This window comes from Alteromonas sp. ABH4_454 (assembly GCF_056311775.1).
Genome location: NZ_CM149972.1, coordinates 4,325,355 through 4,383,025 on the forward strand (window position 1 = coordinate 4,325,355; position 57,671 = coordinate 4,383,025).

Annotated in this window: 47 protein-coding genes, 1 tRNA gene and 3 pseudogenes (2 of these 51 cut by a window edge); 31 read left to right on the forward strand and 20 right to left on the reverse strand. The window is 43.4% G+C overall.

Annotated elements, in window-relative coordinates; translation table 11 throughout:
• The 5 genes from ACYX4W_RS18885 to ACYX4W_RS18905 form a co-directional block, all read left to right on the forward strand.
• Nucleotides 1-506, forward strand: the 3' portion of a protein-coding gene (locus ACYX4W_RS18885) for a choice-of-anchor H family protein (RefSeq protein WP_476074207.1). 310 nt of this gene lie to the left of the window's left edge; the window shows 506 of its 816 coding nt (coding positions 311-816); its start codon lies off the left edge, out of view; the stop codon is at nucleotides 504-506.
• Between the two features lie 168 nt (nucleotides 507-674).
• A complete protein-coding gene (locus ACYX4W_RS18890; RefSeq protein ID WP_476074208.1) occupies nucleotides 675-2,129 on the forward strand; it encodes a sensor domain-containing diguanylate cyclase in 1,455 nt (484 codons plus the stop codon).
• Between the two features lie 217 nt (nucleotides 2,130-2,346).
• Nucleotides 2,347-3,630: an ABC transporter substrate-binding protein gene (locus ACYX4W_RS18895; protein ID WP_476074209.1), complete on the forward strand. Its 1,284-nt coding sequence runs from the start codon at nucleotides 2,347-2,349 to the stop codon at nucleotides 3,628-3,630.
• A 48-nt stretch (nucleotides 3,631-3,678) separates the two neighbouring features.
• The gene (locus ACYX4W_RS18900) at nucleotides 3,679-6,345 is read left to right on the forward strand and encodes a hybrid sensor histidine kinase/response regulator (RefSeq protein ID WP_476074210.1); all 2,667 of its coding nucleotides are present in this window, start codon (nucleotides 3,679-3,681) and stop codon (nucleotides 6,343-6,345) included.
• 200 nt (nucleotides 6,346-6,545) lie between these two features.
• Nucleotides 6,546-7,718, forward strand: coding sequence for a GGDEF domain-containing protein (locus ACYX4W_RS18905; RefSeq protein WP_474805162.1), 1,173 nt, complete (start codon nucleotides 6,546-6,548; stop codon nucleotides 7,716-7,718).
• Between the two features lie 77 nt (nucleotides 7,719-7,795).
• Here ACYX4W_RS18905 and ACYX4W_RS18910 read toward each other — a convergent pair.
• The 3 genes and pseudogenes from ACYX4W_RS18910 to pepA form a co-directional block, all read right to left on the reverse strand.
• Nucleotides 7,796-10,571, reverse strand: a pseudogene (locus ACYX4W_RS18910) (valine--tRNA ligase).
• Between the two features lie 35 nt (nucleotides 10,572-10,606).
• Nucleotides 10,607-11,030: pseudogene (locus ACYX4W_RS18915) on the reverse strand (DNA polymerase III subunit chi).
• 6 nt (nucleotides 11,031-11,036) lie between these two features.
• Nucleotides 11,037-12,542: a leucyl aminopeptidase gene (gene pepA / locus ACYX4W_RS18920; RefSeq protein WP_071817605.1), complete on the reverse strand. Its 1,506-nt coding sequence runs from the start codon at nucleotides 12,540-12,542 to the stop codon at nucleotides 11,037-11,039.
• Between the two features lie 263 nt (nucleotides 12,543-12,805).
• Here pepA and lptF point away from each other — a divergent pair, with 263 nt between their 5' ends.
• Nucleotides 12,806-13,906, forward strand: coding sequence for an LPS export ABC transporter permease LptF (gene lptF, locus ACYX4W_RS18925; RefSeq protein ID WP_476074211.1), 1,101 nt, complete (start codon nucleotides 12,806-12,808; stop codon nucleotides 13,904-13,906).
• Nucleotides 13,907-14,968, forward strand: coding sequence for an LPS export ABC transporter permease LptG (lptG, locus tag ACYX4W_RS18930; protein WP_474805154.1), 1,062 nt, complete (start codon nucleotides 13,907-13,909; stop codon nucleotides 14,966-14,968).
• A gap of 102 nt (nucleotides 14,969-15,070) precedes the next feature.
• Here the strand turns inward: lptG and ACYX4W_RS18935 are convergent, their stop codons facing one another.
• Nucleotides 15,071-15,655: an RDD family protein gene (locus tag ACYX4W_RS18935; protein ID WP_474854734.1), complete on the reverse strand. Its 585-nt coding sequence runs from the start codon at nucleotides 15,653-15,655 to the stop codon at nucleotides 15,071-15,073.
• A 195-nt stretch (nucleotides 15,656-15,850) separates the two neighbouring features.
• On the opposite strand from ACYX4W_RS18935, the gene ACYX4W_RS18940 reads away from it, so the two are divergent.
• The 11 genes from ACYX4W_RS18940 to ACYX4W_RS18990 all read left to right on the forward strand — a co-directional run bounded on the left by ACYX4W_RS18940 (nucleotide 15,851) and on the right by ACYX4W_RS18990 (nucleotide 29,416).
• Nucleotides 15,851-17,911, forward strand: coding sequence for a TonB-dependent receptor (locus ACYX4W_RS18940; protein ID WP_474854732.1), 2,061 nt, complete (start codon nucleotides 15,851-15,853; stop codon nucleotides 17,909-17,911).
• A gap of 164 nt (nucleotides 17,912-18,075) precedes the next feature.
• Complete coding sequence (locus ACYX4W_RS18945; protein ID WP_474854730.1) at nucleotides 18,076-18,609, forward strand: sigma-70 family RNA polymerase sigma factor; 534 nt, start codon at nucleotides 18,076-18,078, stop codon at nucleotides 18,607-18,609.
• Nucleotides 18,606-19,340, forward strand: a complete 735-nt coding sequence (locus ACYX4W_RS18950; protein WP_474854728.1) for an anti-sigma factor — start codon at nucleotides 18,606-18,608, stop codon at nucleotides 19,338-19,340. Before ACYX4W_RS18945 ends, ACYX4W_RS18950 begins: the two co-directional genes overlap by 4 nt.
• A gap of 263 nt (nucleotides 19,341-19,603) precedes the next feature.
• The gene (locus ACYX4W_RS18955) at nucleotides 19,604-21,196 is read left to right on the forward strand and encodes a DUF4331 domain-containing protein (protein ID WP_474854726.1); all 1,593 of its coding nucleotides are present in this window, start codon (nucleotides 19,604-19,606) and stop codon (nucleotides 21,194-21,196) included.
• An 11-nt stretch (nucleotides 21,197-21,207) separates the two neighbouring features.
• The gene (locus ACYX4W_RS18960; RefSeq protein WP_474805145.1) at nucleotides 21,208-21,786 is read left to right on the forward strand and encodes an Ig-like domain-containing protein; all 579 of its coding nucleotides are present in this window, start codon (nucleotides 21,208-21,210) and stop codon (nucleotides 21,784-21,786) included.
• An 83-nt stretch (nucleotides 21,787-21,869) separates the two neighbouring features.
• Complete coding sequence (locus ACYX4W_RS18965) at nucleotides 21,870-22,940, forward strand: tetratricopeptide repeat protein (protein ID WP_476074212.1); 1,071 nt, start codon at nucleotides 21,870-21,872, stop codon at nucleotides 22,938-22,940.
• A gap of 28 nt (nucleotides 22,941-22,968) precedes the next feature.
• On the forward strand, nucleotides 22,969-24,066 hold the full coding sequence (locus ACYX4W_RS18970) for a HupE/UreJ family protein (RefSeq protein ID WP_474854723.1): 1,098 nt from the start codon (nucleotides 22,969-22,971) through the stop codon (nucleotides 24,064-24,066).
• 200 nt (nucleotides 24,067-24,266) lie between these two features.
• A tRNA-Leu gene (locus ACYX4W_RS18975) sits at nucleotides 24,267-24,353 on the forward strand.
• A gap of 723 nt (nucleotides 24,354-25,076) precedes the next feature.
• Nucleotides 25,077-26,042, forward strand: coding sequence for a LacI family DNA-binding transcriptional regulator (locus ACYX4W_RS18980; protein ID WP_474854721.1), 966 nt, complete (start codon nucleotides 25,077-25,079; stop codon nucleotides 26,040-26,042).
• A gap of 82 nt (nucleotides 26,043-26,124) precedes the next feature.
• Complete coding sequence (locus tag ACYX4W_RS18985; RefSeq protein WP_474854719.1) at nucleotides 26,125-27,933, forward strand: amylo-alpha-1,6-glucosidase; 1,809 nt, start codon at nucleotides 26,125-26,127, stop codon at nucleotides 27,931-27,933.
• 4 nt (nucleotides 27,934-27,937) lie between these two features.
• Nucleotides 27,938-29,416 carry a glycoside hydrolase family 32 protein gene (locus ACYX4W_RS18990; RefSeq protein WP_474854717.1) on the forward strand — a complete coding sequence of 493 codons (1,479 nt, stop codon included), beginning with the start codon at nucleotides 27,938-27,940 and terminating at the stop codon, nucleotides 29,414-29,416.
• Here the strand turns inward: ACYX4W_RS18990 and ACYX4W_RS18995 are convergent.
• The 7 genes and pseudogenes from ACYX4W_RS18995 to ACYX4W_RS19025 all read right to left on the reverse strand — a co-directional run bounded on the left by ACYX4W_RS18995 (nucleotide 29,413) and on the right by ACYX4W_RS19025 (nucleotide 38,473).
• Nucleotides 29,413-29,565 (reverse strand): AraC family transcriptional regulator, encoded by a 153-nt coding sequence (locus tag ACYX4W_RS18995; RefSeq protein ID WP_474854715.1) that lies wholly within the window; start codon nucleotides 29,563-29,565, stop codon nucleotides 29,413-29,415. The two genes, ACYX4W_RS18990 and ACYX4W_RS18995, sit on opposite strands and share 4 nt — an antisense overlap.
• Nucleotides 29,566-29,588: 23 nt before the next feature.
• Nucleotides 29,589-30,655 (reverse strand): annotated as a pseudogene (locus ACYX4W_RS19000) (IS3 family transposase).
• Nucleotides 30,656-30,826: 171 nt separating this feature from the next.
• Nucleotides 30,827-31,972, reverse strand: a complete 1,146-nt coding sequence (locus ACYX4W_RS19005; protein ID WP_474854713.1) for an ABC transporter ATP-binding protein — start codon at nucleotides 31,970-31,972, stop codon at nucleotides 30,827-30,829.
• Nucleotides 31,973-31,994: 22 nt separating this feature from the next.
• Nucleotides 31,995-33,365 carry a carbohydrate ABC transporter permease gene (locus ACYX4W_RS19010; protein ID WP_476074213.1) on the reverse strand — a complete coding sequence of 457 codons (1,371 nt, stop codon included), beginning with the start codon at nucleotides 33,363-33,365 and terminating at the stop codon, nucleotides 31,995-31,997.
• A 4-nt stretch (nucleotides 33,366-33,369) separates the two neighbouring features.
• Entirely contained in the window at nucleotides 33,370-34,467 is a 1,098-nt protein-coding gene (locus tag ACYX4W_RS19015; protein ID WP_474810461.1) for a carbohydrate ABC transporter permease, read from the reverse strand.
• Nucleotides 34,464-35,717 (reverse strand): ABC transporter substrate-binding protein, encoded by a 1,254-nt coding sequence (locus ACYX4W_RS19020; protein ID WP_476074214.1) that lies wholly within the window; start codon nucleotides 35,715-35,717, stop codon nucleotides 34,464-34,466. The genes ACYX4W_RS19015 and ACYX4W_RS19020 overlap by 4 nt, the downstream gene beginning before the upstream one ends.
• Before the next feature lie 104 nt (nucleotides 35,718-35,821).
• Entirely contained in the window at nucleotides 35,822-38,473 is a 2,652-nt protein-coding gene (locus tag ACYX4W_RS19025; protein WP_476074215.1) for a TonB-dependent receptor domain-containing protein, read from the reverse strand.
• Between the two features lie 767 nt (nucleotides 38,474-39,240).
• Between ACYX4W_RS19025 and ACYX4W_RS19030 the strand changes: the two genes are divergently transcribed.
• Complete coding sequence (locus ACYX4W_RS19030) at nucleotides 39,241-39,507, forward strand: hypothetical protein (protein WP_474854707.1); 267 nt, start codon at nucleotides 39,241-39,243, stop codon at nucleotides 39,505-39,507.
• Between the two features lie 461 nt (nucleotides 39,508-39,968).
• Here ACYX4W_RS19030 and ACYX4W_RS19035 read toward each other — a convergent pair whose 3' ends face one another.
• Together ACYX4W_RS19035 and ACYX4W_RS19040 are read right to left on the reverse strand one after the other, a co-directional pair.
• Nucleotides 39,969-40,202, reverse strand: a complete 234-nt coding sequence (locus tag ACYX4W_RS19035) for a hypothetical protein (protein ID WP_474854705.1) — start codon at nucleotides 40,200-40,202, stop codon at nucleotides 39,969-39,971.
• A gap of 166 nt (nucleotides 40,203-40,368) precedes the next feature.
• The gene (locus ACYX4W_RS19040) at nucleotides 40,369-41,208 is read right to left on the reverse strand and encodes a LysR family transcriptional regulator (RefSeq protein WP_476074216.1); all 840 of its coding nucleotides are present in this window, start codon (nucleotides 41,206-41,208) and stop codon (nucleotides 40,369-40,371) included.
• A gap of 99 nt (nucleotides 41,209-41,307) precedes the next feature.
• Here ACYX4W_RS19040 and ACYX4W_RS19045 point away from each other — a divergent pair, with 99 nt between their 5' ends.
• Together ACYX4W_RS19045 and ACYX4W_RS19050 are read left to right on the forward strand one after the other, a co-directional pair.
• Nucleotides 41,308-41,922 carry a LysE family translocator gene (locus tag ACYX4W_RS19045; RefSeq protein ID WP_474854701.1) on the forward strand — a complete coding sequence of 205 codons (615 nt, stop codon included), beginning with the start codon at nucleotides 41,308-41,310 and terminating at the stop codon, nucleotides 41,920-41,922.
• 62 nt (nucleotides 41,923-41,984) lie between these two features.
• The gene (locus ACYX4W_RS19050) at nucleotides 41,985-42,347 is read left to right on the forward strand and encodes a cupin domain-containing protein (RefSeq protein WP_438823648.1); all 363 of its coding nucleotides are present in this window, start codon (nucleotides 41,985-41,987) and stop codon (nucleotides 42,345-42,347) included.
• 118 nt (nucleotides 42,348-42,465) lie between these two features.
• Here the strand turns inward: ACYX4W_RS19050 and ACYX4W_RS19055 are convergent, their stop codons facing one another.
• Together ACYX4W_RS19055 and ACYX4W_RS19060 are read right to left on the reverse strand one after the other, a co-directional pair.
• Complete coding sequence (locus ACYX4W_RS19055; protein ID WP_476074217.1) at nucleotides 42,466-42,681, reverse strand: hypothetical protein; 216 nt, start codon at nucleotides 42,679-42,681, stop codon at nucleotides 42,466-42,468.
• Nucleotides 42,682-42,686: 5 nt separating this feature from the next.
• Nucleotides 42,687-43,703, reverse strand: a complete 1,017-nt coding sequence (locus ACYX4W_RS19060; protein ID WP_474854699.1) for a Gfo/Idh/MocA family protein — start codon at nucleotides 43,701-43,703, stop codon at nucleotides 42,687-42,689.
• Between the two features lie 88 nt (nucleotides 43,704-43,791).
• On the opposite strand from ACYX4W_RS19060, the gene ACYX4W_RS19065 reads away from it, so the two are divergent.
• From ACYX4W_RS19065 to ACYX4W_RS19100, 8 genes are all read left to right on the forward strand, one after another.
• Nucleotides 43,792-44,700 (forward strand): LysR family transcriptional regulator, encoded by a 909-nt coding sequence (locus tag ACYX4W_RS19065; protein ID WP_474854698.1) that lies wholly within the window; start codon nucleotides 43,792-43,794, stop codon nucleotides 44,698-44,700.
• A gap of 263 nt (nucleotides 44,701-44,963) precedes the next feature.
• Nucleotides 44,964-45,560 (forward strand): NAD(P)H-dependent oxidoreductase, encoded by a 597-nt coding sequence (locus ACYX4W_RS19070; protein ID WP_474854696.1) that lies wholly within the window; start codon nucleotides 44,964-44,966, stop codon nucleotides 45,558-45,560.
• Nucleotides 45,561-45,569: 9 nt separating this feature from the next.
• Nucleotides 45,570-46,112 (forward strand): redoxin domain-containing protein, encoded by a 543-nt coding sequence (locus ACYX4W_RS19075; RefSeq protein WP_474854693.1) that lies wholly within the window; start codon nucleotides 45,570-45,572, stop codon nucleotides 46,110-46,112.
• Between the two features lie 190 nt (nucleotides 46,113-46,302).
• Nucleotides 46,303-46,659: a hypothetical protein gene (locus ACYX4W_RS19080; RefSeq protein WP_039223413.1), complete on the forward strand. Its 357-nt coding sequence runs from the start codon at nucleotides 46,303-46,305 to the stop codon at nucleotides 46,657-46,659.
• A gap of 3 nt (nucleotides 46,660-46,662) precedes the next feature.
• Nucleotides 46,663-48,495 carry a lipoprotein N-acyltransferase Lnb domain-containing protein gene (locus tag ACYX4W_RS19085; protein ID WP_476074218.1) on the forward strand — a complete coding sequence of 611 codons (1,833 nt, stop codon included), beginning with the start codon at nucleotides 46,663-46,665 and terminating at the stop codon, nucleotides 48,493-48,495.
• A gap of 124 nt (nucleotides 48,496-48,619) precedes the next feature.
• A complete protein-coding gene (locus ACYX4W_RS19090) occupies nucleotides 48,620-48,976 on the forward strand; it encodes a RidA family protein (protein ID WP_474854689.1) in 357 nt (118 codons plus the stop codon).
• Nucleotides 48,977-49,174: 198 nt separating this feature from the next.
• Entirely contained in the window at nucleotides 49,175-49,963 is a 789-nt protein-coding gene (locus ACYX4W_RS19095) for a lipase family protein (RefSeq protein WP_474854687.1), read from the forward strand.
• A 90-nt stretch (nucleotides 49,964-50,053) separates the two neighbouring features.
• A complete protein-coding gene (locus ACYX4W_RS19100; protein WP_474854685.1) occupies nucleotides 50,054-51,127 on the forward strand; it encodes an ADP-ribosylglycohydrolase family protein in 1,074 nt (357 codons plus the stop codon).
• Nucleotides 51,128-51,254: 127 nt separating this feature from the next.
• On the opposite strand, the gene ACYX4W_RS19105 is transcribed toward ACYX4W_RS19100, so the two are convergent.
• Nucleotides 51,255-52,343 (reverse strand): Gfo/Idh/MocA family protein, encoded by a 1,089-nt coding sequence (locus ACYX4W_RS19105; RefSeq protein WP_474854683.1) that lies wholly within the window; start codon nucleotides 52,341-52,343, stop codon nucleotides 51,255-51,257.
• A 212-nt stretch (nucleotides 52,344-52,555) separates the two neighbouring features.
• Between ACYX4W_RS19105 and ACYX4W_RS19110 the strand changes: the two genes are divergently transcribed.
• On the forward strand, nucleotides 52,556-53,728 hold the full coding sequence (locus tag ACYX4W_RS19110) for an AI-2E family transporter (RefSeq protein ID WP_474854681.1): 1,173 nt from the start codon (nucleotides 52,556-52,558) through the stop codon (nucleotides 53,726-53,728).
• 74 nt (nucleotides 53,729-53,802) lie between these two features.
• On the opposite strand, the gene ACYX4W_RS19115 is transcribed toward ACYX4W_RS19110, so the two are convergent.
• The 3 genes from ACYX4W_RS19115 to ACYX4W_RS19125 all read right to left on the reverse strand — a co-directional run bounded on the left by ACYX4W_RS19115 (nucleotide 53,803) and on the right by ACYX4W_RS19125 (nucleotide 56,988).
• Nucleotides 53,803-54,300, reverse strand: a complete 498-nt coding sequence (locus ACYX4W_RS19115) for a DUF6644 family protein (protein ID WP_474854679.1) — start codon at nucleotides 54,298-54,300, stop codon at nucleotides 53,803-53,805.
• A gap of 10 nt (nucleotides 54,301-54,310) precedes the next feature.
• Nucleotides 54,311-56,119 (reverse strand): DUF6152 family protein, encoded by a 1,809-nt coding sequence (locus tag ACYX4W_RS19120; RefSeq protein WP_474854678.1) that lies wholly within the window; start codon nucleotides 56,117-56,119, stop codon nucleotides 54,311-54,313.
• 428 nt (nucleotides 56,120-56,547) lie between these two features.
• A complete protein-coding gene (locus tag ACYX4W_RS19125) occupies nucleotides 56,548-56,988 on the reverse strand; it encodes a Dabb family protein (RefSeq protein WP_476075503.1) in 441 nt (146 codons plus the stop codon).
• Here ACYX4W_RS19125 and ACYX4W_RS19130 point away from each other — a divergent pair.
• Nucleotides 56,873-57,109, forward strand: a complete 237-nt coding sequence (locus tag ACYX4W_RS19130) for a hypothetical protein (protein ID WP_474809344.1) — start codon at nucleotides 56,873-56,875, stop codon at nucleotides 57,107-57,109. The two genes, ACYX4W_RS19125 and ACYX4W_RS19130, sit on opposite strands and share 116 nt — an antisense overlap.
• A 10-nt stretch (nucleotides 57,110-57,119) precedes the next feature.
• Here the strand turns inward: ACYX4W_RS19130 and ACYX4W_RS19135 are convergent, their stop codons facing one another.
• Nucleotides 57,120-57,671, reverse strand: the 3' portion of a protein-coding gene (locus ACYX4W_RS19135) for a HugZ family pyridoxamine 5'-phosphate oxidase (RefSeq protein ID WP_474854676.1). It continues 180 nt past the right edge of the window; the window shows 552 of its 732 coding nt (coding positions 181-732); the start codon falls outside the window, past its right edge; its stop codon occupies nucleotides 57,120-57,122.

The following is a 57,671-nucleotide window of genomic DNA, read 5'->3' on the forward strand; positions in this document are numbered from 1 at the left end:
TAAGTAGCGTTAATGAATTCTGGATTTATGAAAGTTGGGTAACGCTAGAACAAGATATCGATTACGATGGCTATCACTCCACGTTTTCGATTGAATTTGATGCCGACACTATCTTTACTCGGGCACCGGTATACGCTGTATTGTATTTAGGTAAAGACGGTATTTACGATGCCATTCACGTGTCGTCTGAGTTTTATATTTATTCAGAAGATTCAACCGATACATTCACCATTGAAAGCTCATTGGTATCTGGTTTCCCTCCTGGTGAATACGACATACTGCTAGAACTTTACGATGCCGACACTGAAGAGCTAGTGGCATTTACCGATGCCTATGATGACAGCGCCCTTGCCTATCTACCTCTTGAAAGTGAAAACAACGAGTACGTTGTAGAAGATACAGTGGTAATAGTAGAAGAGCATGGCGGTGCTTGGTCGCTACTTCCATTGTTCCTACTAGGAGGCATTGTGCTTACGAGACGCTTAAGCAAATCCGCTCGCCATTAATTTATTCTTTAATACTTATCCTTTCCAAAAGCTGTTTTAAACACAGCTTTTGGCTATTTTTTAAACTAAAGTCTAATATATAAGTTAAATCCTCTCTCTAATTAACGTTGATTCGCAAATGTACAAAGAAAAACAGTACATACTGACGCTTTCAAGTGGTGTAGTGCAATGAGCTTCAACAATGTTAACTTGTTCAATCTATTAGAAAACACACAAATTGGTGTGGTCATTCACAACGCGTCCGGCTCTGTGGAGTATGCCAACCCCGCCGCTGCGTTGATGCTTAATTTCAGCCTTGAAGAACTTAAAGACAAAAGCATGAATGTAGAGACGTGGGAATTCATTGATAGGCAAAACCGACGGATTTCCTATGATGAATTACCCGTAGTTCGCGTACTATCGACGGGTAAACCTGTAGATAATCAAATAGTAGGCGTTATCGACAAAACCACCGAAACGACAGCTTGGTTTAGTGTAAATGCCTACCCTGAGAAACATAGCGTGAAGGGAATTACACCGCCCTTTGTAGTCGTCTACTTTACGAACATCACCAAGAAAATAAATGACTTTTCCTATAAAGATATCGTGCAAAATTCACAAGATATGATCCTGGTGACAGAAGCGAAAAACATCAATGCCCCACTCTCGCCTAAGATAATTTACGCCAATGAAGCTCTCTGTAAGCACACTGAGTATACCTTCGAAGAGTTAATTGGCGAAACACCCAGAATTTTTCAAGGAACCCTAACAGACAAAGCATCTACCGATCGCATTCGCAAAGCCCTTATTGAACAGCATCCGTGTACCGAGACATTATTGAACTATACAAAAACCGGAACACCGTTCTGGGTGCAAATGAATATATTCCCGCTGACTAATGATTTTGGTGAAGTTACACACTTTGCTGCGGTGCAGCGCAATGTAAGCGAGATGAAGTTTCAGTCTGAACAGCTAGATAAAAGAAATTCAGAGCTGAAACGAATAAAAGACGATTTAGAAAGTTTAGTGCACGAACGTACAAGTGAGCTGCGAGATGCAAACCTGAAATTAGAAAAGCTGGCATATTTTGACGCCTTAACCAATATTCCTAACAGGCGAGCGTTTATGGATGCGTTCTCTAAATCTTTAATGTTTGCCAAGCGCAACAACCATGAAGTTCTGGTAGGCATTGCAGATGTTGATCACTTTAAATCAATAAACGACAACCTTGGCCATGGATTTGGCGATGAAGTCCTGACTATCGTTGCGCAAACAATGCAGAGTTTTTTTCGCGCCGAAGACGCAATAGGCAGAATTGGAGGGGAAGAATTTGCTTTTTGCATTGTGCTTCTAAGCCAGGTTTCCCCCTACCAAATACTAGATAGACTAAGGCAGAAAATAAGCAAATTACACGAAACCCAGCCGCTTTTAAAAGGTCATAAAATCACGGTAAGTATTGGGGCAGTGCAAACAAAAGAACTCCAGCAAAAAAGCGCCAAACAGCTTCTCACCTATGCCGATAAAGCGCTTTATAAAGCTAAAAATAGTGGAAGAAATACGGTGGAGTGTAGTCAGGAAGGTGCGAAAATTTCACCAATTTCAGCGCCAGAGCCTTTAGACGATAAATCACGGGAAGCGCTCTAAACTACATCAAAAAAAAAGCGCATACCACTCACTTTAAAAATGCTCGCGCTGTTAAACACTAGGCCTATTAGTGAATCTTATAAACCATCATTCTTCGTAGGTTGAGTTTCTTCAACTTCCACCACCACTTTTTCGACAATCTTCTTACATTTTTTGGTAACAAAATGAAATAAGTGCCAGAATGTATCAAAGGAACGTCTTTATACGGAATTTCTTAATGCCTACTAAGCCTTCTAAAAACAATGACTCTTCAGCATCACGCCGAACTTTACTAAAAGGCGGACTAGCGTTTGGATTAACAGCTGGCATGACACCTTTCGCTATAGGTAAATCTAAGCCAACGCTTCGGGTTATGGGAACCCACGTTACTTTACAGGAGGCTATTCGTCAGCGGGCTATCGAAGACTTAGGTATTAACATAGTGTTTGAACCTGGCGGCAGTGCCACTGTTTTGCAAAAAGCCTCTATGAATCCCAACTCCTTTGATTTATACGAACAATGGTCAAATAGCATTAACGTGCTGTGGCGTGCGAAGGCTATTCAACCGATACAAAAAAAGCGCCTTCGCTATTGGGAAGAAATAAATGACTTAAGCAAAACCGGTAAGCTCACTGAAAACGCTCGCATGGGCGCGGGCGACGCTCCCCACAAGATTCTTAATGTGCAAGGAGATGGCTCTTTGGGTGAGAAGCACACCGATACCATCAGCTTTTTACCTTATGTGCACAACGTGGACTCATTTGGTTACGACACGTCAAAACTCCCCGCTGAACTAAAAGGGCAAGAAGAAAGTTGGGGATGGCTGTTAGACCGTAATTTTTCTGGAAAAGTGGGCATTGTGAACGACCCTACTATCGGGCTATTCGATTTAGCGCTAGCAGCACAAGCTAAAGGGTTCATTACTTTTAAAGATATTGGTGCTATCACAGAATACGAGCTAGACGACCTGTTTAACCTGCTTATAGAGTTAAATCAATTAAATCACTTTAGCGGGTTTTGGACATCGGTTCCCGAATCTGTTGAATTTATGAAAAGTGGCCGGGTTACCATTGAAAGTATGTTCTCCCCTGCGGTTTCAGCACTAAACGGCCAAAATATTCCCGTCACATTTGCAGCCCCTAAAGAAGGGTATAGAGGATGGCACGGCGTCATGTGCCTTTCTTCTGCTACCCAAGGAAGAATGAAAGATGTAGCTTACGAATATATGAATTGGTGGCTTTCAGGGTGGCCTGGTGCGTTTATAGCAAGACAAGGCTATTACATTTCAAACCCTCAACGTTCTGCCGAGTATTTGTCGCAAGCTGAGTGGGACTATTGGTATAGGGGGAAAATTGCCTCCACACCGCTAAAAGGCCCAGATGGCAAGGTGAGTGTACAAAAAGGCGCGCAGCGGACAGGTGGTAGTTACGAAGAGCGCTTTAGCAACGTTGCAGTTTGGAATACGGTTATGCCAAGCTATGAATATAGCTTACAAAAGTGGTACGAATTTATCACTGCATAAAACAGTGTAATACCACATCTTAAATGGAAGAAGGTTCTTTAGGCTTATATGTTATCGTCAATCCGGATACAGCTTATAACAGTGTTAGTTGCCTTAATCGCGCTGATACTCGCCCAAGGTTTTGTGGCACGAAAAAACCAAGAGGTCTTAAACGAAGGGGTTGCGTCTGCTGCGAAAGCCGTCATTGATGTTGGTATAGTTAAAGAGCTTGAGCGGGACGTTGTTGACCTTCAGCGTAATGTTCTGATATTTAAAGAAAATGCCAGTAAGTCGGCCATTACGCGCTTTAGTCGTTTGATGGTTACGATCAACAGTAAACTCGATAAGCTTGCGGTGGTGAACGAACGCGCCGAACAAAAAGATGACAGCAATCAAATTCTCAATAGAATGAGAGAGCATTTGAACGCTTATCAAGAAAACTTCTCTCAGGTTGTTGAAGCACGCTCTGAAAGAGATAACCTCATCGACCAAGGCACAATGTCTGACATTACTCTACTCGGGAGTGAGCTAGATAAGGCTTTAGCACAAGGAAAGGTTTCTGCTGCTTTCGTAGACGATGCCAAGGTCATTCTTATACATACAGAAAATGCGATGCTGAAATACCTGATGAAGCCTGATATGGAATTCATCCAGTCTTTTAATGATGCTATTGACGCTTTGAAACGCTTACCATCTACTGCTTCTCCTGAACTGCAGCAGCGTATTGAGCGCATTATAGATAGAATTAAAAACGACTTTTTTAAGCTGACGCAAATAACACAGGGCAACCTTTTTCTGGTCAATGTTGTTATGGCAGGCTCTGCCAACGAATTTCTCTATTTAAGTGGAGAACTGGCTAAAAAGGTAAGTACCGATTCTGAAGTTATAACCCAGCGTACCTACCAAATAGCAGAGAGCACACAACGCAATGGCGAGCTCTTTTCTCTATTTGCCATTTTACTTGCTCTGTCGGCTGCGCTTTTTTCTACCTTGCGTATCCTTGGCCCTATCCGCTCTATCACTGAAGTTTTCAACAAGCTCGCTCAAGGCATACAAATCTCTAATATTCCTGGCAGCAATCGAAAAGACGAAATTGGCAAGCTAGCGAAAGCCGCGCTTGTGTTTAGTGATAAGAATCGTGAGACAGAAAAGCTGCTCAATGAAGCGCGAACCATGAACTCTCAGTTGGAAAACTTAAATAAAGTTATTACTGAATCTAAAGTTAAAGCCGAGCAAGCTACCGCATCGAAAAGTATGTTTTTGGCCAATATGAGTCACGAAATTCGTACCCCCATGAATGGTATCATTGGCCTGATAGAGCTAGCCCAACAGCAAGAACTATCTCCAACAGTACGAGGCTATCTTGATAAAGCTTCGTACTCTGGGCAAATATTACTGAGCGTTATTAACGACATTCTGGACTTTTCAAAGATCGAAGCAGGTGAATTGAAGATAGAAGAGGTTAGCTTTTCACTGCACTCGCTATTTGACAACCTTATCGCGGTAATAGCGCTACGCGCAAAAGAAAAGAATCTATCGGTTCATTTCACGGTAAACCCCAAAATACCGCCTCAGGTCATAGGCGACCCGCTACGTATTGCTCAAATTATTATGAACATTGGCAACAACGCCGTGAAATTTACCGAACAAGGGCGTATAGATATAGAGTTTGACGGTAACTTGAATGAAAAAGGTAACCTACTAAACCTCATCATGCGAATTGCCGACTCAGGTATAGGCATGAGCCCAGCACAGCTCGATAAAATATTTAAGCCTTTTACACAGGCTGATGGCTCAACTAACCGCAAATACGGCGGTACTGGACTGGGCCTTGCCATTGTCAGCCAGCTTACTGAGCTTATGAATGGACGCCTTGATGCAACCTCGACTATGGGGAAAGGCAGTAGATTCGAGGTTGAACTTCCTCTTAAAGCATTTAAGAATCAGCCAGGGGTATTACAAAACTCTCCACAGTTGCCTACTAATAGCCTTTACGTAACTGAATCGCCGTTACTCCCAGAAGCCTATTGCTCTCAAATTCAGCTGTCGACAGCATCAAGCATGTCGATTGAAAATGCTAAAAATGCTGCTACTCTCCCTGATCATATTATTGTCGACGTTCATGAATTTAGCTCGTTTAGGAAAAATATTAGCTGGCTGAACAGTCTTTTAGAAAGCGGAAAGTCTGTAGGCTTAGTGATGGAGAGCGCTGGTAGTGCCCTGCAGTCTAAATATGATTCGCTGTGGAAAGGCCCTTTAATTATGCATCCTTTCACCCCCGCCCAATTTGAAAGTTTTGTACACCAAATAATCTCAAAAGATGCTAACTATCAAAGTAAAGAATATAACGAGGAACCCGATAGCTTAAAACTTGAAGGGCACATATTGCTTGTAGAGGACAATAATATAAACCAACTCGTTACCGGTGAAATTCTAACAAACCTGGGACTTACGTTTGATATCGCTGAAGATGGTAAGCAAGCAGTACAAAAAGTAGAAAACGCCCCTCAATACGACCTTATCTTAATGGACGTACAAATGCCCGTTATGGATGGATATGAAGCCACTAAGCTGCTTCGCGAAAAAGGCTTTACAGCCGTACCTATCATTGGCCTGTCAGCCAATGCGATGAAAGAAGATAAACAAAACGCGCTTCAATCGGGAATGAATGATTATTTAACCAAGCCTATAAAGCAGAAGTCGCTTATTGCAGTGGTAAAAAACTTTTTAAGTTGACGTTCACAAACAGCGAGCCCTAAATAAATTAACAAATTCTTATATTGCATAAGCTTAGCACCTCTTTTTCAAAAAGACTTTTGCCTCAAAGGTATATAAAAAAATACTTATTTATTCACCTCCATACCTTTATCGTTACGTAAATTTTTAATTCAACGCCATTATTAATAATACTTTTGTCTAATTTTGTTGGCGAAAAAATGACAAGTTCCGTTTTAATTGTGTTGCTCCTGTCGCTCGCTATAAATGCTGCGGTAGGTGGATATTTTCGCATCTTGGCGAAAAACCAATACGAACCTGTCGCGTTCAACTTTTGGGCCGCATCGTGCTTGGTGTATTGCTTAGGGCTAGTCGGCAGCGCGCTCACTATGTTCGCGCCAAGTATAAACGTGCTCAGCACACTCACTGGGCTTCTTTATTTAACGGCCAGCTATTTGCTACTTCATGGCTTTTTAAGTTTTAACATTCAATGTGTACATTCTACCGTCAAACGCACAGGTAACCGTGTTTTTGTAATAGCTATTCTCTCTTTGATTGGAGCGTCTTGGTACCCTGAATTAGTCGAGCCAACAACGTCCTTTTTTATTGCTTTAATGTTTCTATTTTGTTTTCAGAGCTTTCAATCACAGCAATGGAAAACCATTGAAGGTATTTCTGTTCTGATACGAAGCATACTGTTCATTCACTTTATCATAATGGTGATACGGGCGGGGCTTACCACTGGTGTTACCTATTATGGCTTAGTATCTAACTTGCAAGTTTTTATAACGGTTACTGTAGGGCTCCACGTACTACTTTGCCTTGCCACCTCAGCACTTCTCCCATTTATTATTCTGTCAAAAGAAAAAGGCGAATGGGAAGCAATGGCAAACTTCGACGAGTTAACCGGCGTGTTAGGACGTCGCGCGTTTATTCGCACGGTATTGAAAAAGTTGAAGTCCAAAAGCAAAAGGCCTTTCACTTTACTAGTAATTGACATCGATTTTTTTAAAACCATTAACGACAGCTATGGTCATCCTGAAGGCGATAGAGTGCTAAAAAATGTGGCACAGTGTCTACAAGCACAGTTGCGCAAAGGTGACATAGTGGGTCGCTTAGGCGGAGAAGAGTTCGGCGTTATTATCTCTAATCGACATTCTGAGCCCCCTTTTACCGTTGCCGATAGATTGAGAGAATCGGTGTCTTCGCTTGTTATATTCAGTGGCTCTGAAGAAATTAAAGTAACCATTAGCGTAGGTATGTCTTCTTCAAGCAACGTCGAAGATACGTGGAATACACTGTTTAATCGGGCAGATAAAGAACTGTATAACGCAAAAAAAACAGGGCGAAACAGGGTGTCGCCAGAGGTCATAGCAGAAACAACGTTGGTATAGCGACCAAAATATTCATAAAAAAACGCTGCCAAATGGCAGCGTTTTAGTTTTTAGTCATTATGATGAAGCGTATCTAGCTATAGCGCTTTGATAGTCTCGAACTGCTCTTTAAGTTTGGCTAGGGCTTTTTCACCCTCTTCCAACTTACCGCGTTCTTTTTCAATTACCGCTTCTGGCGCGTTACTTACAAACTTATCATTACCCAACTTGCCACGTGTACGAGATACATCTTTCTCGATTTTCTCCATGGCTTTAGTAATACGCGCAAGCTCTGCGTCTTTGTCGATAAGTCCTGCCATTGGGATAAGAATTTCCATCTCACCCACAAGCGCGGTCGCGCTGGCTGGCGCTTCTTCACCGTCTTTTAATATGGTTACGGTTTCAAGCTTAGAAAGCTTATCAAGGAATGCCTTAGCCGCATCAAGACGACGAGCGTCTTCGTCGCTTACGTTTTTAAGTAGCGCATTAAGCGGTTTGTTTGGCGAGATATCCATTTCACCACGGATATTACGAATACCCACGATAAACTTCTTCACCCACTCGATATCAGCAAGTACTTTGTCGTCTTGTTTCGCTGCATCAACTTCAGGGAATGCCTGAACCATAATGCTAGCGCCCTCTTCCACCTTAAGCGCACTTAGTGGCACCACACGCTGCCAAATAGTGTCGGTGATAAATGGCATTAGCGGGTGCAATAAGCGCAGCAGGCTTTCAAGCACATTGATAAGCGTATGACGTGTACCGCGCTTCTCAGCTTCGGCGCTAGCGTCATTGCTAAGCACAGGCTTAGTAAGCTCTAGATACCAGTCACAGAACTGGTTCCAAGTAAACTCGTAAACGGTTTGCGCAGCAATGTCGAAACGGTAGTCTTCAAGCGCTTTTTCAAACTCAACCAGCGTTTGTTGGAACTTAGCCCAAATCCAGCGATCGGCCATGCTAAGTACCATTTCGCCACCGTCGCGACCTGTATCGTGCTCTTCTGTGTTCATCAATACGAAACGCGATGCGTTCCAAATTTTGTTACAGAAGTTGCGGTAGCCTTCAACACGGGCCATATCAAAGTTGATATCGCGGCTGGTTGAGGCCATAGCTGCAAAGGTAAAGCGCAATGCGTCTGTACCGTAGGCCTGAATACCCTCTGGGAATTGTTTACGAGTACGCTTGGCAATCTTCTCAGCCAGTCTGAGGTTGCATCATGCCCGCGGTGCGTTTAGTGACTAGCGACTCAATATCAATACCGTCAATCAAATCAATAGGGTCAAGCACGTTGCCCTTCGACTTAGACATTTTATCGCCGTTCTCATCGCGGATAAGACCAGTAATATAAATATCTTTAAACGGAATTTTACCGGTGAACTTCTTTGTCATCATGATCATTCTGGCAACCCAGAAGAAAATGATGTCAAAGCCAGTTACGAGTACCGAAGACGGTACGAAGGTTTCTAGATCTGGCGTTTCTTCTGGCCAGCCCATGGTTGCGAACGGCCATAGTGCACTTGAGAACCAGGTATCGAGTACATCGTCGTCTTGTGAAAGGGTTACGTCACTGCCAAGGCCGTGCTTTTCACGCACTTCTTCTTCGGTGCGGCCAACAAAAACCTTGCCGTTTTCGTCATACCACGCCGGAATGCGGTGTCCCCACCACAGCTGACGTGAAATACACCAGTCTTGAATGTTGTGCATCCACTGGTAGTAAGTCTTGTTCCAGTTCTCTGGTACAAAACGAATTTCGCCACTTTCAACCGCTTCAATTGCAGGTTTAGCAAGAGACTCAACCGCTACATACCACTGGTCAGTAAGGTATGGCTCGATAACCGCGTTGGTTCTATCGCCACGCGGCACTTTAAGCTTGTGCGGCTCAATTTTAACCAACGAGCCTTGGGCTTCTAGGTCAGCAACAATTTGCTTACGGGCGTCGAAGCGATCTAAACCGCGATACGCTTCTGGCGCATCATCATTAATTTTCGCATCGTCGGTAAGAATGTTGATCATAGGCAAGTTATGACGCTTACCCATATCGTAGTCGTTGAAGTCGTGAGCAGGCGTAATTTTAACGCAGCCTGTACCAAATTCCTGATCTACATAGTCATCGGCAATAACTGGAATTAAACGGCCAGTAATAGGCAGCTTAATTTCTTTGCCGATAAAACCTTGATAACGCTCGTCATCTGGGTGAACCGCAACCGCTGTATCACCTAGCATGGTTTCAGGGCGCGTTGTTGCAACTACTAGCTCACCGCTACCGTCAGCTAACGGGTAGCGCATGTGCCACATGTGGCCGTCTTCTTCTTCGTTTAGTACTTCAAGATCAGATACTGCAGTGTGAAGCACTGGATCCCAGTTAACCAAACGCTTACCACGATAAATAAGGCCTTCTTCGTGTAGTTTCACGAATACTTCGGTTACGGCTTTAGACAGGTCTTCGTCCATGGTGAATACTTCGCGAGACCAGTCAGGAGAAGTACCTAAACGGCGCATTTGACCAGTAATAGTACCGCCACTGTGCTCTTTCCATTCCCACACTTTTTTGATGAAGTCTTCACGGCCTAAATCGTGGCGCGTCTTGCCTTCAGCGTTAAGTTGGCGTTCTACCACCATTTGGGTAGCAATACCTGCGTGGTCGGTACCCACTTGCCAAAGGGTGTTGTCGCCCTTCATGCGGTGATAACGGGTTAAGGCGTCCATAATGGTTTGTTGGAAACCATGGCCCATGTGAAGGCTACCGGTAACGTTTGGTGGCGGAAGCAAAATACAATAAGGGTCGCCGCTACCTGAAGCTTTAAATAAACCCGCCTCTTCCCATGACTTGTAGCATTGCTGCTCGATGGACTGCGGTTCGAAGGTTTTATCCATTACACACTCTCAAATTGAAGCTAAACGCGAATGACTTATGCAGATTTGAACTGCATGTTGCATCCAGCTTGCTGATAGTTTTTGTATCTTACCCGCGCGGCCTGTTTGGCATTCTCGTCCACGGGTACAAAATCGATGATTTGACGATGCTGGTTGGGTGAAGGCACCATACCGGAACCCACGTTTACCACCATTTGTCGTCTGGCTACCTGCTCGGGCTGCCAACAAATTTCCACCGGCGTTCCCGATTGCGGCCCTTCACCATAAAGGTTATGGGGCACAAAGCGGTCTGCCGGGCAGTTGCCATAACAATTCATCAACTTCTTCAGCTTGCGCCTGTGTATCGCACAGCACGCTAATTTTTTGCTTATTAGCAAACGCTGAGGCAATGACTTCACTGGCGCGGCCTGCCACACCATTATCACCGCGGGTAAGTTGATAAAAAATCACTTGTGGCATAAATGATTAGTCCTCTAGCTTGATATCAGCGCGGTTCATTAAGAACTGAGACAGCATAGGCACTGGACGGCCTGTTGCGCCTTTGTTCTTACCACTGCGCCATGCCGTACCGGCAATATCAAGGTGAGCCCAGTTGTACTTCTTAGTGAAGCGTGACAAGAAACAACCCGCCGTAATTGACCCAGCTGGGCGACCACCAAGGTTCGTCATGTCGGCAAACGGGCTTTCAAGCTGCTCTTGGTAATCGTCCCATAGCGGTAAGCGCCATGCGCGATCTGAACTTTGCTCTGATGCATTAAGTAGCTCGTGAGCTAGTGGGTTGTGCGTGCTCATTACTGCTGTTGCGTGATGACCAAGTGCGATAATCGCTGCGCCAGTTAGCGTGGCTACGTCAATCACTAGCTCTGGCTCGTAACGCTCAACGTAGGTCAGCGCGTCGCACAACACCAAACGGCCTTCCGCATCAGTATTTAGTACTTCAACAGTTTGACCCGACATAGTCGTTAGTATGTCACCCGGACGGTACGCTTTGCCATCTGGCATATTTTCACAGCCAGCCAATACGCCAATAACGTTAATTGGCAAGTTAAGCGCCGCGATAGTGTGCATTGTACCTAATACGCCTGCTGCCCCACCCATGTCGTACTTCATTTCATCCATGGCTTCACCAGGCTTTATTGAAATACCGCCTGAATCGAAAGTAAGGCCTTTACCTACAAGCACAATTGGCGCTTGATCAGCTGGGCCACCGCGGTGATGCATAATACTCATCATGCTTTCATTTGCAGAACCACGACCAACGGCAAGGTAAGACTGCATACCCAGCTCTGCCATTTGAGTTTCGTCTACTACTTCGGCGGTTACGCTGTCGTACTGGCTTGCTAATTCTTGTGCTTGCTGCCACAGATACGCTGGGTTGCAGATATTTGGTGGCATGTTAGCTACGTCTTTGGTTACTTTCGAGCCACGGGCTACAGCTAAACCATGCTCAACAGCGCGCTCACCAACAGTAAGCTCGCGACGGGTAGGCACGTTAAATACAATTTTACGCAGCGGGCGGCGAGGCTCGCCTTTTTTGGTTTTAAGCTGCATAAAGGTGTAAAGCGTATCTTCAGTCGCTTCTACAGCCTGACGCACTTTCCAGTAAGTATCGCGACCTTTAACGTGAAGCTCGGTTAAGAAACACACCGCTTCCATCGAGCCGGTTTCATTCAATGTTTGAATGGTTTTAGCGATAATATTTTTGTACTGACGCTCATCTAGCTCGCGCTCTTTACCACAACCAACAAGAAGCACGCGCTCACTTAGTACGTTTGGCACGTTGTGTAGCAACAACATTTGGCCCGCTTTACCTTCAAGGTCGCCACGGCGCAACAAGTTGCTGATATAACCTTCACTGATTTCGTCTAGTTGTTCAGCCACTGCCGTAAGGCGGCGCGGCTCGAAGACACCCACAACAATACATGCGCTGCGTTGTTTTTCAGGACTGCCACTTTTTACACTAAACTCCACGATATCACCTCGCTTTTCGTTGTTTATGGTTTGCACGATGACTAAAATCACGTAACGTTTCGCGCTGCTTTATGTTTTAATACGCAGCATAACTTTTTAGTTCGCTGCAATTCACGCTTACAGACCTATTGAATATAGGTTAAATTTGCGTCAAAACACCATGCAAACGGTTTATGATTGCAGGCAAAACTTGTAAAAACGGTAAGTTTAAACAAAATTGTGCTTTCTTTCACTAAAATTCCTAATTTTCCGGAAGGGCTGAGATGCTGATATTCCGCTATTTACTTAAGGAAACGCTGAAATCTCAGTTAGCGATTTTCTTTATCCTAATGGCAATTTTTGTCACCTTGCGATTTGTGCGCGTTTTGGGCGACGCATCAGACGGTGATATCCCTGCTGGGCTAGTGCTTGGCTTCTTAGGTTTATATGCTCCTATTCTCTCATCTTTGGTGCTGCCTATCAGTGCTTATTTGGGCATTATGCTGGCACACGGCAGGCTGTATGTAGACAGCGAAATGACCGTAATGCGGGCTTGTGGCATCAGTGAATGGTACGTCACACGGGTGATGCTGTTTTTATCCGTAATCATCATGATAGTCACAGGCGCAATCACTCTTTATTTCGCGCCCTTGGCCGCTGAAAACGAATACCAACTACGTGAAAAAGCCCGTAACGAAGCGGGGCTTTCAGCCCTAATGCCAGGTAGATTCCAGCAAACGGGTAACGAAAAAGCGGTTATATTTGTGCACGATGTAGATAGCAACGATAAGCTGCAACGCGTATTTTTATCGCAAAATCAAACGAATGACAGCGAAGGCGATGTACGCGTTGTATATGCGCAAACTGGTGAAGTGGCAAACAACCCCGACGGTACCCGAAACCTTGTATTAAAAGAAGGTGTGCAGTACGAAGGCAAACAATCTGAAAAGGCTTATCGCAAAGTAGAGTTTGACGAATACCAAATTCAGATTGCCGATAAACCAGCAGATGAAACACGCCGGAAAGTAAGCGTATTGCCCACCAGCGAGCTTTGGGAAGACGACAGTATTGAGGCCAGAGCCGAGCTTCAGTGGCGTATAGCCATACCGCTATCGATACCCTTTTTAGTGCTGATTGCGGTGCCGCTAAGCGCAGTCGATCCGCGTCAGGGCCGCTTCGGTAAAATGTTCCCTGCCATCCTGCTTTACTTAGGCTACTTCTTGCTATTGCTTGCAAGTAGACGCGTACTGGAAGATGGAAAAATGCCACCACAATTAGGCTTATGGTGGGTACATACCATCATGCTGGTCATTGGTGTCATGTTAATCGTGCGGGACAGAAAAACTGGCACAGAGCTTCGCGCTTGGATATTGGGGAAAAAGTAGATGTTTAAGATCCTCGATTTATATATCGCCCGTACGCTGTTAGGTACTATTACCGTTACGCTTAGCGTACTTATCGGCTTGAGCGCGCTCATTAAATTTGTAGAACAGCTACGTAAAATTGGCGAAGGCGACTATGACATGCTGGTCGCTTTTATCTACGTTTTACTGAGCTTACCTCGCGACCTAGAACAATTCTTCCCTATGGCCACCTTACTTGGCGGTCTTATCGGTATGGGCGTATTGGCCAGCAACAGCGAACTGGTAGTAATGCAGGCCGCGGGTATGAGCCGTTGGAACATCATAAACTCAGCCATGAAATCCACCCTTGTAATGATTTTACTGGTGATGGCTGTTGGTGAATGGGTTACTCCATACAGCGAAACCAAAGCAAAACAGATAAGAACCGAGGCTATTTCAGGCGGTAGCTTGTTTTCTTCCGACAAGCTGGTGTGGGCAAAGGATGGCGACCGATTTGTGAGTATTGGTCAAGTACTTAGCCAAGACTCGCTTAAAGACGTAAGCATTTTTAGCTTTAATCCTGACTTGTCTCTTGAAAGTATTACCTACGCGAAAAATAGTGCTTTCGATGGCGACGGTTGGTGGTTAAGCGATGTTGAAGTAACTGAGTTTTCAGAGACCAAGGTGTCGGTAGAAGAAAACGAGCGTATGCGATGGAACTCAACGCTTACGCCTGACAAGCTAGGGATTGTTGCCGTTAAGCCAGAGGCTTTATCCATCACTGGGTTGCTAGATTACGTAAACTATCTAGATAACAACGACCAAGATCCCTCGCGCTATGAGCTAGCGCTTTGGCGAAAAATCTTTCAGCCTATTTCTGTTGGCGTAATGCTGTTAATGGCACTGTCTTTCATCTTCGGCCCGCTTCGTAGCGTTACCATGGGCGCAAGAGTTATTATGGGCGTACTCACGGGCTTTGGTTTCTTTATTCTTAACGAAGTGTTTGGCCCTGTCAGTTTGGTATATCAGCTGCCGCCTTTCTTGGGCGCTCTACTACCGAGTTTACTGTTCGCTGCTGTCGCAGGTGTGATGCTTAAACGTTGATAAAGCTATCAGCGATAGGCTAATTAAACGCTCAACGCTTACAAAAAAGAGGCTCGTTGCAGCCTCTTTCCTATGATTTTTTAGCGCCCTACAAGCTGTGTCCTACCAACTTTTGTGGTCGTTCGCTTCTTTGCTCAGCTTCAACACTTCTGTTTTTGCTAAGCGGTCCTGTAGAGATTGTTTGTTTTTAAAATCGAACAAAACAAGTAATGTCCCTAAACCACCCAATGATGCGACAAGGCGAATGAACAAACGCGGCCATGTCATAGGCTCTTCAACTGTGCTGTAAATTCGTAACCGCCAAGCACGCATGCCAAGTGTTTGCCCGCCTCTGCGCCAAAACCACAAGAAGAAACCCGCAATCCATAAGCCTACCCAGGTTTGAATAAGCAGTTTATAGCCAAAGGATGCTTGTATAAGGTCAGCGGGTTCAGCATAACCTTGTAAATCAAGCGCACCATTTTTCAACATAACCACCAAGGTTACTATCATCACCATAGCCGCACACATACCGACAGCAGTAGCCACTAGCGTATCGTAAATCATGGCCAACAAGCGTCGCACAAACCCTGCTCGCTCAAGGGTTTCACTTTCTGAGTCTGCGCTACTCGCATTTTCATATTCAGCAGTCGTCGACGATTTTGGTGCCGGCTGCCTTTTCTTAACTTTCTTATCGTGTCTTGCCACGGGTATCTCTTCACATCATCATTTTCAATACATATTTTGACACAAGCGCCCTATAGCTTAAACACAATAAGCCACACTAAACGTCATTTAATAAAGTGATTGATAAACCGATAACTGCACTGTTATTAAAAATAATGCATCCAAGCATTCAATTCATTCGTTATTGTTATTAAAACGGATAACGGAAATCTTAAAGTGACCACATTAACTTTCGCAAAAACACTAACTGCTAGCGCTATATTACTCGCAACTGCGCCCACACTCGCCCTCGATGACCCAGAAGGTGATATTGAACATATTCGGGTACGCGGTGACTCGTCGGTCAAAGACGGTGAATTTATTTCTGCTTCTCAGGGATGGGTGTCGGGTGACACTATGATTGACCGACCAATGCTTCGCGCTGGTGAAATATTGGAATTTATTCCGGGTATGATGGTGACGCAGCACAGCGGTTCAGGAAAAGCCAACCAGTATTTTCTTCGCGGTTTTAATCTTGACCATGGAACCGATTTCACCGTAAGCGTTGATGGAATGCCGGTCAACATGCGAAGCCATGGACACGGTCAAGGCTACAGCGACCTGAACTTCATCATTCCTGAATTTATCGACAACCTTAGCTACTTCAAAGGCACCTATTACGCCAACATTGGCGATTTTTCTAGCGCAGGCGGCGCAATTTTTAATTTGAGAGATTCCCTTAAAAACAACCAGGTATTCTTGGGCTTAGGTGAATATGGATTCAAACGCGCCGTCGCACTAAACCAGTTTGAAGCAGGAGAGAGCCGTGTCGTTACAGCTTTAGAATATCAAACTTATGACGGCCCATGGACTGATGTAGACGAAGACGTAAAAAAGAAAAACGCACACATTCGTTATATTACGCCCTTGCTAGATGGCCAGCTTACCATAACAGGCATGGCTTATGACAATAGCTGGAATGGCGCCGACCAGGTTCCAGAGCGCGCTATTCAAAGCGGCTTAATAGACCGTCTTGGCTCTATCGATACTCAAGTTGGCGGTGAATCCTCTCGGTATAGTTTATCTGCAAACTACACCAGTGATACATGGAATGCTTCGCTTTATGTCATAGATACCGAACTTAGTCTGTTCTCTAATTTTACCTATTTCCTTGATAACCCTGTTCGAGGCGATCAGTTCGAACAAGCTGACGACAGAAAGATATACGGTGGCGAAATATTCACTACCCTGCCCTTAGCCATTACCGATGGCAGTAGTATTACCCTTGGCGGCCAGTGGCGTTTTGATGATATCGATAATGTAGGCTTGTACCGCACCCAAAACTTAGTCCGCTTTGGCACTGTCCGAGAAGACGAGATAGACAGCAATAGCTATGCACTTTTTGCTCAGTCCAATATTTTTCTAAATGATAGATTAAGCCTGTCTTTAGGCGGTCGTTATGATTATTTAGATGTTGACGTAGATAGCGATTTAGACGCTAACAGCGGTAGTGCTGACGATGGTATTTTTACGTTAAAAGCAGGTCTTAAATATTTGCTGTCGGAACAGCTCACCGCATTTGCCAATATCGGTCAAGGCTATCACTCAAACGACGCGCGGGGTGCAACTATTACTGTAGATCCGGTAAGTGGGGATGCAACCGAAACTTCACCGCTATTAGTGAAGTCTCTTGGTTATGAAGCCGGGGTTAATTTTACCGACAACAGAACCTATAACGTTTCCGCTGCATTGTGGCGACTAGAACTAGATAGTGAACTGGTTTATGTCGGCGACGCAGGCTTCACTGAAGCGAGCCGACCATCAGAAAGACACGGTATAGAAGTAAGTGCCTACTACTGGATTAATCATCATTTAACAACTGACATTGAAGCTGCTTGGACAAAAGCAAGATTCAGCGACAGCGTAGAGGGTGAAGGCCGCCATATTGACGGTACAGTTCCGGGCGTTGTGAGCGCGGGCCTGACCTATTTTCAAAACGGAAACCAGCTTGGGTTTAGCTATACGCTGCGAGGTCGTTATTTAAGCTCTCGCACGGTGGAGAGTTTCGATGAAGTTTCGCCGCCATCAACATTTTTAATGAATGCACAGGTCGCTTATCGTCAGCCTATGTGGGACGTTACTTTAGAAGTGTTAAATGCCCTTGATAGTGATGATCATGATATCGACTACTTTTATGCGTCGAGACTTCCTGGCGAGCCTGAAGAGGGCATAGAGGACTTGCACTATCACCCGGTTGAACCAAGAAACGTTCGCCTTACTGTTTCCTTGAAATATTAGCCGAGCAGAAGTTTTTAATAACAGCGGCGCAGGCCCTTTTGGCGCCGCAATATTTTATGTAAATGTTTAAAAAGCGTGCTAGTTTAAATACTTAGAAGCCGCACTTTTCAATAGTAAGTCTCATTGTGAAAATGGTGCCATAACAATAAAAGGTAGGAGCAACGATGGAACATGAAACTTTGTTCCCTTTGCTGTGTAAAACAGCAGACGGTGACAAAAAAGCCTTCGCAGAGCTTTATAAAATAACCAGCCCACAGCTTTATGCAGTTGCTTTAAAGCTACTAAAACGGCCAGAGCTTGCCGATGAAGCCACACAAGATGCTTACATTAAAATATGGCATAACGCTGGCAATTATCAGCGAGGAAAAGGTACGGTGCTAACTTGGATGGTAAGCATTGCACGCTATCGAGCGCTGGATTTAATTCGCTATCACAATGTAAGAAATGAAGTTGAGCTGAACGATGATGCACCATCAGGAGTAGAAAGCGCACAAAATGTTAAACTGGGTGCAGAGCAAGCTAGATTAGCCGCGTGTTTGGATGAATTAGACGGCCCTCAGCGCCAAGCCATTCACTTAGCTTACGTTAACGGCATGTCTCACCAGGAAGTGGTGAGTCACTTGGCCTCGCCCCTTGGTACAATTAAAAGCTGGATAAGACGAGGCTTGCAGAGCTTGCAGAGGTGCCTGTCACTATGAATTATTTGAAAGAAGAACGACTTAATGCACTGGCAGCGGAATACGTTGTTGGTACCCTCAGAGGTAAAGCGCGTACACGCTATCAAAAGTTAATGATGCAATATCAAGCGGTGAGCGATGCAACGGCCCAATGGGAACAATATCTAACCGGCTTTGCGGAGACGCTCCCGCCTGTAACGCCGCCAGACAACGTGTGGGAAAACATCCAAGTAAAACTTGGACATAAAGCCGCTAACGACGCAAACATAGCTAGCGATACACAACCCTCCAGTAAGTCTGGCGAGGTTATTGACTTTGAGAAAGAAAAGCAGAAACGCTGGAAAAATTTATCGTTTATATCTACGGCTGCTGCAATGGTGTTAGCCGTACTGCTTTTTGTTATGCAACCTGCGCCTGCCCCAGAGGTTTCCCATATCGCCGTAGTCAACAACGCTGATAACACGCCACTGTGGGTGATAGAGGTATCTGACACGACCATGAATGTTAAGGTTACCGATGCTTTCGTGGCTCTAGCAGACAAAGACTACGAGCTGTGGATGGTACCGGCAAACGGTGAAGCGCCAATTTCCCTTGGTCTAATGCCTGAAGCAAATGGAGATACCAGGGCAACACCAGATATACTGCTAGATCAAAGCATCATGGCTTTGGCAGTGAGTTTAGAAGCGCCTGGTGGCTCGGTAACGGGTGCACCGACCGAAGTACTTTACATAGCACCCATTGTGTCTGTGTAGTTTTAAACACTAAACTTTCCGTCAAAAGGCCACAATCTGTGGCCTTTTATTTTTCTATCGCTGCTTGCTTAGTTTTCACCAGTAGTCTCTCAGGGCTCTCTTGCTCTTCTAACTGCTAACGCTTTTTCGTTATTCCTTTTCCCCCACTACCTGCTTTTACACTTAACTAAAATTTTATTTTAATTTTTTTAAAAACTTTTGCATCCAACATGAATTCTCAGACGTTTAACTTTTGAACTCATAAAAAAACAGAGAGACCCAACATGATCCAATTCAAACGCAAAACTTTACCATTGGCTATTGCCGTGACATGCGCCGCCGTCACTGCGGGTGCAATTGCATCAAGCCACAGAGAAGCACCGAACATTACCCGTCACCCAGCCTTAGATAGCACAGACTTTTACGCTTTTAACAGTTATGAAGAAGGCCGTGAAGACTATGTGACTTTCATCGCCAACTATATTCCACTGCAAGATGCCTACGGCGGCCCTAATTATTTTGCGATGGATCCGAACGCGCACTATGCCATCCATATCGATAGCGACGGCGACGCGGTTGAAGACTTAAGCTTTGTTTTCCAATTTAACAATATGCTCGCTGCAGATAACGAAGGTATTGCCCTGCCAATAGGCCCTGAAGGCGATCAAAAGATGGTGAAAGTGCCGCTTAAAAATGTAGGTGGTATAAGCGCAGATGATTCAAGCGCAGCGAATTTTTCAGAAATGTATAGCCTTACGATGGTAAGCGGTGACATGCAAACGGGCACGCGCACTACGCTTACCCCGGCCATGGGCGATATGTTCAAAAAGCCCCTTGATTACATTGGTAACAAAACTTTTACCAGTGAAGCTGAATACGCACGTTATGCTGAAAGCTTCATTTACTCATTCAGCATCCCTGGCTGCGATGATATGGCCAAAGTATTTGTTGGCCAGCGCAAAGACCCCTTCGTTGTTAACTTAGGCAAAACCTTCGACTTGGTCAATTATGTACCTGTTGAGGGCGATAGCGCACCGGGTGCAGGCGATGGCGAGGGCTTCCCTGGCGGCATTACACAAAGTGCTATGAATGATGACTTAGTAGACAAAAACGTGACTGCTCTCTCTATTGAAGTACCAAAGGCTTGTGTTACCGGTGAAGGCAATGGCGTAATTGGTAGCTGGACCACGGCAAGTTTACCTCAGGCGCGCATTCTTAACCCAGATGCCACGTTTGAGAAGCCAGAAACCAATGGCGGCGCAATGACACAAGTGTCTCGCTTAGGCAGCCCGCTAGTTAACGAGCTTGTTATTGGTATTGGCGATAAAGATAAGTTTTCTAGCTCTCATCCAAGTGCAGATGGTCAATTTGCAGATTATGTCACTCACCCATCGCTGCCAGAGTTGCTCAACATTCTGTTTAAAGATGCAGTGAATACCACACTGGGTACGGATATTGAAACCCTTGCACCTACTAACTTCCCGCGTATGGACTTGGTGACAGCCTTCCTTACTGGCTTCCCAGGTGTTAACCAGCAAGCTACGGTTACAGCGTCTGAAATGCTGCGCCTAAATACAGGGATCCCAGCAACTCCAGCGGAATCACAGTCTACCTTCGGTGTAGCAGGCGATGACTTAGCAGGCTTCCCAAATGGCCGCCGCCCTGGTGATGACGTGGTTGATATTGCGCTTCGCGTAGTAATGGGCCGTTTATGCTACCCCATTCCTGTTGCAGGCGAAGACACAGACCTTGGCCTTTGTGCACCTGAAGACGCGAGTGTAGGTAATGTACCATTCACTGATGGCGCGCCTGTAGATGCGAGCATGATTGATACATCATTCCCTTACCTAAAAACACCACTTGCTGGCTCTGAATAAGGAGATCCATCATGTCTACGAAGATTAGGTTATTAAATAAGCTCAGTGATGCAACTGCGCCTAAAAAGCAAACGTCAGGTAAACGTCAACAACACCGTATGTGGATTGCTTCAGGGTTGGTATTAGCACTTTCAGGTTGTTTCGATAGTGACGACGATAACGACTATCAAGCCCCAGAAGAAAATGCTGCGCCGGTAGCCGTTGATGAAATGTTGACGACACAAGCGGATATTGCGATTGATGGCACCTTGTCAGCTACCGATGCCGATGGTGATGCGCTTACGTTCGGGCTTGGTGAAAACGGTACGTTAGGTAATGCAGAAGTTAATGCTGATGGCAGCTTTACCTACACACCTAACGCTCAGGTAACAGGAAGCGATAGCTTTACATTCACCGTTTCTGACGGTGTTAACCCAGAGGTTACGGCCACCATTAGCGTTACGATTGAGGCACAGCAGGTATCGCTTTCTAGCTATACACGCGACGCCTTCAATCAAGCGCCAACGGATGATCCATTACCAATAAATGGAAGGGAGTTCATCCAAGATGCTGACGACTCTACATTTGATGACTTGTTGATAGACCAATAACACGCATCAAATAACAGGAGTTTGTTAGCACATAACCAGTGTCAACCGTAAAGCCAAGGAAGGCTTTTTTTAAGGAAGTAGCAATGAAGTTTATCAAGTACTCTGCTCTGAAGTTCATTTTGGCGAGTACATCACTAACCCTTTCGACTTTTTCAATATACGCTCAACAACAAATCTCTGATATCAATACTGTAATAGCAAGCTGGGAGCCTGAACAGTTATCAATAACAAGCTTGAATGAAGCAGAAAAAGTGCTGTCATCAAGTCGCTATATTTCCGCAAAAGGAGACGAAAGAGAGCGGGTGGCTCGCTTCGCCAACTCTATGCGAGCAAACTTCACATCGTTAAATGCTGGGCAGCAAGAACGCCTAGTAATCTTAGAGGCTCGCTTGTTACAAGGCACTCATAGGTTCGAAGAAGCCAAGCAACATTTAAAACAAATTGCCTACTTTCGCTCGCCGGCCGCTTACTTACTTATGGCTGATATTGCCACGCAACAAGGTGATGTTAAAAAAGCAAAAGAAAACTGTGAAAGACTGGTAGGGAAAACAAGCTTTCTCATTGCATTTACTTGCATGGTAAACGCAGAGTTTTCCCAGAACGCTCAAGCGAGGCTGCTTCAAAAACTGAAGGCCTTTGAAACTTATATCAGTAATGCTCGGCCTTCTGAACGCCAGTGGTTTTATGAAGTACTTGCGGATATGTCACTGCAGCTTGGCTACCCTGAAGCAGCGCTTGAGTATCTATCACAAACAGAGTTTGAAAAGCTTCCTATAAGTGCCCTGTTAGTATGGTCAGACGCTAATTTTCAATTAAAAAATTATGAGGCTGTTACCACCACGCTCGCCCGCAATGTACCCGATATCAAAAAAGCAGATGACGGCTTGCTTTTGAAATGGGCTATCGCAGAACGTGCCCAGGGTATCACGTCCTCAACGGTGCAATCTCAACTGTCAAAAAATATGGAAATTAGAGTGTGGAGAGAGGATAGCTCGCACGCGGCACAAGTTGCCACCTACTTTTTAGAGATAGAGCAAAATTACCCGCAGGCCCTCAAGTTTGCTGAAATCAATTGGCAGTACGCCCAAGCATTAAGTGACAAAAAGCTTTTAGAGCGTGCCCGCAAAGCTAATGGTGAATCAACCAATGCTTAGATCTTTCAACTATTTCAGCGAACGAACCATGATAAGATTTATTGTATTTTTCATAGTAGCGTCTTTCAGTTTTCCAACCCTTTCTCACGAGCTAAGCAACGGTTATTTAACCCTAAAAAATGATTCTGGCGAGACACTTTCAGGCGAGCTTTTGTTAAAACCCAAAGACATAGGGCAAGCTGCCGGACTCGATACCAATAATGACGGCAATCTGACATGGGGTGAAGTGAAAAGAAACCACAATCTAGCGAATGATTACATTCAAAATCACCTAATAATTCGTGGTAGCGAGACACGGTGTACAGTAAGTCTTGCATCACCTTCCATACGTGACATATCTGCGGAGTCATTATTGGTATATCCACTTTCGGTGAATTGCGCTTTTTTAAACGAAGTGTCTGTACGTTACACAGGTTTAGTGAGCGATTTTCCTACACATAAACTGCTTACTTCCGTCACCCTTAATGAACAAACAAGTGTGCATGTACTTGATAGTGAGCAAACTTTCGTATCTGTATTTCCTAAAAATAGTCACTGGATTTCACAGTTTAGCGAAATGGTTTATCAGGGTATTTGGCACATTTTTATTGGGTTAGATCACATACTGTTTTTAGTCGCGACATTGCTGACCGTTAACTTACTTAGAAAAAGTAAACGTTGGGTAAAAGAAAAAAGTATTAAACGGATTGTAAAAAGCACGGTGATTTTGGTAAGCACTTTTACTTTAGCGCACTCAATTACGTTGACCCTTACAGCTCTTGATTTAATAACGCTTAATAGTCGTATTGTTGAACTCGGCATTGCGATTTCGGTGGCCATTACTGCACTAAATAACGTGTACCCCGTTATCATGCGCTTGGGATTTGTTACTTTTGGATTCGGCCTACTTCACGGGATGGGATTCGCAAGCGTGTTTAGCGACCTAAATGCCCAGTCAGGCAGTTTGGTGATGAACATGCTTGCATTTAATTTAGGTGTAGAAATAGGACAACTTGCCATAGTTGCACTGCTACTTCCCATACTTATCCTACTTAGAAACGTCAGGTTATATTCGAAAGCCATTATGCCAATTGCGTCATCAATTATTGCGGTTATAGCGATTAACTGGACGTTGCAGAGATGGTAGCAGCGGCACACCTAGTTATTAATTGAGAGATAAGAGTAAGCTTATACTGAGTGACAAAAAAATAAGAAATGACTAAAGCAGCGCGCGCCTTTGGACAATCTTTCGGCACTTAGCCATAAAAAGCACAAAAAGTAGTTGTATAGGCGCGCCGCATCGCTATAATGCCAAGCATCAACACCACGTTGATGTCTATACACTATGCCAGTGTGATGGAATTGGTAGACATGGCGGATTCAAAATCCGCTGCTAGCGATAGCGTGGCGGTTCAAGTCCGCCCACTGGTACCATCTCTTCTTTTAGAAGCTGATACTGAAACCGACTTTTGAGTCGGTTTTTTTTGCCTGAATTTCAGCAAATCGCCACGCAAGCGTGTCGGCCGAGTGTCGGTCCAATCAAAGCCCGCCCGCTGGTACCATCTCTTCTTTGCAGAAGTAGATACTGAAACCGACCTTGAGTCGTTTTTTTGTTTCTGGAATAAAGTTTATACCAAAGAAGCTATTACTGCTCTAGTTCAGCATATCCGCGTAGCACGCTCTTCAAACATTAAATTTAAGACTCGACAACATTTGGTTTAGTTGATTATTTAGTTTGCGTTAATCGTTATTAACGTTATCTATTATCTAGTAGTCTACGTTATAAGAAACTTTTAAATATCATCAATTATAGTATGAAGCGCCTGTATTGATGTGTAAAAAGGTTAAAAGATCAAAACGAGAACCTGTCTAATGAGGTTGAGTCGATTCAGACTTCCAAGCGAAAGCGCTCCGTTGCCCGATAGCGAGACCGATTTCCAGCAAATGATTCACTCAACGGCTTACATTGGACTGAGTGTAATTCTGCACCACCAACTTCAGTTGCAACGAAACACATTAACATCTCTAAATTTTCATTAAGGAGGACTTGCATATCGTTGAACCAACCGCAAGAGTAAACGATTACTAAACTTCCAGCATTTTAATTGAAACTTTGATTTGGTATTCTCACTTTTCGAACAATTGCAAAGCCGAATCATGAATAAAAACTCAATCAAAGAAGCTGCAAGACTCGCTGGAGTTTCTGTAGCCTCTGTTTCTCGCGCATTAAATGGTAAACCCGGAATTTCTGAAACAACACGTCAGAGAATAATTGATATTTGCAATGAGCTTGATTATCAGCCATCAGATGCAGCAAGACGTCTAAAGTTTGGCAAAAATAGTCATGTTGCAATCTCCCTAGGCAAAAGTGACAAGCCGCACGGCCACTACATATCCTCTCTATTCGAGAGCATTCATACGCTTCTAAGCAAAGAGGGGTTAATCGTAAATATTTATCCTTATGACAGTTTTGATAGCATGGTAAGAGATACAAGTGGAGTAATTCTTACTGGTGTCGAGGAAAGTGATTCAAGAGTGGCTAGCCTCAAAAAAGCGTCTTTGCCTTTCGTATCTATCGGTCAGGTTGAAGGGGAATTCTGGGTGTGCCCAGATGACTATCAGGGGGGGCAACTGGCGGCCTCACACCTTTTAAATCAAGAGTGTCAAGAATTTCTCATAGTTGAAAGCGCATTAAGAAGCAAAGGGACTAAGGCTCGAATTATGGGGTTTCAGAAATCCATTCAAGAAAAAGGGTTTGTTGCAGGTCAACTTTACATAGATGATTCAATGGCTGTTGAACTTCAGACTTATCGAACCCTAATGAAAGTTTTCAAAAACAATTCGTCCAAGTTTGACGCCATTTTTTGTGAAAACGACGATATTGCATATGGGGCCATGCTCGCTTGTAAGGACTCTGATTTATCTGTCCCAGATGATTTGAAAATCGTTGGGTTCGATGATCTTCCCGGCATTTTTGAAACCATAACAACGGTACATCAAGATATTAACGAGATCGCTAAAAACGCTGTTGAGCTTTTAGATAAAGCTCGAAACGGAGACGCACCAGAGAGTAGAGTATTGCCAGTGAACTTGGTTATTAGAGAATCGTCTCGCATACAATAAAAAATAACACTTGAACTCATTACGTAAACGTTTACTATGCGTTAATAACTTTCAATATTTAACGGATAGGAGGCTTGCCTACGTGATCCCTCTAAAGAAAAATTTTACTTATCTTATTCTCAATGATGAAGGTCAAATTAACAGTAGACATGATGCCGCTATAGCATGTTCAGAGTCTGGTGGATACGTATTAGACACCCGTGTAATAAGCCAGTACGAATGGAATTTTGCAGGATTCGAGTTGTTACACACTAAATACATCGGAAGTAGATGTATAAAACAGTATTTCAGCAAGTTCGAGAAACACAAACAAAGTCTGATGATCGTAAGAACATTATCTGTAAAGGACGGTGGCTTTACAGATGAGTTAGAGTTGATTAACGATGATTTGGAAGACCATACTTTTTTAGCGGAGCTCAAACTAGATAGTGACTTCATCGATATGTTTGAAGTTCGTGGACATGTACCAAGTGAGGGTGTCCGAGACGTATATCATCATCAGTCTAGCAACCGCTATGATGCTCACTATATTGCGCCTGATGATGTAAAGTCCGAAGTTCAATTGGAGCTGGAAGGTTTTAAATTTAACGAGCAAATGGCAATAGCTGCTCGGTCGAAGCGCCTTCTTAAAATAAATGCAAAATTTACTTCAACATATTCAATTGCATCAACTATTCAGGGTATTCCTGAAGACTGGTTAAGTAGTAAATCGATACCAGATCATACGAAAGTTTACAGGCAGGCAGAGAGAGATCTGCATGATCTGTTATTATCAACCGAACACGGCCTAACTATAGCAGCGGGGATACCTTGGTTTGTTACACCCTTCGGTCGCGATTCAATTATTTCTTCGTGGTTTCTCTTGAATACATACCCTGATTTAGCCAGAGGGACGCTTCAGTTTCTTGCAGCAAATCAAGGTACAAAAATTGATGAATATCGTGATGAGCAGCCTGGAAAAATTCTTCATGAGCAGCGGTACGCAGAGTTAAGCCGCTTAGCAAAACTTCCGTTCTTAACGTACTTTGGAACTGCAGATGCCACGCCGCTGTTTATTGTTCTTTTGCACGATTATGTCGAGAAAACAAAAGATTACTCTCTAGTTGATGAGCTTAAGGACAACTGGAAAAGCGCATTACATTGGATGGAAAAGTATCAAGACGAAAGAGGGTTAATCGTTTTTCGCGGCAACACTAAAGGTTTGACGGTACAAAGCTGGAAAGACTCACATGATTCATTGAGTTATAAAAATGGGAAGCTTGGTGAAGGAGCACTAGCAGTAGCCGAAGTACAGGGTTACGCTTACGCCGCGTACTTAGCTGCCGCGAATTTCTATAAACATGAGAACGACACTAAGCAAGCTGCGTATTACAAAGAAAAGGCTGACAAACTTCAACACTCCTTCGATAGCTTATTTTGGATGCCCGAGCACAATAACTTTGCTATAGCTGTGGACGAACATAATTGCCAATTAGATGTAAACAGCTCAGATAGCGGCCATTTGCTTTGGTCAGGTATCGTATTGGACGAAAAAGTCGATGTTCTTGTAAATCGGTTATTCGAAGAAGATATGTGGAGCGGTTGGGGTTTAAGAACTTTGAGCACTCAAGAATTACGCTATAACCCAATTTCATATCACAACGGTTCAATCTGGCCTCATGACACGGCAATTTTTGCTGCTGGACTCAAAAGATATGGGAAAGAGAAAGAGTTTGGTGTTGTAAAGTCAGCTCTAGTGGATGTTGCATCTTCTCAAAAAGATAGACGACTTCCTGAGCTCTTCTCTGGTTACCCTAGAGGATTAACGCCTATTCTGCCTTATGTAGAAGCATGTAGACCACAGGCATGGTCTGCGGCTGCTCTCGTTTACCTTATGAACGACGGAGAGTGAATAAGTGTCGAAGTCTGAAAAGTACCGTCCCTCGCTACACCTAACCTCGAGTATTGGTTGGATTAATGACCCAAACGGGCTCATTAAGTTTAAGGGGAGATATCACCAATTCTATCAGTATCACCCAAACTCTACACTTTGGGGGCCAATGCATTGGGGGCACCAATCCTCATTAAATTTAGTAGATTGGGAGGAGCATGAAGTCGCCCTCTACCCTGACGAAAGTGGTATGTGCTTTTCAGGCTCGGCAGTATTCGATGACACAAACACTTCAGGACTATTTCCCAAAAAAGGAGGGATAGTAGCTCTCTTCACGACTTTCATTGAGAGCGAATACGAATGTATAGACGGTGATATTGACATTAGACCTCAACAACATCAGGCGCTCGCTTTTAGTGAAGACGGATACAAATGGAAGAAGTATAATAATGGACAACCAGTTTTGTATTCTAAGGGTAATCCTGACTTCAGAGATCCTAAAGTGTTCTGGCATGTCGAAACCAATGCATGGGTTATGGTTCTAGCGAGCGGACAATTCATTGAGATTTTTCGGTCACCGGATCTTATTAACTGGGTAAAAGTTAGTGAGTTCGGACACAGATATGGTTTCCATAGTAAAGGTCCTTGGGAGTGCCCTGACCTTTTTCCATTAAAATGTGAAGACTCTGGCGAGTTGTTCTGGGTCTTGATAGTAGGTATTGGAGAGGGTGTTTGGGCTGGCGGTTCGGGCACTCAATACTTTGTCGGAACGTTTGATGGTTTTGATTTTACGTGTGTAGAAAGGCACGACAAAAAGCGGTGGTTAGATTTTGGTCGAGACCATTACGCTACGCAGTCTTTCAGCGGCACAAGCGCTAACGAAAGAGTCATCAGTGCTTGGATGAGTAACCATCAATATGCCAAATCAACTCCAACATCTAGATTCAGAGGGGCTATGATTGTTCCCCGAAAACTCAGCATACGTCGCTCGAGAAAAGGCTCATTTGAGTTACAACAGACTTTTGTTGAAGGATTGTATGACAAGTTCAAATCGTGCGAGGAAGTTGAATTCGTAGTAGATAGCAGTCAACCAATTACAAAGTCACTAAACACCGAAGTAGCATTCTTGGAGTTTAATACTACGTTTAACGATTCAAAAGCAATTATACTTTCTTTATTTGAACAACAAGAACTTCAGTTCGTTGTCTCGCAGCAAGAAAACAAAACGGTCGTCAGATCTATTAGAGCTGTTTCCGAGCACCGAGACCTTATAGAAAGTGGATTCAACCATGATTACTCGGTCGAACTACCTAAGTACGAAAACCTTCATATTCAAGTTTTATTGGATAGAGGGCTGTGTACGCTCATTGTGAACAATACTTTTGCGTTTTCAAATCTCTGTTTTCCGACATCTACAAGAGTAGATTTGGCGGTTGCGCCCCAAAATGGGAAATGCGAATTGACAGCAAAATTTTGGACCATTGATGACGAGCAACAAGATTAACTTCTTAACTTTAATCTGCTTCCCGAAGCCCTGATGTATTCTGTTGGGGTTACTCCACTCCAAGACTTAAATTTTCTAGTAAAAATACTAGGTTCTGCGAATCCAAGCAGTAAAGATAGTTGAGTCATGGATACAACACTTTCATGCATGTAGTGCTGTAAACCTCCCTTAATTAAGTACACCCATAATTAGAGGTTTCGGCCAGCTCATGTTTCGTTAAATATTCCCATGGCGTTAGATTATTCAGCGCATCATGGGGGCGTTCTATGTTGTATTCAGTCACCCATTTATCCGTCAGTTCACGAACTTCGTTGAGTGTTCTGAAGACGTACATATTGAGTATTTCGTCGCGGTAAGTCCGGTTAAAACTCTCTATGAAAGAGTTTTGTGTTGGCTTACCCGGTTTGATAAATTCCAGTGCGATGTTATGTTCTTCCGCCCAACTGGCCAGTGTGATGGAGATGAACTCTGGCCCATTATCCATGCGTAGTTTGGCTGAGTAACCTCGCCAAGCGACGACGCGTTCCAGTACGCGTACAACCCGCTGCGACGGCAGGTTTAAATCAATCTCAATGGCCAACGCTTCACGGTTGAAGTCATCCACCAGGTTAAACGTTCTGAAGCGCCTGTCACACATAAAGTCCATCGACCCGCAATGGTTGGCCTAAGCTGGAGCCGCTAGAGGCTCTGGGTTTCTTGCTGGTAGGCGTCGTTTTCCAAGTCGGCGTTTATTCAGCTTTAGCTCACAGTAAATGCGATAAACACGCTTATGGTTCCAGCCGTGCCCCCAGCGTTTTAGGATCTTAAATAGCTTACTGAATCCGTAGGCGGGGTACCGTTCAACGGCTTCCTTTAGCTTGGCGACGACCTTGTCATCGCGCGCTTTATCCGGCTGATACCGCTAAAGCGAGTCACTGATGCCAACTACGCGACACGCCATCCGTAAACTAGCGCCATGCTGCTCTCGCGCATAATTCACAAGTTCACGTCTGATCGCTGGCTTTACAGCTTTTTTTCAACGATATCTTTCAATATCCGGTGTTCCAGGCTGAGATCGGCAGACATCGATTTCAGGCGCTTGATGTCCGAAGCCTCCATACCACCATATTTGGCTTTCCAGTTGTAGTAGGTGGCGTCTGAAATGCTGTACTCACGGCAGACTTCTTTAACCAGTCGGCCAGCTTCCACTTCTTTCAGGATCTTAACGATCTGTGTTTCTGTGTATCGGGACTTTTTCATCAGGAGTTCTCCTTCTTGGCTCAGTGTACGCCGAAGACTCTAAAAAAGTATGCCACTAGTTTAGGGGAGGTTTACACTTGCAGTTTGATATCAAGCTTCAAGGATTGCAAAAGCAAAACTGTGGCCAGAATGATAGCAAAGGCAAATTCCAATAAACCTATTCCCCTCACACTAGTGTGGTACTAAATCCTGAGGGCTTACAAAAAGTGAATTTCTATCAACTTTTCTATTCAGCGCAATTCCGTTGTCTGCAAAAAGGTGGCAGGCAGCGGGAGGAAACCTCACAAACAAAGCATCTTTTTTACTTACATTGAGCGTACCCGGACATCTCACTAAAAATTCATCATTTACCGCTTTTGTACTGGTAAATAAGATTGATTCTGCACCTAGTAATTCCTTGCCTGTCACGTAGACGGGGATGTCGTTTACACCACCTATCTGAATATCTTCTGGCCTGATTCCTAGTTTTAATCGTTGATTTGGTCGTAATTCGCTTCCGTCTACGGCCACTTTTACCAGTTTGCCGCCCATATCAACTACAACTAAATCATCAACAACTTCAACGAATTTAACGTCAACCATATTCATCTTTGGTGAACCAATAAAATTGGCGACAAACTCAGTTTTTGGGAAGTGATAAAGTTCTAAAGGTGAGCCGATCTGTTCAATCGTTCCCTTGTTTAAAACGACTACTTTGTCAGCTAAAGTCATGGCTTCAACTTGGTCATGAGTCACATACACTGTCGTTGATTTGAACTGTCTATGAAAAGCCGCTATCTGGAGCCGCATGCGAACCCTTAATGCAGCATCTAGATTAGAAAGTGGCTCATCCAATAAAAACACCTTTGGCTCTCGAATTAACGCCCTACCAATCGCCACACGCTGCCTTTGGCCTCCAGACAGGCCACTTGGCTTTCTATTGAGTAAACTAGTTAGCTCAAGTGCTTCAGCTATCGATTCAACAGCTTCATCTGTTTGCTTTTTAGACCATCGCTTCGTGTACTTCACTCCGAAGGCGATATTTTCTCTTACAGTCATGTGTGGATACAAAGCATAGGATTGAAATACCATTCCTATGCCACGCTCACTGGGCGACAAGTCATTGACAACTTGGTTGTCTATGACTAGCTCTCCACCTGTTATTTCTTCAAGCCCAGCTATCATCCTTAGCATTGTTGACTTACCACAGCCTGACGGACCCACAAATACGACAAACTCTCCCTCTTCAATCGAAAGGTTTGCGTTTTTTACAATATGAGCAGGTGTACCACTGGGATCGTAAACTTTATTTATATTTTTCAAGCGAAGCTTATTCATATATTTATTCACCTTCTATCGGCTAACCCTTGACAGCCGAACTCACGTTGTTTCCTACAAAATATCTTTGAAATGCAATGAAAATAATGAGTATTGGAACGGTTGAGAGAAACGAGCCTGCCAAAATTAAATTCCAGTCACCCGCCACTCCATAGCTGTTGCGCAAACTTAATAATCCTACTGGAAGCGTATAGGTTTCAGGTGGCGTAGTAAGCACAACGAGAGGCCAGAAAAAATCGTTCCATGTGCCTTGAAAACCTAAAATAGCAACTGAAGCAATCGCTGGTTTCGCGAGAGGCATAAATACGTGCAAAAGTATAGATGGAGGGGACGCGCCATCGACTATTGCTGCTTCTTCAAGTTCTTTCGGAAATGATTCAAAAAATTGCTTCATGATGAGCACTTGCGCAGAGGCCACCAACAGCCCAATTACTGCCCACGGAGTGTTTAATAGACCTAGCGTATTGAATACCTCGTAATTTGAGATGAAGCTAACTTGCATGGGGACAGCCATTGATATAACTAAGGCGAAGAATATGAGACGAGATCCTGCGAACTTCATTCTAGCCAAGGCGAAGCCTCCAGCACATGCAATTAATACTGTCAGTACCATTTTTACCAGAGCAATAAAAAAAGAGTTAATGGTCCAGTTCCAAAACAAGCTTTCTCCAGTATCGAGACTTACAGACTCATTCCATACTCTGATGTAGCTCTTGAAAACGTAACCTATCAGTCCGGGTGAAATATTTCCCCAGCTTGCCACTCTGCCACGTCGTTCAAATCGGTTTGGGGGGATCGTAGAGTCAATCAAGACCTGCTCTCTGGGAGTTGTGATATCCAGTGGTAGGTGTTTTATATTTGGACCATATCCATTGTATTGAATGGTGAATTCCCACGTTGCACTATGCCCGCTTCGAGATTCTTTTCTTATCCCCAAAGTCTGGATGTATTCTACATTGTCAGAAGTAGAGATAAGTTTTGGCTGGGAAACAATGGCATAGTCCGCAGCGAAATGTGGGTACGCAATGGATGCCATACCACTTCCCGGCTTTCTTCTAGGAACACTAATGGCGGGTACTAAGAGTTCGTTTTGATTTGTGGTGGCATAAGTAACTTGAAATGTAACTTCAGATTCAGGAACAAAGCCCCCCCATAAGATGCTTTTCCCACCCTGACTTCCCAATGAACCAGCAGCAATCCAGTTAGAAGGCTGTAGCTGAGGAATACTGATCTTACTTGGTTCATTTAAAGCGTCATCTTTGATGCTTGCAACAAACGCTATCAAAAACGTACCTAACGTTACGGTTGCTAATAGCAAAAGAAGTCCATAAACCCACACTATATGGGAGACAAAGCGACGTTGTCTAAACTGAGAGGCGCTTTTGCTGTACAAAATGTTATCCATCGCTTTGCTCCTTAATTCCTAATTTCTTCTGGAGAAATACTAGTACGAGTGTTATCCCTCCAAGAACGAGCGCGGAAGCACTTGCTACTCCTATTTGTGGTGATGTGCCATCGGGAAAAGCGTAGTGATAAACGTAAAATGCCAACGTAATCCTTGACTCAAGTGGAACGCCTCCCCCTAGCAAAGCTACTTGATCAAACATTTGCAATGTCCCAATAATACCCATAGTGATGACAACAAAAGTAACTGGAGCAAGCTGGGGCACAGTAATGTGCCAGAGCTGTTGCCATTTGTTTGCTCCGTCAACCGTCGCAGATTCATAAAGATCATCAGGAATGCCTTGTAACCCTGCAAGGAACAGAAGCATGAGTGTTGGGACAGTGGTAAATATATTTTGTATAACGATGGCCCAAAGAGTCAGTGGCAGAGGCCCCACCATATCTCTGGTGCCAAGCCATGAGACAACAACGGAAGAATCTTGGCTACTTACTAACCCTGTATTCTTAACGAATACACAAATGCTAAATGCAACGAGTAGACTAATAAGCGCATAGAACGGGTCCGTTACTCTAACTCGCTGATTCCTTTTTCTTCCTGAAACTACGAGTGAAGCCTGACAAGCAATAAACCCAACAATAAATGTGAGTATGAATTGTTGGTTGCTAGTAATGTTTTGTAAAAGTTGATTTAAAAAACCGTTCTTCTGATACACCCATACAAAAATGAGCGTTATTGCCGCACTAGACATAATACTCGGAACATAATAAACGGTTCTAAAAAAGCCTTTTGCCTTTATTTCAGCGTTGAGCGCAACGGCGAGAAGCAAGGCAAGTGTCGTTTGAATTAGCGTTACGATGAGTGAAAATGCAAACGTATTTGTCAGCGCTCTAAAAAACAATGGGTCAGAGAACAGATTGACGTAGTTTTTAAAACCAACCCACTCAGGAGAGTTGAAGAGGTCGTAACTTGTAAAGCTATAAGCGATTGTTCTCAGTAATGCATAGAAGAAAAAGAGAACCAGCGATAAAGCAAACGGAGATATAAGTAGCCAACCAAACGCGTTGTGCTTGAAAGATGATGATAATTTCATTTGTTGGCTCCGACTTTTTTGAACATTTCATCATATGCTCTTTGCGCCTCTTCAAGCGCTTCCTCTTCGCTTAACTGACCTAACATGACGGAAGACAGGGCAATCTGTATAGGCTCTAACCATTGATTACCATACTTCCCAAAGCTGAAAGTCATTGTATTGTTGACCTGAGTACCTTCTTGTATAGTTTTTGCTAGCTGATTTTTTGGCTCTTGCGAGTCATAATAAGGATGGTCGTCTAAAAGCGTTGAACTAGGGATCGCTAATCCAGAAGATAATATTGTGGACTGCGCTGCATTGCTGGTTAAAAGTTCAATGACTTCTAGTGTAGCCTCTACGTCTTCAGCATTTTTATTTACAGCCCACCCGGCTGAAAATAGCAGATTTCCTCTTTCACCAGATACGGGATCTTTTGGAAGCAGTGTACTTCCGTAAAGTAAGTTGGGGGATTTGTCTCGTAGGTAGCCAGCAATCCAACTTCCCTCAATGGCTATGGCCGTTCTTTCGATAGCGAAACAACCCCCCCCCCAATTTTGACCGAGGTCCGAGGGCAATTTTGCTAGACCACTAGCATGTAATGAGAGATAGAACGAAAAAGCTCTCTTAAAATTTTTGTCAAGTATGGTTCGACCTGTTTTGTCAAAGGGCTTCCAGCCAGTAGCAAGTGCAAATGGAGCAAATCGATTGAAATCGGTACTTATACAAAGTCCTGTGACGCCCTCATCACCTAATTCTTCAACTACTTTTTCTAGTTTCGACTTTAAGTCACTCCAATCATCATTGTTATCTGGAGGTGTAACACCTGCATCTGTGAATACATCGTGGTTAAAGACTAATGCGATAGCATTCATGTCTTTAGGTATCGCGAATAGTGAGTTGTTGAAAGTAAAGTTTTCTAAAACTTTTTGAGTAATGTTCGCTCTTGCTGATTTTAGAGACTCTGGAAGAGGCAGCAACTGGTTAGTTTGAATCCAGCTTTGAGCGACATCGGTGTTGACGTAAAATGCATCAGGTGCATTACCTGAAGACAATGCATTTAGAACATATTTAGGATAGTCACTCTCAATCGCGAAATAGGATACATCGATATTTCGCTTATCAAACTCATCCTTAAGTGTCTCTTCTAACAACAGCTTCATGGCGAAGACGTCATTTCCACCATACCCAGCAATAGTGACTTGTTTCTTTGCGTACACACTTTGACTAAAACAAGCGATACATATAAACGAGACGAGAGTTCTAATTATCATTGATGTCCCTGCGAAAGAGTATTGATCAAACTTTAGTAGACTTAGAAATATCAATTGTGAATAGGATAAGGACAGGAACAAAAGCGCCTGTCCTTTGGCTTTATTTAGAATCTATAACCTACGCCGAATACAACGTTTCTACCAAGTAGCGGTCTCCCATAGAACCCATCCGCCGCAACGCTTTGTTCAACAATCGACTGAGGTCCACCAAACACACGTTGAATTGACTCTTCATCTGTCAGATTCTGAACGTTTATTCGAGCGTACCAGTCACCTTCAAGGCTTTCGAAATTAAGGCCTGTGTTAACTTGTGTGTAGGATTCAGTATAGTTTGAGTTGGCATCATCGAGAGGCACCTCATCCACATAGCGAAGCACTACATTGAAGTTCAAATAGCCATAGTCACCCAATGTCCATTCATAGTCTAAGCCCAAATTACCAAGCAGTTCAGGTTGGTTTGCTATCTGGTTACCATCGATAGATGTCAAATCACCTATCGCGGCATCAAGTTGATCTTGTGTAACATCAAAGCCGGGGCGAGGGGTCGCCGAGCCGCCACTAGCAAACTCTGGCTTTTGATAAGTACCACTAATATTCAGGCTCAATGCATCAGTGATATCCCAAACAGCCTCAATTTCAAGGCCGACTGATTCACGGTCTGTTTGGAACTGAGCAATGACTTCTTGTCCATCAATCGTAAGACCTCGTTCCTGAATATCACCATCCTGCGTCAATCTGAAAATGTTGCTGGCAATAGTAAAGTCACCACCATCATACCTAGCTCCAAGCTCTATCACATCCGTGCCTGTAGCACCTCTTGGGTTTGGCAAATGAGCTTCTGTATAGCGACCATAAAGAGCAAAGTTGTCTTGTACTAAGTAGTTCGCACCGAACGTATAACTCCATTCTCTAGTCGTAAAGTCTTGGTCAGTTCTAAATGAACCATCGTATCGCTGAATTGCAGATACAGCCGGGGAAACTGTTGTGCCGGGCTCAGGAAGCGCAACTTGGTTTGGCCCGTCTCCAAAAAAGTTAACTGTGTTTGCTCTTTGAATAATGTTTGAGAACTCATCGTGTCGAGCACCCACATCGAGAGTCAATTGATCAAGTTTGATTTCATAATCAACATAAAAAGCATTAATCTCATCAGTAATTGCTTCTCGATTCAACCAGTGGTTGTGGGTCAAGAATCCATCATCCGTAAGTGTTACTTGATCTCCGTTCGCATTTTGCAGATTTACATCCACTCTGCCTGCCTGAGGTCTTAAGTCAATCAAGAACAATTGCTGACGGTTATCCTGTTCCCTGTCCATCTTCATGTAGTAGTAACCAGCAGAAACGTAATGTTCAGCATTGTCAGTATCGAAACTATAAGCCAACTCTAAATCTTGCTGGAAACTGGTAAATGGATTGTCCTGATCAAATGCGGCAACAGGCATGAATATCCCATTTCCATTTGCAAGCGATGTCGCAGTCGAACTTGCTTCTCCTGCATCAATGATCCCGTTGCCATTTGTATCGGCAATTGTACCGTTATCAAGGACAGCCCCTTGTTGATTTGTGACTGTATATCCGGTTGGCGCAAAGCCTTCTGGCAGCGCATAACTATAGTTAACTAGACCTGCACCCATCGTATTTGTATTTAGCATGTTTGGAACAAGAGATTCTCCTGTTTGAAAATCACCGCCTAACGCAAACCCAGCAGCGTAATAACCTGAAAAGCGAGAACTAACGCTGGTGTACCTATTTCGGCTGGTAAACTCAAGCGCTGAACCGTCTTTTAAGTCCCAGTTCTTTTTCAATTCCGTGCCTAAATAAGTCATGTCGGAGGCATTACCGTCCAACAAATCCAATACACTAGGTTCATTGGGTGCAGAAAAAGTATTTGAAAGGGCGATTTCTCGGCTTAGTAAAGAACCTGTAGTAATGTCTGGACCACCGGGGAACTGCTCAGGATTTGCTGGATCACCGCGCAGTGGAACTGCTAAGTAAACAATATTATTCTCTTCAAAGGTACGTCCAGACATCTTGAAGTGCCCAGATCCATCTTCAAAATGGTATTTAAGACTTCCGTGAAGGTTGTAGCCTTCGTTTGCTGGAAAATCGACTTCTCTTACACCGTCGTCCGTCGTGTAATATCCGGCAAGCGTATATTCGAGTTGTTCGTTAATAGGACCGCCTAACCATAGCTCAGTTCTAAACATTCCGAAGTCAGAAGTTTGAAAAAATACATCGCCCGATTGCTCTTGTGTTGCTTCCTTATGTCGGAAGTTAATAACCGCGCCTACTGCTGCAGTTCTCAGAATAGGTGCATTACCACCACGAATTGTATCAATTCCTCCTGTTGCGTTACTCACCCGATATAGAAAGTCAGGTGCATCCCTCATAATAGGAATTCCATCTTCCTCGAACTCCAAAAATTGAGTACCGCCTGCACCAACCCCACGAAAGCGATACTCATTGTTTGTATTACCTGAAGTATTTTCGACTTGAAGAGAAGGAATATTAGTCAACGCGTCTGAGATGTTTCTCGGTGCCTGACGAGCAATTTGTTCTTCTGTAATTTGGGAGAATGGGACTGAAGCTTCAATCAGTCGTTTTTGCATGTTCCCTATGACAATAATCTGCTCAAACGTTGACTTTTCTGCTTCAGGAGAGTCTACCTGCTGCTCATCTGTCTGAGCGATTACTTGTCCTGCCAATGCAAATGAGACCGCAAGAGCAAGAGGTTTAATTGTTTTTATGTGCATGTTCATTGTGTTACCTCGTGTGTCCTAATTCTACTGTCTGAAAACTAAAATTCGAAGCCAAAAGAGTAATCGTTTACGTAAAGTTAAACCATACAGCAAAAATTGTAAATACCAAGTAAACAAAAAAGTGTACTTTAACATCTATGGTGCCGCCTAACTGCTATATCTCTACATAGAAGAAAAATTAAAAACAACCACACGAGCAAAAAACCAAAAAGTAAACGTTTACTTTAATGACAAAGAATCAATAACTTGACTTCATGATCGTGAAAAGTGCTTCGTTCGAATCGTTGATAAACTTGGGACTGACACTAGAAGCAATAAGGAGTTTAATAATGTTTATTAATTGCTAAGTGAAAAATTTGAGCCGCTTTGGAAACTAAATAGGACTGCATTGTCAGTTGTATGAGAACTTTCCCCATACTCAAAAGGCAGTAAGATCAAAACTTTGCTGTCTTTTTTGTAAGTAGCTACATTTATCACTGCTCCAGCTACCAACATACGGCACAAAAAAACAGTTGAAATTAAAGGTCGTCAATATGTCAAAGTGGATGATTATTCTAGTTATTTGTAGTGCAGCGGCAGTCATAGCAGGCTATCACTACTACAAAACTCAGACCCATTGGGTAACTTCGGATGATTACAAGAGGCCAAGTCAAAATCCGGCAAAAACCTTAGTAGTCAGCTATTCAAGAACAGGGAATACAGAAATCTAACCAGCCCCCTCGCGCGGCGACCAGTCAAAGCCTGCCCGCTGGGAAATCTCATTATATATGCTTCGTCATCTTGGCACTGAATGGCGACATTACCGAGAATACCAGGCACTTTATGGGCAGGCTTTCCCAGATCAAGCATATCCGTTGTCAGAGCTTTCAAAGATAGAATTGCCCTCCCAGTATATTTTTCATTTCTGGTTCGACTTTGCATGGCAAGTCGGACTAATAGAAAAACGTGAAAGCACCGATGAAAATACAAATGGATTTTCCAAAGAAATCATAGCTACGCCTCTGTTTATTGAACTGATTTCTGCGCACATATGAATCCGTTGATAAAAAACGTCATTTACTCTAATCGAATGTGTGCTGCATCAGTAATCATAGCGTCTTCAATAAACATCAATTTATTTGTTATGGCATGGAATTTAAAACCAAAACACGCCGTTTATCTGAGTCTGATAGAAAGGGATTCCACCTAAACCTCATCACCTTTGTTTGGGGCTTCATGGACTGGGGGAGGGAGAATCGGGTAAAGTGGCTATAAGCATTTTCTTTGCGAAAAGCTGTTAGTCATGCAAAGAATTTGCAAAGCGTCATTATTACAATTTAACTTACTGATTTGAAATAATTATTTCAAACACTAACTTTTCAAAATCCGCTGCTAGCGATAGCGTGGCGGTTCAAGTCCGCCCACTGGTACCAAACATTAAACCAACTTTTCAGTCGGTTTTTTTTGTGTCTGAATTTCAGCAAATCGCCACGCAAACGTGTCGGCCGAGTGTCGGTCAAATCAAAGCCCGCCCACTGGTACCATCTTCTTCTTTTAGAAGCAGATACTGAAACCGACTTTTGAGTCGGTTTTTTTGTGTCTGAAGTTCAGCAAATCGCCACGCAAACGTGTCGGCCGAGTATCGGTCTATCCAAGCCCGTTCACCGATGCCATCTTCTTCTTTACAAGCAGATACTGAAACCGCACTTTGAGTCGGCTCTCGCCCATAAATAAAAGGATTAGCATTCATTTTACCCTGTTGATAACACTATCCCGTCTAGTAACCGGCATGGCACAACGACTCATCACTCTTATTCTGCAATCCCCAAGGTCGAAAATATGCAATATACATCATAAGCACCTGTAATTTAGATTAAATGCATAACTCGAACTTATCAGGGGTACAATTCGAAAGCTCAGTCTCCCAACCATTGCTGAAACCGCTCCTCTTTTGCTTTCAGGTTTTGTGAATGTCGTATTAGTAAGTAATTATGCCCTGACGGGCAAAAACCAAATGGAGCAATAAGCCTCCCAGCTTTAAGGTCGTCAGCAACTAACGGAAGTGAGCCGATTGCTGCTCCCAGACCATCAACCGCAGCCTGTAGACAGAAGTAAAAGTGATCAAACGATTGGTTAGACTTATTCAGGTGAAGAGCATGATGTGATACCGCGATCCAATCATCCCAAGCATCTGGACGCGTTTTACTATGAAGCAAAGTAATACTCGCATGATTGTTCTGGATCATGTTCCAATACTGAGGAGACATTACCGGGCCAACCCATTCTTCAACCAAATTGTGTTTCGCGTAGTCAGAAGGTATATCAAAGTCATCTCGGCGGATTGCCATTGCCAACCCCGCCTCACTTAAAACAACGGGGCCGCCCGCTGTAGACAGCCGGATATCAATCTCAGAGCTTTGATAGAAATTTGAAAGCCTTGGCATAAGCCAACGCATAGTTAATGTTGGTTCACAGGAAACCTCAAGATAATCATTTGTTGTTTCTTTTAGCTTACTGATGCCAGTATTTAACGCATCAAAAGCTACATTGGTATATCGCTTAAGCAACTCCCCGTCCTGAGTAAGATTCATTCCCCGACCATTTTTATAAAACAATGTCTTAGAAAGATACATTTCTAACAGTTTTATCTGTTTACTTACTGCTCCGTGAGTTATATACAGCTTATCTGCCGCTTCACTATAACTGGTAGATTCTGCTGCAATATGAAAAACATGAAGGGCTTTAAGGTGTCTCATCTGTGATTTTTTCTCACACTAACTAAGCGTTTATTTCGATTATAACTCGCTCTTTAGTCATTACAATGACGGTAAGCTAGAGGAGTAAAGAGAGTAGAAATGGAAATAATCAGCTATGCAGCTTTAGGCCTATTAATCGTTGTAAGCCCAGGGCCAGACTTCATATTAGTATTAAAAAATAGCCTATGTAGTGGAAGGAAGGCAGGATTAATGACTGGAATAGGCATTGGCCTTGGCATTTGTATTCACGTTAGCTACTCAACATTCGGAATTAGTCACTTTTTATCACATAACGAGGCTATTTTTGGTTTAGTTAAATACGCAGGCTCAGCGTATCTGATCTATCTTGGTCTCTCAGGATTGTTTAACTCGAAACTTACCATTGACATTAAGAATAAAAAGACGGTTGATAGCAGTGCTAAGAAATGTTTTGCACAAGGCTTTTTGTGTAACGCATTAAACCCTAAAACAATGTTATTTTTTCTCAGTGTGTTTAGTCAACTGGTGTCACCGGAAAGTGAGAACAACTTTATGTTTGTATTGATATATGGTCTGTACATCACGTTACTACACATTATTTGGTTTTGCTTTTTGGCATTTCTTGTTACATCCACCAAGGCTCTCGGTACCTTTCAGCAATTTAGTCGCATTATAAATCAAGCTTGCGGAATGGGACTTGTGATCTTTGGTGTGATGTTATTTACCAGCAATTAATCGGACATCGAACGTAACTTTTTTATTTAATAGAAACAATCAACGTAAATATCGGAAAAATAATGGCTAACGCAATAAATTTAAAAGATAAATTTGGAAAATTTAATGATTTTTGGTCTCCTCGGGTTATTTCGGAGTTGAACGACTATCAAATAAAACTAGCAAAATTTGAGGGAGAGTTTACTTGGCATGACCACAAAGATACCGATGAGCTATTTTTTGTTATCTCCGGCTCTATGCGCATTGAGCTTCGAGGAAGCTGTGTCGAATTAAATGAAGGGGAAATGTACATAGTTTCTAAAGGAGTCGAGCATAAGCCTGTAGCAGAAAAAGAGTGTCACGTAATGCTCATTGAGCCCAAAGGCGTGGTTAATACTGGTGATACAGATAGTGGTCTTAGAGCTGAAAACGACGTTTGGATTTGACGGCCACTACCACTTGTATATTTTGGGGATAAGCGAGACTTATTCTCAATAGCTTTGAAAAGCTATTTATAAGAGAATTAAGACACTGATTTATAAGAACAAAGTACACGATAACCTTTCAAAATCCGTTGCTAGCGATAGCGTGGCGGCCGAGTGTCGGTCCAATCAAAGCCCGCCCACTGGTACCATCTTCTTCTTTTAGAAGTAGATACTGAAACCGACCTTTGAGTCGGTTTTTTTGTGCCTGAATTTCAGCAAATCGCCACGCAAGGGGGGTCGCCCGAGACTTCGCTTCATCGCATGGGGACCAATCAAGCTCGGACTCAGGTGCCATATCTTCTATGCCACTGCATCCCAATATGCGTCTAGCAACCTCTGGGTTAATAGGGCCAAGTGTTGCGCTTTTGCATTTTCGGTCGATTCCACATCCGATGTTAGCGCCGCAAAATTTCTCATCATAAAGACTGACTGCGCTTCTGAGGAATCTGCTTCAATATATTGATGCTCGCTGGGTTGCTGCATTTCTTTGCGCTTAGTAAAACCGACAACATGGTCTTGGTTATCAAATGCAAAACCATTCTTCCAATCAAGTACATAGTCAGACATGCTAAATACTCCCTCATGACCCAGAATATCTAAATCCATCAGGCACGTTCCAACGTTGTAGCCAAAGTCAAAGGTAGACGATTTGCCATCTTCAAACACTGCAACGCCCGAACCTCGGATGACAGCATTGGTTTCCTCGTCCCTAACAATTGCGCCAGAAATTTGTTTTAGCGGTGCCGTAGGCTTCAAATACTCGGCAATGGCCCGCATTGAATACCAAGTCATGTCACCCACTGCGCCTGTCGGCTCTTTTGAGGTATCGAAACGGATGTTAGTTTTATCCATGAATGGGAAGAAAAAAGACGTTCTAACCGCTTGTGGTGCACCTATTTCCTTCTCCATTATGTCATTAACGACTTTAGTCCGCGGATTATGGGTGAAATGCGTAGCGTCCATAAAGCTAACACCATTCACATTTGCTGCATTTATCATGTTTTCTAGTGACTTTGCGCTTGAGTAAGGCTTTTCCACCAGCAAATGCTTTTTGTTTTGTGCGCCATAAATCGCAATTTCTTCTTTGCTTGCCGTTGGTGTTGCTACATAAATTGCATCAATCGAGTCTGACGCTAACATCTCTTGCCATGTATCAAACACGAGGTTAATGCCATGCTCATCAGCAAATGCTTTAGCTGAAACCGGGCGGCGACTTGCCACGGCTGCTAATTCAATACTTTCTACCTGCTTTACTGCATTTGCGATAATACCCGCTATCATGCCTGAACCAACAATACCTAAACGTAACTTATTCATACTTACCTCCAGTGATTAATTGACGGGAAGTTTAAGTACAAACTAGAATCACAAGAAATGAATAGGTTAAATAACACCAATCCAATTTATGAATATCTCAACCAAAGACGTAAACTTACTTTATGTATTTAAGGTTTTATTTGAAGAGAGGAACTTATCCAATGCAGCTAAACGCATGGCTCTTAGCCAGCCTGCACTTAGCCATAAGCTAAATAAGTTAAGGAATGAATTCGATGACGCGCTTTTCGTAAGGGCAGCTAGAGGCTTAACCATAACCCCATTAGCTGAACAAATTGCGCCGCTCGTATTGCAAGCCGTTCAATCTATCGAAGGCTTATATCATCAACTCGAATCTCAAAACTTTTTACTTAATGAAGATATTGTTCACATATATACGACAGACTTTATTGAGCAACTGTTATTGCCTGATCTGCTAACGCGAATAGAAACGAAGGCACCAAACCTTAAAATAGTCTGCCACAATACCTTGGGCAAAGTGCCCAAAAAAGAGTTGGAAACAGGCGAATGTGATTTAGCTATTGCAGGCTTTTACAATGAGTTACCTGATACCTTTTATCAGCAAAAACTAAGAGACGAGTCTTTCGTTGTTTTAAGTAGCAGCGAAAAGCTTGCCCCAACAGCGCAACTAGACCTAAACACTTTTTTAGACGCTAGGCATATCGTCACTACACTAACCGGAGATCTTGACGGAATAGTAGATAAAGCACTACGTAATCTAAACTTAACCAGAAATGTTGTTGCTGGCGTTTCAAGTTTTTTAACGCCCCCGCTTATTGCAAAAGATACAAACTGCATTTTAGTGTGCTTGGAGTCTATCGCTAAAATGTATGCTTTCACTTTCGACAGATTAACCATACATAAGTGTCCAATTGACTTACCAAAGGTAAACATTAGCCAAATATGGCACGGACGCACGCATCAGGATCCAATGAGAAGGTGGCTAAGAAATGAAATACACCAAGTCTTGTCTAATTGAATAGAGTGAAAATTTACTGTTTGCCTAGAAGCAATAAAAAATAAGCTTCGTTGCAGTAAGCGCTTGAAGGCTGCAATAAACTTCGCTCGACAACCCACATTCTTTAATCACTTAACCAATTGATTCAAAGTCAATTTATACAATATCCCATTAATCCCCAACATAGTTACTAAAACACTACTAGTTGTTTAAAGTTAAAAGGTCACTAAAATAAACTACCTATAAGCAATAATCTTTATTCAATTTTTTTTGGGAGTTTTGAGATGACCACCACAAAAGCAGGCAATGTACTAATTATTAATGCACACCAGTATTACCCTTTCTCGGAAGGCAAGCTAAACGCATCTTTCGTCGATAAAGCAGTAACGCTTCTTGAAGCTAAAGGCTATAACACTCGTGTAGTGACAATGGCCGAAGAGCACAACGTTGAAGAACAGTTGGCCCATCATCAGTGGGCTGACATTGTCCTTCTACAGGCACCAATTAACTGGATGGGTGTGCCATGGTCTTTCAAGAAGTATATGGATGAAATCTACACTGCAGGTATGGGTGGAGCCCTATGTGCCGGCGATGGTCGCGTTGAAGAAGCGCCGAAGAAAAACTACGGCACAGGCGGTACCCTTACCGACGTTAAATATATGATGTCTTTAACCTTCAATGCTCCAGAAGAGTCATTTAACGACAGCGAAGAGTTTTTCGAAGGTAAATCTGTAGACGATTTACTATTTCCAATGCATATGAACTTTAAGTTCTTTGGCATGAAGCCAATGGAAACTTTCGCTAGCTTTGACGTAATGAAAAACGCCGATGTAGAAAACGATTTCAAACGTTTTGAAGCCCACATCAACAAGCATTTTTAAGGATTTATCATGAGTACTGAATACACCAATAAGTTACATGCAGGTTCTGCCTTTCCAGATATTTCAGCAAAGCTGTTAAATGGCGACACTAAAAAGTTAGCGACACCTGAGAACGGTCTTGATTGGAAAATGATAGTGGTTTACCGAGGGCAACATTGCCCACTGTGCACTCGATACCTCAATCAACTTGAGAGTGTTAGAGGTTATCTTGCCGAAACTGGCGTAGACCTTATTGCGGTGTCTGGCGACGGTAAAGCGCAGCTTGAAAGTCACCTGCCTAGGTTGGACATTAACTTTCCAATTGCGTACGGCTTAACGGTGGAGCAAATGGAAGAATTAGGCGTATATATCTCTGATCCAAGATCTCCTCAAGAAACTGATCACCCGTTTTCTGAGCCCGCGCTGTTTGTTGTGAACAATGAAGGTAATGTGCACGTCGCTGATATTTCTAACAACCCATTTGTTAGACCTGAGTTAGAGACATTAGTAAGTGGTTTGGGCTGGATTCGTAACCCTGATAACAACTACCCTATTCGCGGTATGCACAAATAAGCGCACTGATGAAGTTAGTGTCAGGGTTACTTGGCACTAACTGCATTATCTTGGCGCATACGCTTACTTATATTTGCCCTCTCCCACCAGCAGACCAATTTAGAAACAATCTTTATTTGATTTTTATAGCGCAAACATTATATTAACGCTCGTCGAAAATTCGACATTCAAAATCAGAAAGGGAAATATAATGAAAAAAATAATTGGACTAGCTGCTGCAAGCCTTATTCTTACCTCAGGTTGTGCCACAATTCTTACCGAAGAAACACACAAAATAAACGTTACAACAACTAGCGGTGAAACGACTACAGTTACTGTTGATGGCATGTCTCAAACAGTTCCTGGTGTAGTTACTGTTAAGAAAGAGAACAAAGATAAAGTGCTAGTTGCTGACGATGCAAAATGTACCGACGTTAACTTGAACAAAGAAGTCGAATCTGCGTTTTTCATCAACATTATTAGTGGCGGTGTATTCGGTTCGTCTACCGATTACGGCTCAGACAAAATGTGGAAATACCAAGATTCAGTAAGCGTACCTTGTAAATAAGATATGTTTACTCGAATTCTAAAAGGAAGCATTCTTGCTTCCTTTTTTTTGATTTTTTCAGCTAATTCCACGGCCAGTGACGTTACTCAAACTAGCTACTCGAAAGTTGATAGCGCAACGTTACAGCAAATAGCTAACGACCCGTTGTGGCACCTATTGTTACAACTAAAAAATGGGAAGCCAATTACTAACGACACCTCTATCTATATATCAAAGTCGTTCGTCAGCCCGTTGGCCGAAGCGCAAGCTACCATAGACCTTTTTCAGCGTAATACCCAAAACATTTGCAACTACCCTGCTCGTTTACGGCTGCTCAAGCGTTACATACCAGAATTCGAATCTATTACCCCTGCCGAGCACTGCGCAGAATATCGCAAATTTGTTGAAAGTGTTCCGGCCGATAGTATCAAACTAATTTATGCCTCAGAAAATGTTACATCTGCGAGCTCTATGATGGGGCATATTATGCTTCGACTAGATGGAACTAACTATAAAGGCATTCCCGTTAAGCACGGTATTACGTTTTTTACAGAATTAGACTCTTTAAACGTCCCTCACATCATGTACGAAACATTGATGACAGGAAAAGAAGGCGTATTTAAGGTTGCTCCTTACCAAGAATTTGAGCAGTTTTACCTCTATGAAGAGCAAAGAAATATTTGGCGATACACGCTAGATTTCAGTGAGCAGCAGCGCCACTTTGTACAAGACTACATATGGGAATTGGGACAGCAGAGCCCCGCTTATTTTTTTCATATATTCAACTGTGCCACCGTTACTCAGTTGTTGGTAAATATTGCTCGTCCTGCTCATCTAAATCAGGTTGCAAGCTGGCTGACCCCTCTTGATGTTGTTAAATTTGCACAAGCAAACTCTCTCGTTGCATCAACCCAATTTGTTCCTTCTAACAAATGGGAAATAACGACGTTAGAAGAAAGTATCGGGAGTAAACGCGCGTCTGCCATATCTTCGCATTTAGCTCGCGCTCAGCTAGATTCATTATCACTTTCGTTTGTTGAAACCAAATACGCACTGGCGCTTAATCAATACTTTAGGTCAGCTCAAACAATTTCAGAACAGAAATATCAAAAGAACTCCGCTGAAATTGCAGCGTTTGATGCTAAATATCAACACCTTTCTTTAGACGTGTCTGAGTTTCCTGTTCCTTCCACTCGCCAGCAAGAAGGATATGTTGCTGCCGGCTTCACTCATCAAGACAGCCGTTCGTTTATGTCAATTCGAGCCTTTCCTGTTGCAAGAAGGCTAGCCGACGACAACAGAAGCATGATTGGTGAAACCGAGCTTATCTTGGCCGACGTTGAGTTCAGAGTTGGTTTAGAACAAAGCAACTTAGGTGATATCTATATGGACAAGGCCATGCTTTACCAAATGGTGTCGCGGGTACCTGTTACACAAAATATAAGCAACTGGTCATCATCATTTAACATAGGGCTAAACCGCGTGCTAACTGACGAGCGAAAACGCAAACTCATTGTGCAATCGGAGTTTGGGTTAGGCTTAACACGTGAAGTAATGCAAGGTTTAGGGGTGTATAGCGACATCATAGTAGGTGCAGGCGCTAACAAGCACGAAGCATTTGTGTACGCCAAACCCGTTATTGGGCTATATGCATATACAAAACTGAATAGTAAGTTGGCGATTAGCTTAAGTAGGACCTTCAACCAATATGGAAGTGATGAGCCAATCGATGCAGCATCACTTAGCTTGCACCAATATGGTTTCGAAAACATCGCGTTAGATTTTGAAGTGAATATACAGAAAGTTGCCGATGAATATGAATCTAGCGCAGCTTTTATGTTGGGTTATCGTTTTTAATTTACTCATAGTGGGATGTATTGGGGTTACTTCATTTGGTGCTGCCTAACAATTGAAGTCCCCCACCAAACCAATTAAAGTCGCTCAGCACAAACCCTTCTCACTTCTTAAAAGGCTTTAATTAATGAACATTGAACGAATGGAAACTAAGCAGCGCATGAGTCGTATTGTGAAGCACAATGGCGTCATCTACTTATGCGGGCAAGTATGCGCAGATGCCACGCAAGATATTACTCATCAAACTCAAACCATGTTAGATAAAGTCGACAGTCTGCTTATACAGGCAGGCAGCGATAGAAAGCATATGCTTTCAGCGACCATTTACCTTAAAACCATGGATGATTTTGCGAAAATGAATGAGGTGTGGGACAACTGGGTACCAGAGGGTTACGCTCCGGCGCGAGCTTGTGTTACAGCCGATATGGCGCGTGAGGCTCTGCTTGTAGAAATCTCAGTTGTTGCTGCTGAGATTGCAGACTAAGCATTAAAAGCAAGAACGGATTCTAGGCTCTATGATTGATGATATACCGCAATTGCATAGAGCCCTTCCATGCTAAATTTATCCAAATTTTTCTCGCCGTAATATCTCTGAAATAAATATCCTATAGCGTATAAGGTTCTCTGAAAGTGCCGTCAAAAGCACTATTTCAAAACGCACATTGCTCCGATACGAGTTTTCATGAAGAAATTGAAACGCTATCAATACGAACGATATGCCATCCTCTGTCAACTCGCCTACCCCGATGCCGACGCGCAATACGAAAAAATACTCGACCCTTTTCATGAACGACATCTTGTCGATAAGTACGGCAGAATGAGCGTGAGGATCCTGTGGGTAGAGAACAAAAAAGAAGTCATCATCGTTTTCCGAGGTTCCTTAGGCTTCAAAGATTGGTTTGCTAACCTGTTTTTCATACCCTATAAATTGCACCAGTTAAATAGAAGTTTCTTTGTCCACTGGGGGTTTGCCCGATTACTTGCGCAACCTATGTACTCAAGTACAAAAACCTCTGATGACGCCTTACCACTCAGAGAACTACTCGTAAAAGTATTAGAGCCACTTCGTGCACAAGGCAAACGGTTTTCATTTATCGGTCACTCATCCGGTGGTGCGGTCGCCGTGCTCATGGCCGATTATTTCGAAAGACGGTTCCCTAAGTCAGTAAAAAGAGTGGTTACCTTTGGGCAACCTGCTGTTGGCACCCGCTCTTGGTACAAGCATTACTTGTTACACCATCGAACGTATCGCATTTGCTGCGACCTAGACGTTATTACCTTTATGCCTCCCTTCCCTTTTTACTTCTGGCATGTGGGTAAAATGCTGTGGCTGCATGATGATAAAATTTATGAAAACACGCCTACTCACAGGCGATTTTTAATGTCTCTTAAAAGCTGGTTGTTGCGCCCTATTACCTACCACTACATGCGAAAATATATCCGCAACAAGTCTTTGTTTGACGAGCATTAAAGCGATCATTTTTGGCCATTTGCGCGTAATTTAAATGAGTTAATACACGCATACCCATCCCAATGAGTTAGTTGGCAGGCGAGAGGAAAGATGGCTTCATTAATGGTAGAACGCGCAAGAGCAGCACTCAAAAACGCATTTGTCGGCGACGCACTCGCTATGCCGGTGCACTGGTTTTACAACCCTGCCGATATTTATAAAGCCTTTCCATTAGGTATCGAACAATTTGAAGATGCTCCAACGTTCCACCCCTCTTCAATAATGTCGCTACACTCTACTCAGCAAGGTGGACGGGCAAACAAAGCATCAGCTAGCCAAAAAGAGATAGTGGGTGAGGTTATTCTAAAAGGAAAAAGGCAGTACTGGGGTAAAGACAACGTTCATTACCATCAGGGAATGAAAGCAGGTGAAAATACGCTTAATGCCCACTGTGCCCGTATTGTTTTAACCTGCGCGCTTAAAGGCTATGACGCAGATGAGTTTTTAAACCAATACATTAGCTTTATGCGCGCCGATGTTCCTAAGCACCCCGACACGTATGCCGAGTCTTATCACAGAGGTTTTTTCGCAAATCTCGTACAAGGCATTCCGGCAGAAAAATGTGGAGCGGTTACCCACGATACAGCTTCGATAGGGGCTTTTGTATCAGTAACACCTTTAGCGGTAGTAGAAGCAGCTAAGAACACTGCGCTTAATGACATCAAACACCTGTGTCGTAAGCATCTATATTTAACTCATCCCGACGAGTCGTTAGCTTCAGTCTGTGATTACTATGTAGAGCTGATATACAAATTGGTTCACCGCCAAGATGAATCACCCAAAGACATTTTAGATGAAATTGCGCGTAACTCAGCAGGGTTGAACTTGCCGTCCCTTACGGCAAAAAACAAAAGCGATATTGAAGTTGTAGGGCGCATGTATTCGCCAGCGTGTTATATCTCAGACGCCTGGCCCGCCGTTTTGTATTTCGCATACCGCTACGCAGATAATCCGAAAAGAGCGCTTGTAGCAAACACTAATGTGGGCGGTGACAACGTGCATCGCGGTTTTGTGTTAGGGGCCATACTAGGTTTAATGCACGGGGCAGAAATAATGCCATGGTTTAGTGAATTAACTGATGCGAAAAAGCTAAATTCGCTGATCGATTCGCTCGCCGAGGAATAATTAGGATATAAAAGTATTGTAGTTTAAGGCTGTGTACTTTCAGGGCGAAGCGAATGTCTAACTGAGCGCATTGTAAGCTACTAATTAATGATGTTCGCTTCACCCTAGTTAACTTTGTGGCAAAATCTTACAGCGTAATCGTTTGACCCGTTTTCGCTGCCTCAAATATCGCGTTAACAATCTTAATATCAGCAAGCCCTTCACTACCAGGTACCATTGGCTGTCGCCCAGTTAATATGGCTAGGGCGTCGTTATCCATTTGAAGTGTTTGCTGCATACCGTCAATAGGTGGCAGTGTTTTCCCATCAGATGTTGTACCCGTAACACCGTTGTAGCTCTGCATTGGTTTTAGCTGATACCAACCGTCTTTACAGTCAGCTTTAAAATGGTTAAACCCTTTTACTACGCTAGTGCCGCAATCCGCCACCAGCCCGTTACCAAAGTCCATGGTGAATAAGGTAGTTTCATCAACTTCAGTAAACTTGTTTGGGAAGCGCTTTGGAGGATGACTACCGGTAACAGACAAGGGCTCTCGCCCCGTTAAAAAGCGCGCACTGTTTATTGCATAAACGCCCATGTCATAAAGGGCACCGCCTCCCATATGCTTTTTCATACGCCAGTTGTCAGCTGGTCTACCCTGCCCCGCATAACCAGCGAAGCTCGACACGGCAGTTATATCTCCGTAGGGTTTCGTTTCAAGGTATTGATGAAAAGTGCGGGTATTAGGTTCGTGCTGCATGCGATAACCAATAGACAGGGTCACATTATTTTTACTACAGGCATTGATGATGGCCTGGCACTCCTCACTATCCATGGCCATTGGCTTTTCACACCACACGTGTTTCCCCGTATTTGCGGCTTGCACTGCGAAGTCTTTATGCGTACCTGTGGGGGTAACGACATAGATAATGTCGATATCGTCGTTATTCGCTATTTCTGCCATTGAGCTGTATGTATATACGTTGGGGTCTTTAATACCGTATTTTCTTTGCCACTTGGGAATTTTTTCTTCGCTACCCGTGATGATGCCTCGCAGCTCGCAATGCTTGGTGTGCTGTAGCGCTGGCGCTAATAAATTTGTGCTGTAATTGCCTAAACCAAGCAAGGCTACGCCTAGTTTCTTCTTAGGTGTCTGAGCGAGTAAATAAGGGCTGTGGGCAACGAGTAAACCTGAACCCGCTATTTGAAGGAAGTGACGACGAGTAATACCAGGCATTAGCCCTCTCCATAAGACAATAATCCATGTTTGATTTTAATAGTGCTTTACTTGCCTATACAGATCACCCAAATATTGTCGAAGAAGATACGAAGACTAGAGTTTGAAGGAATTGAACTTTAAACATGAAATTTTCGTAATATTTATACTCTTTCTTCTTCAAGATTGACGAAAAAATCGCGCAAATTTCGCTTCTCACCCAAGGCTAAGACATGGATAACGCTGGCTCTACTAACGAACAACAACGAAAGAATTTAACTGGTGCGTACCCTAAAATAGCCAAGCAAACTAAGTTGCTGAACACCCTGGTGATCTTCGCCTTTATTTACACCATGTATTTAGCGAAATCACTTCTAATTCCACTGTTCTTTTCAGCTTTTATAGCCTTACTACTCAGCCCACTTGTCGCCATTGCTAGAAAGGTATATGTGCCACGGACAATTTCGGCTGGCGCTCTAATTGTACTGTTGGTAGCCCCCTTTACTTTGTTATCAGTACAGCTCGCTGAGCCCGCCGAACGTTGGCTACACTCCCTACCTAAAATAGCTGCCGAAATAACGGAAGAGATAGAAGAAATTAGTAGCAGTATTGACGCCTTTACTACCCCTCCACCTCCTCCCGAGACCGAGACCGAAGAAAGAGAGTCTTCGATTTTTGATTGGTTTGGCGACAAGGATGAACCCGATATTCCGGAGACTCAGTCTGATAAAACAAATTCAGTGACCGACAAAATTAAGCAAACCGGCATTGATATGGGTTTAACGCTTTTTAGTAGCGCGCCTTTTTTGCTAGCGCAAATGCTGGGCTGTGTAGTATTAATCTTTTTCTTGTTAGTTTTCGGTCCTAACCTGTTTCACGTTTTCATAAGAGACTTTCCCGTGGTTACGGATAAAAGACGAGCATTAGTGTTAGTCGATCAAATCCAACGGGAGCTTTCTTCATACATAGTAACGATTAGTATTATAAATACTTGTTTAGGGCTGGCTACCGCAGGCGCATTTCATTACTTTGGTATCGAAGATGCCTTATTGTGGGGGGCACTAGTCGCTTTAATGAACTTCGTACCCTATTTAGGTGGCGTTGCTAGCTGCGTTGTACTTCTTGTTGTGGGGCTAGTTCAGTTTGGGCTTACAAGTAGTGTATTTTTACCCGCGGGGGTCTTTCTTATTTTAAATATCACCGAGTCTCAGTTGATCACACCGGCTGTTTTAGGACGAAGTATGCAGCTTAATCCACTCATTATTATAATTTGGATAGCAATAACAGGTTGGTTGTGGGGCGTAATTGGTGTGTTGCTTGCTGTACCTATCTTAATGTGTGTGAAAATAATACTGGCAAACTTAGGGGTGTTTAACCACTGGATAAGGCTTATTGAGTCGAAGTAACACCTTCTTATCTTGCTAAAAATACGACTTCCGTTGCAATGAAAATATGGAAAGATGTAATAAGTGAGTTTTATTTAAGGTGTTTCTAAATAAGGAATGAAGCGACCTAATACGATAACGCACAACCATAGCGCTATAGATAACCAAGCCACTACCGCTGCTTCTTTGCCTATCGTTGGTGGCTGGTGAGTCTTATGTAGTTGCGGTTTTACTCTTTTTACAAAGTAAATCGTATTAACACCGGCTAGCCCAATAGCCAGCATCTTAAGCCCGAAAGCAAGGTTAACTAGGTATCGTCCAGGGTCGCCTACTACAAATAAGACACCCGAAATCAAATTAATAGCAAAACCGATAAGGGCAAAACGGAGAAACAACTCAACATTGTTTAGCGGAATTTTTTTGGCTACACCTACAAGACGTAAATCTACGATCAGCAGAGCCCCAAAAAGCATGCTCAAACCTAAAAAATGTGCCATTTCTAATATTGGAAATACTGCGGCATTGTCCATAACGAAATGATTAAGCTGGCTTGATTGTAATGTATCGATCACTGTGGATAGAAAAGTATTCATTTTTACGCCCCTAACCTGTGTAGCCAATCAAGCGGCCAGCAATAATAGCAAACACCCAACAAAGCAGTGCGACGACAGCCAGCGTCTTATGCCTTTTATCGTTTTCGCTTGGTGATGACATCGCTTTTTTGACCATCAACTTAGTAAAAGTAAGCCCCAAAATGACCAATACAATTTTTACTCGAAAAGCCAAGTTGAAATAAAGTTCGGAAGCGTTACCGAAAAACAAAGCTGAACCAGATAAAAAGTTAATCACGAAGCCAACCAAGCCTATCGACCAATAGGGAGTAAAGGACGAAAGAGGTATGGTTGACGCAAATCCTAAAACACGAGCACATAACATCAATGAAACGCCCACCATAATCGCCATACCAATCGCATGCAGCGAGAGGATAATGGGATAGCCCCATTGCGTGCTTGATACAGTTGTTCCAATTTTTGTCTCTTCAAACCAATACAAAAGAGGTTTGACCGATTGACCTGCTCCAACTTTTTCTGAGGCACGTGTTACACCTACCCCACCTAAACTGTCTGACCCTCGTTCAGCGGTTAGATCTTCACATTCGTAGTCTATGTATTGGTCGCTGGTGAAGGTTACCTGATCTTGCCCTTCCATTGGTGACGCTAAATATAGTGGGTCTGTTATCGTATATTTTCTGGTTAAAACAGTGCCATCTTCACTTAACGTAAAGCGCTCTACAATCGTCATCTGTGTACTGTTCTTAGCTGGAGAAGGTGGGCCTGGTCTTCCCTCGGGGCCACTTCTCCCCTCACTAGGCATACCTTGTTCACCGTCTGGGCGTGGTGGTCGGTTTGCTCTTTCTTGCCCCGGTGGCGGGCCGCCAGGATTACCTCCAAGAGGCGCCATTATCCACCCTTCATCAAACCCTGTGGTTGTCACAACTAATTCCTCTCCTTCCCAATGTCCAGTAGAAAAACCGGCACGATTAGGCTGATAGTCTTTTGGAATAGTAGTGCCATCTAGATAAATAGTACGCTTTAAGTTCATGAAGCCGTATGTCAACGTAATACGTTTATCTGTTTGGTCAATATGATTAACCATCATATCGAACCACCAGTCCATAATGATGTTAGTTGGCTCACATTGATATCGAGGATTATCAGCGGATGTAGCGTCTTCAACCGCTTTTTCTCCGGCAGACGTTAACACTGCTTTGCCTCCGCCCCCGCCGGGAGGGCCTTCGCCTGAGCGAACCATGACCCAATTTCCAGCCATATTCAACGAACCATCTTCGCGAAGACGCTCACGCGAACTTGGGTCTACGGTCTGCTCTGGAGAGGTGGTCTCAACATCGCCGCCTTCATCATGATGAACGTCCTCTTCATGATGGTCCTCGTCATGCTCTTCAGCGTGATAGTCTTTGGAAGGCTCGTCTTCTAAAGCCCCTTCACTTGCTACAAGTACATTCCCTTGTTCATCAAACTCGCTATTTCGTGATGCAACAACGCCATTTTCAAACGTAATTTCTTTCATGTAACAAGTAGTAGGATCGGTTCTGTCTGGTGAACCTTTAATGGAAATAAAGCTACCCGTTTTGAAGAGCGACTGAGTCCAGCCTCTTCGCTTCAATAATGAGCCAGACTGCAATTCGCACCGTTTGTTTGTAACCTTACCTGTTTCATCAATTGAGTCGAAATACACGTAAGCATGTGGGTTAACAAGACGTACCCTAGTGATGTTACCGCTAAACTCGACCGTGGCATTGGTATCGAATTGTCCGCTACTTCCGTGATGAGCGAATGCTGACAAAGACATTATTAGCGCAGCAAATGCACAAAAATAAGCAAAGTGGCGCATTACTTTTCCTATATAAATGGTTTTGAAATAGTGTCACTAGCCACTTAGGTTAGACATAGTTCACACTACTAAGAAAAGATATTCAAAGTAGAAAAATATCATAGTGAATAAGTTTTCCGCTCACCATAGGATAAGTGTAAAGATGGGTTAAAGCTTGTGCTTGAGAGTAGAGGAATTATTGCCTGTTTAGCCACTGTGCCGTATTTTACTTCACATCAATTACTCACTATCCAAATTACCTCTTACCCTTCAGAAGAAGCCTCTCGATGTGAGCCAGAGCATATTAAGTCAACCTTTCACAATGCGCGGTACGATAGTCGCTCCACTAGACAGTTCAGCTGTGGGAAGTACTAATTTACTCGTTACCAGCTTTCATAGACTGTGAAAAAAGTGACCGTTAACTATGATATCCAAGCCGTCAATAAGCCCTATACCGAAACAGAATCTCGCACTACAACCTTGCGCCATAAACCCGAACACTGCTCGACAAACTGCTTATGAATGGGATGAGATTGGTATTCATCTTGCGCTTCAACACTTTCGAAAAACATGAGCTCAGACACATCAAAAGAATTATCAATAACATCGCGCTTTAAGGTATTGGCAGGTACGCCAATGTGAAGGGAATGAATTTGCGGTATAGCTTTTAGAGACTCTAAGCCAGCTATCAACTTCGCTCTATCTTCATTGGAGCCGGGATTGTTAAGCCAAAAATAAACCATATGAAGTATGGGGGGAAGCATACTACTTTTCATGCTTGAATACTTAGCAGAGGCTGAAGGTATAGAACTTGGAGAACTGGCACTAGCAGGTAATGCAGCAAAAGAAGCCAGTGCGCCGGCACTCGTTACAAACTTTCTACGTTTTATATCCGTCATCTTTGATGCTCCATGGTTAAGCGCTTTATCGAAGGTCTACCTACCATCGCACTATGACGAAAACGAAGCAACTATAGCCAGCTATTATTTAAAACAGCCAGCTATCGTCTAAACTGCAGCAGCTATGACACCGCTTTTGGTACATTAAGCGCTTCCCGGGCGTCATTGGTCAGTTTCACTAACGCTTTCCTTACATCCGTCGAAGACGCGCATAGCTCCTCGAAGGGGATAAACCAAGTCTGTTTTTCTGTACCGCAATGCATGCCTTCTGGAAATACACTGTGCATTATCGGCGCTTCAACGTTAACGCCTATTTTGTGCTGCAAGATAAGCTGCATCGCGTCCTGATGGTCTTCATTCATATGGGTAATCATGCCCTCTGGTGCGCTATGCCAGTCTTGGGCTTCAACGCGCCAATAGTTTTTATCAACCCAATGGATTTTTCCGAACCCACCAATAAAACGGACTCGCTCAGTACGAATAACGTAAAAATTGAAGTCGTGAGTTTGCTCGTATTTTTTAGCTTGTGGGAATAAACGAAGATACTGCGCTTTCACGTCATCTTGGTTCGCTAGCTCCGCACTCCCCATAATAGTCACGCGACCATTCGCCTGAGAGTCATCTTCACTAGCATCGAAAATGGTTAAGCTAACCTTGTCGTTCGCTTTAATATT

Excerpts from the sequence above, each read along its gene's own strand:
- ACYX4W_RS19090 (WP_474854689.1), top strand. The coding sequence starts at position 48,620 with ATGAACATTGAACGAATGGAAACTAAGCAGCGCATGAGTCGTATTGTG.
- ACYX4W_RS19025 (WP_476074215.1), bottom strand. The coding sequence starts at position 38,473 with ATGAACATGCACATAAAAACAATTAAACCTCTTGCTCTTGCGGTCTCA.
- ACYX4W_RS18955 (WP_474854726.1), top strand. The coding sequence starts at position 19,604 with ATGATCCAATTCAAACGCAAAACTTTACCATTGGCTATTGCCGTGACA.
- ACYX4W_RS18890 (WP_476074208.1), top strand. The coding sequence starts at position 675 with ATGAGCTTCAACAATGTTAACTTGTTCAATCTATTAGAAAACACACAA.
- ACYX4W_RS19075 (WP_474854693.1), top strand. The coding sequence starts at position 45,570 with ATGAGTACTGAATACACCAATAAGTTACATGCAGGTTCTGCCTTTCCA.
- ACYX4W_RS18950 (WP_474854728.1), top strand. The coding sequence starts at position 18,606 with ATGAATTATTTGAAAGAAGAACGACTTAATGCACTGGCAGCGGAATAC.
- ACYX4W_RS18980 (WP_474854721.1), top strand. The coding sequence starts at position 25,077 with ATGAATAAAAACTCAATCAAAGAAGCTGCAAGACTCGCTGGAGTTTCT.
- ACYX4W_RS19015 (WP_474810461.1), bottom strand. The coding sequence starts at position 34,467 with ATGAAATTATCATCATCTTTCAAGCACAACGCGTTTGGTTGGCTACTT.
- ACYX4W_RS18905 (WP_474805162.1), top strand. The coding sequence starts at position 6,546 with ATGACAAGTTCCGTTTTAATTGTGTTGCTCCTGTCGCTCGCTATAAAT.
- ACYX4W_RS19035 (WP_474854705.1), bottom strand. The coding sequence starts at position 40,202 with ATGAATGCTAATCCTTTTATTTATGGGCGAGAGCCGACTCAAAGTGCG.
- ACYX4W_RS18995 (WP_474854715.1), bottom strand. The coding sequence starts at position 29,565 with ATGCATGAAAGTGTTGTATCCATGACTCAACTATCTTTACTGCTTGGA.
- ACYX4W_RS18965 (WP_476074212.1), top strand. The coding sequence starts at position 21,870 with ATGAAGTTTATCAAGTACTCTGCTCTGAAGTTCATTTTGGCGAGTACA.
- lptF (WP_476074211.1), top strand. The coding sequence starts at position 12,806 with ATGCTGATATTCCGCTATTTACTTAAGGAAACGCTGAAATCTCAGTTA.
- ACYX4W_RS19065 (WP_474854698.1), top strand. The coding sequence starts at position 43,792 with ATGAATATCTCAACCAAAGACGTAAACTTACTTTATGTATTTAAGGTT.
- ACYX4W_RS19060 (WP_474854699.1), bottom strand. The coding sequence starts at position 43,703 with ATGAATAAGTTACGTTTAGGTATTGTTGGTTCAGGCATGATAGCGGGT.
- ACYX4W_RS19080 (WP_039223413.1), top strand. The coding sequence starts at position 46,303 with ATGAAAAAAATAATTGGACTAGCTGCTGCAAGCCTTATTCTTACCTCA.
- ACYX4W_RS19020 (WP_476074214.1), bottom strand. The coding sequence starts at position 35,717 with ATGATAATTAGAACTCTCGTCTCGTTTATATGTATCGCTTGTTTTAGT.
- ACYX4W_RS19105 (WP_474854683.1), bottom strand. The coding sequence starts at position 52,343 with ATGCCTGGTATTACTCGTCGTCACTTCCTTCAAATAGCGGGTTCAGGT.
- ACYX4W_RS19005 (WP_474854713.1), bottom strand. The coding sequence starts at position 31,972 with ATGAATAAGCTTCGCTTGAAAAATATAAATAAAGTTTACGATCCCAGT.
- ACYX4W_RS19110 (WP_474854681.1), top strand. The coding sequence starts at position 52,556 with ATGGATAACGCTGGCTCTACTAACGAACAACAACGAAAGAATTTAACT.
- ACYX4W_RS18945 (WP_474854730.1), top strand. The coding sequence starts at position 18,076 with ATGGAACATGAAACTTTGTTCCCTTTGCTGTGTAAAACAGCAGACGGT.
- ACYX4W_RS18960 (WP_474805145.1), top strand. The coding sequence starts at position 21,208 with ATGTCTACGAAGATTAGGTTATTAAATAAGCTCAGTGATGCAACTGCG.
- ACYX4W_RS19050 (WP_438823648.1), top strand. The coding sequence starts at position 41,985 with ATGGCTAACGCAATAAATTTAAAAGATAAATTTGGAAAATTTAATGAT.
- ACYX4W_RS19120 (WP_474854678.1), bottom strand. The coding sequence starts at position 56,119 with ATGCGCCACTTTGCTTATTTTTGTGCATTTGCTGCGCTAATAATGTCT.
- ACYX4W_RS19055 (WP_476074217.1), bottom strand. The coding sequence starts at position 42,681 with ATGGCACCTGAGTCCGAGCTTGATTGGTCCCCATGCGATGAAGCGAAG.
- ACYX4W_RS18970 (WP_474854723.1), top strand. The coding sequence starts at position 22,969 with ATGATAAGATTTATTGTATTTTTCATAGTAGCGTCTTTCAGTTTTCCA.
- ACYX4W_RS19040 (WP_476074216.1), bottom strand. The coding sequence starts at position 41,208 with ATGAGACACCTTAAAGCCCTTCATGTTTTTCATATTGCAGCAGAATCT.
- ACYX4W_RS18895 (WP_476074209.1), top strand. The coding sequence starts at position 2,347 with ATGCCTACTAAGCCTTCTAAAAACAATGACTCTTCAGCATCACGCCGA.
- ACYX4W_RS19070 (WP_474854696.1), top strand. The coding sequence starts at position 44,964 with ATGACCACCACAAAAGCAGGCAATGTACTAATTATTAATGCACACCAG.
- ACYX4W_RS19045 (WP_474854701.1), top strand. The coding sequence starts at position 41,308 with ATGGAAATAATCAGCTATGCAGCTTTAGGCCTATTAATCGTTGTAAGC.
- ACYX4W_RS19030 (WP_474854707.1), top strand. The coding sequence starts at position 39,241 with ATGCTTCGTCATCTTGGCACTGAATGGCGACATTACCGAGAATACCAG.
- ACYX4W_RS19095 (WP_474854687.1), top strand. The coding sequence starts at position 49,175 with ATGAAGAAATTGAAACGCTATCAATACGAACGATATGCCATCCTCTGT.
- ACYX4W_RS19085 (WP_476074218.1), top strand. The coding sequence starts at position 46,663 with ATGTTTACTCGAATTCTAAAAGGAAGCATTCTTGCTTCCTTTTTTTTG.
- ACYX4W_RS19115 (WP_474854679.1), bottom strand. The coding sequence starts at position 54,300 with ATGAATACTTTTCTATCCACAGTGATCGATACATTACAATCAAGCCAG.
- ACYX4W_RS18900 (WP_476074210.1), top strand. The coding sequence starts at position 3,679 with ATGTTATCGTCAATCCGGATACAGCTTATAACAGTGTTAGTTGCCTTA.
- ACYX4W_RS19100 (WP_474854685.1), top strand. The coding sequence starts at position 50,054 with ATGGCTTCATTAATGGTAGAACGCGCAAGAGCAGCACTCAAAAACGCA.
- ACYX4W_RS19130 (WP_474809344.1), top strand. The coding sequence starts at position 56,873 with ATGCTTGAATACTTAGCAGAGGCTGAAGGTATAGAACTTGGAGAACTG.
- lptG (WP_474805154.1), top strand. The coding sequence starts at position 13,907 with ATGTTTAAGATCCTCGATTTATATATCGCCCGTACGCTGTTAGGTACT.